50 protein-coding genes, 4 pseudogenes and 1 riboswitch (2 of these 55 running past the window's edge) are annotated in these 57,671 nt (G+C 45.6%); of the genes and pseudogenes, 33 read left to right on the top strand and 21 right to left on the bottom strand.

What is annotated here, in order from left to right:
- Positions 1–294, top strand: partial view of a sporulation-delaying protein SdpB family protein gene (locus ACQVGT_RS14775; RefSeq protein WP_003233028.1) — the final stretch only. The gene continues 636 nt to the left of window position 1, outside the view; only the last 294 of its 930 coding nucleotides appear in the window; its start codon lies off the left edge, out of view; its stop codon occupies positions 292–294.
- Positions 291–875, top strand: coding sequence for a sporulation delaying protein family toxin (locus tag ACQVGT_RS14780; RefSeq protein ID WP_015383322.1), 585 nt, complete (start codon positions 291–293; stop codon positions 873–875). Before ACQVGT_RS14775 ends, ACQVGT_RS14780 begins: the two co-directional genes overlap by 4 nt.
- 51 nt (positions 876–926) lie before the next feature.
- On the opposite strand, the pseudogene ACQVGT_RS14785 reads toward ACQVGT_RS14780, so the two are convergent.
- Positions 927–1,824 (bottom strand): annotated as a pseudogene (locus ACQVGT_RS14785) (CvfB family protein).
- A gap of 98 nt (positions 1,825–1,922) precedes the next feature.
- Between ACQVGT_RS14785 and ACQVGT_RS14790 the strand changes: the two are divergent.
- The 7 genes and pseudogenes from ACQVGT_RS14790 (at position 1,923) to ACQVGT_RS14820 (ending at position 9,194) form a co-directional block, all read left to right on the top strand.
- A pseudogene (locus ACQVGT_RS14790) lies at positions 1,923–2,419 on the top strand (YajQ family cyclic di-GMP-binding protein).
- 106 nt (positions 2,420–2,525) lie between these two features.
- A riboswitch (SAM riboswitch) is annotated at positions 2,526–2,643 on the top strand.
- An 89-nt stretch (positions 2,644–2,732) separates the two neighbouring features.
- Positions 2,733–4,571, top strand: a complete 1,839-nt coding sequence (locus ACQVGT_RS14795; protein ID WP_015483073.1) for a bifunctional homocysteine S-methyltransferase/methylenetetrahydrofolate reductase — start codon at positions 2,733–2,735, stop codon at positions 4,569–4,571.
- Positions 4,572–4,661: 90 nt separating this feature from the next.
- Complete coding sequence (locus tag ACQVGT_RS14800) at positions 4,662–5,111, top strand: GNAT family N-acetyltransferase (RefSeq protein ID WP_015383317.1); 450 nt, start codon at positions 4,662–4,664, stop codon at positions 5,109–5,111.
- Positions 5,112–5,116: 5 nt separating this feature from the next.
- The gene (locus tag ACQVGT_RS14805) at positions 5,117–5,965 is read left to right on the top strand and encodes a GNAT family N-acetyltransferase (RefSeq protein ID WP_015483072.1); all 849 of its coding nucleotides are present in this window, start codon (positions 5,117–5,119) and stop codon (positions 5,963–5,965) included.
- Between the two features lie 111 nt (positions 5,966–6,076).
- Entirely contained in the window at positions 6,077–7,345 is a 1,269-nt protein-coding gene (locus ACQVGT_RS14810; protein ID WP_003233041.1) for an MFS transporter, read from the top strand.
- Positions 7,346–7,353: 8 nt separating this feature from the next.
- On the top strand, positions 7,354–8,469 hold the full coding sequence (locus ACQVGT_RS14815) for a mandelate racemase/muconate lactonizing enzyme family protein (protein ID WP_015483071.1): 1,116 nt from the start codon (positions 7,354–7,356) through the stop codon (positions 8,467–8,469).
- Positions 8,470–8,564: 95 nt separating this feature from the next.
- Positions 8,565–9,194 carry a YitT family protein gene (locus ACQVGT_RS14820; protein WP_009966972.1) on the top strand — a complete coding sequence of 210 codons (630 nt, stop codon included), beginning with the start codon at positions 8,565–8,567 and terminating at the stop codon, positions 9,192–9,194.
- A 44-nt stretch (positions 9,195–9,238) separates the two neighbouring features.
- Here the strand turns inward: ACQVGT_RS14820 and ACQVGT_RS14825 are convergent, their stop codons facing one another.
- Together ACQVGT_RS14825 and ACQVGT_RS14830 are read right to left on the bottom strand one after the other, a co-directional pair.
- Positions 9,239–9,997 carry a phosphosulfolactate synthase gene (locus tag ACQVGT_RS14825; RefSeq protein ID WP_015252388.1) on the bottom strand — a complete coding sequence of 253 codons (759 nt, stop codon included), beginning with the start codon at positions 9,995–9,997 and terminating at the stop codon, positions 9,239–9,241.
- Positions 9,994–10,680 carry a 2-phosphosulfolactate phosphatase gene (locus ACQVGT_RS14830; protein ID WP_015383313.1) on the bottom strand — a complete coding sequence of 229 codons (687 nt, stop codon included), beginning with the start codon at positions 10,678–10,680 and terminating at the stop codon, positions 9,994–9,996. The genes ACQVGT_RS14825 and ACQVGT_RS14830 overlap by 4 nt, the downstream gene beginning before the upstream one ends.
- Before the next feature lie 186 nt (positions 10,681–10,866).
- Between ACQVGT_RS14830 and ACQVGT_RS14835 the strand changes: the two genes are divergently transcribed.
- From ACQVGT_RS14835 to cysC, 3 genes are all read left to right on the top strand, one after another.
- Positions 10,867–11,577, top strand: a complete 711-nt coding sequence (locus tag ACQVGT_RS14835; RefSeq protein WP_015483070.1) for a phosphoadenylyl-sulfate reductase — start codon at positions 10,867–10,869, stop codon at positions 11,575–11,577.
- Between the two features lie 112 nt (positions 11,578–11,689).
- Positions 11,690–12,859, top strand: a complete 1,170-nt coding sequence (sat, locus tag ACQVGT_RS14840) for a sulfate adenylyltransferase (RefSeq protein ID WP_015383311.1) — start codon at positions 11,690–11,692, stop codon at positions 12,857–12,859.
- Positions 12,856–13,455 carry an adenylyl-sulfate kinase gene (gene cysC / locus ACQVGT_RS14845; protein WP_003245829.1) on the top strand — a complete coding sequence of 200 codons (600 nt, stop codon included), beginning with the start codon at positions 12,856–12,858 and terminating at the stop codon, positions 13,453–13,455. The genes sat and cysC overlap by 4 nt, the downstream gene beginning before the upstream one ends.
- A gap of 27 nt (positions 13,456–13,482) precedes the next feature.
- On the opposite strand, the gene ACQVGT_RS14850 is transcribed toward cysC, so the two are convergent.
- Positions 13,483–14,289: an alpha/beta fold hydrolase gene (locus ACQVGT_RS14850; protein ID WP_015483069.1), complete on the bottom strand. Its 807-nt coding sequence runs from the start codon at positions 14,287–14,289 to the stop codon at positions 13,483–13,485.
- A gap of 205 nt (positions 14,290–14,494) precedes the next feature.
- Between ACQVGT_RS14850 and ACQVGT_RS14855 the strand changes: the two genes are divergently transcribed.
- The gene (locus ACQVGT_RS14855; RefSeq protein WP_015383309.1) at positions 14,495–15,133 is read left to right on the top strand and encodes a pentapeptide repeat-containing protein; all 639 of its coding nucleotides are present in this window, start codon (positions 14,495–14,497) and stop codon (positions 15,131–15,133) included.
- Between the two features lie 7 nt (positions 15,134–15,140).
- On the opposite strand, the gene ACQVGT_RS14860 is transcribed toward ACQVGT_RS14855, so the two are convergent.
- The gene (locus ACQVGT_RS14860; RefSeq protein WP_015383308.1) at positions 15,141–16,595 is read right to left on the bottom strand and encodes an aminotransferase-like domain-containing protein; all 1,455 of its coding nucleotides are present in this window, start codon (positions 16,593–16,595) and stop codon (positions 15,141–15,143) included.
- Positions 16,596–16,661: 66 nt separating this feature from the next.
- Between ACQVGT_RS14860 and ACQVGT_RS14865 the strand changes: the two are divergent.
- Together ACQVGT_RS14865 and ACQVGT_RS14870 are read left to right on the top strand one after the other, a co-directional pair.
- Positions 16,662–17,323, top strand: a pseudogene (locus tag ACQVGT_RS14865) (LysE family transporter).
- 49 nt (positions 17,324–17,372) lie between these two features.
- The gene (locus ACQVGT_RS14870) at positions 17,373–17,882 is read left to right on the top strand and encodes a DinB family protein (RefSeq protein WP_015483067.1); all 510 of its coding nucleotides are present in this window, start codon (positions 17,373–17,375) and stop codon (positions 17,880–17,882) included.
- A 49-nt stretch (positions 17,883–17,931) separates the two neighbouring features.
- Here the strand turns inward: ACQVGT_RS14870 and iolX are convergent, their stop codons facing one another.
- The 3 genes from iolX to ACQVGT_RS14885 form a co-directional block, all read right to left on the bottom strand.
- Positions 17,932–18,960: a scyllo-inositol 2-dehydrogenase gene (gene iolX, locus ACQVGT_RS14875; RefSeq protein ID WP_015383305.1), complete on the bottom strand. Its 1,029-nt coding sequence runs from the start codon at positions 18,958–18,960 to the stop codon at positions 17,932–17,934.
- Positions 18,961–19,168: 208 nt separating this feature from the next.
- The gene (gene degA, locus ACQVGT_RS14880) at positions 19,169–20,182 is read right to left on the bottom strand and encodes a transcriptional regulator DegA (RefSeq protein WP_015483065.1); all 1,014 of its coding nucleotides are present in this window, start codon (positions 20,180–20,182) and stop codon (positions 19,169–19,171) included.
- A 17-nt stretch (positions 20,183–20,199) separates the two neighbouring features.
- Positions 20,200–21,063, bottom strand: coding sequence for an AraC family transcriptional regulator (locus ACQVGT_RS14885; protein ID WP_015483064.1), 864 nt, complete (start codon positions 21,061–21,063; stop codon positions 20,200–20,202).
- A 123-nt stretch (positions 21,064–21,186) separates the two neighbouring features.
- Here ACQVGT_RS14885 and ACQVGT_RS14890 point away from each other — a divergent pair, with 123 nt between their 5' ends.
- The gene (locus ACQVGT_RS14890) at positions 21,187–22,554 is read left to right on the top strand and encodes an MATE family efflux transporter (protein ID WP_014476390.1); all 1,368 of its coding nucleotides are present in this window, start codon (positions 21,187–21,189) and stop codon (positions 22,552–22,554) included.
- Positions 22,555–22,583: 29 nt separating this feature from the next.
- Here the strand turns inward: ACQVGT_RS14890 and ACQVGT_RS14895 are convergent.
- Positions 22,584–23,413, bottom strand: a pseudogene (locus ACQVGT_RS14895) (phytoene/squalene synthase family protein).
- 81 nt (positions 23,414–23,494) lie between these two features.
- A complete protein-coding gene (asnB, locus tag ACQVGT_RS14900; protein ID WP_015383301.1) occupies positions 23,495–25,339 on the bottom strand; it encodes an asparagine synthase (glutamine-hydrolyzing) in 1,845 nt (614 codons plus the stop codon).
- 145 nt (positions 25,340–25,484) lie between these two features.
- Here asnB and ACQVGT_RS14905 point away from each other — a divergent pair, with 145 nt between their 5' ends.
- On the top strand, positions 25,485–26,066 hold the full coding sequence (locus ACQVGT_RS14905) for a DUF2777 domain-containing protein (protein WP_072692655.1): 582 nt from the start codon (positions 25,485–25,487) through the stop codon (positions 26,064–26,066).
- A gap of 30 nt (positions 26,067–26,096) precedes the next feature.
- Here the strand turns inward: ACQVGT_RS14905 and wprA are convergent, their stop codons facing one another.
- From wprA to ACQVGT_RS14920, 3 genes are all read right to left on the bottom strand, one after another.
- Positions 26,097–28,781: a cell wall-associated protease WprA gene (gene wprA / locus ACQVGT_RS14910; RefSeq protein ID WP_015483062.1), complete on the bottom strand. Its 2,685-nt coding sequence runs from the start codon at positions 28,779–28,781 to the stop codon at positions 26,097–26,099.
- A 167-nt stretch (positions 28,782–28,948) separates the two neighbouring features.
- Positions 28,949–29,305 (bottom strand): YisL family protein, encoded by a 357-nt coding sequence (locus ACQVGT_RS14915; protein WP_014479397.1) that lies wholly within the window; start codon positions 29,303–29,305, stop codon positions 28,949–28,951.
- Between the two features lie 115 nt (positions 29,306–29,420).
- Positions 29,421–30,326, bottom strand: a complete 906-nt coding sequence (locus tag ACQVGT_RS14920; protein ID WP_015383297.1) for a fumarylacetoacetate hydrolase family protein — start codon at positions 30,324–30,326, stop codon at positions 29,421–29,423.
- Positions 30,327–30,480: 154 nt separating this feature from the next.
- On the opposite strand from ACQVGT_RS14920, the gene ACQVGT_RS14925 reads away from it, so the two are divergent.
- From ACQVGT_RS14925 to ACQVGT_RS14960, 8 genes are all read left to right on the top strand, one after another.
- Positions 30,481–31,404 (top strand): CotH kinase family protein, encoded by a 924-nt coding sequence (locus ACQVGT_RS14925; RefSeq protein WP_015383296.1) that lies wholly within the window; start codon positions 30,481–30,483, stop codon positions 31,402–31,404.
- A gap of 145 nt (positions 31,405–31,549) precedes the next feature.
- Positions 31,550–31,720 carry an aspartyl-phosphate phosphatase YisI gene (gene yisI, locus ACQVGT_RS14930; protein ID WP_003233086.1) on the top strand — a complete coding sequence of 57 codons (171 nt, stop codon included), beginning with the start codon at positions 31,550–31,552 and terminating at the stop codon, positions 31,718–31,720.
- 432 nt (positions 31,721–32,152) lie between these two features.
- A complete protein-coding gene (locus ACQVGT_RS14935; RefSeq protein WP_003233088.1) occupies positions 32,153–32,374 on the top strand; it encodes a spore germination protein in 222 nt (73 codons plus the stop codon).
- A 14-nt stretch (positions 32,375–32,388) separates the two neighbouring features.
- Complete coding sequence (locus tag ACQVGT_RS14940; RefSeq protein WP_015483061.1) at positions 32,389–32,622, top strand: spore germination protein GerPB; 234 nt, start codon at positions 32,389–32,391, stop codon at positions 32,620–32,622.
- A gap of 23 nt (positions 32,623–32,645) precedes the next feature.
- Positions 32,646–33,263 (top strand): spore germination protein GerPC, encoded by a 618-nt coding sequence (locus ACQVGT_RS14945; protein ID WP_014476381.1) that lies wholly within the window; start codon positions 32,646–32,648, stop codon positions 33,261–33,263.
- Positions 33,260–33,436, top strand: a complete 177-nt coding sequence (gerPD, locus tag ACQVGT_RS14950; RefSeq protein WP_014476380.1) for a spore germination protein GerPD — start codon at positions 33,260–33,262, stop codon at positions 33,434–33,436. The genes ACQVGT_RS14945 and gerPD overlap by 4 nt, the downstream gene beginning before the upstream one ends.
- The gene (locus ACQVGT_RS14955) at positions 33,436–33,837 is read left to right on the top strand and encodes a spore germination protein GerPE (protein ID WP_046340225.1); all 402 of its coding nucleotides are present in this window, start codon (positions 33,436–33,438) and stop codon (positions 33,835–33,837) included. The genes gerPD and ACQVGT_RS14955 overlap by 1 nt, the downstream gene beginning before the upstream one ends.
- A gap of 31 nt (positions 33,838–33,868) precedes the next feature.
- Entirely contained in the window at positions 33,869–34,087 is a 219-nt protein-coding gene (locus ACQVGT_RS14960; protein ID WP_003233096.1) for a spore germination protein, read from the top strand.
- 36 nt (positions 34,088–34,123) lie between these two features.
- Here ACQVGT_RS14960 and hlpB read toward each other — a convergent pair whose 3' ends face one another.
- The 5 genes from hlpB to addB all read right to left on the bottom strand — a co-directional run bounded on the left by hlpB (position 34,124) and on the right by addB (position 46,261).
- Complete coding sequence (gene hlpB / locus ACQVGT_RS14965) at positions 34,124–34,426, bottom strand: HNH nuclease-like protein HlpB (RefSeq protein WP_015383294.1); 303 nt, start codon at positions 34,424–34,426, stop codon at positions 34,124–34,126.
- Between the two features lie 13 nt (positions 34,427–34,439).
- Positions 34,440–37,832, bottom strand: a complete 3,393-nt coding sequence (gene sbcC / locus ACQVGT_RS14970; protein WP_015483060.1) for an exonuclease subunit SbcC — start codon at positions 37,830–37,832, stop codon at positions 34,440–34,442.
- Entirely contained in the window at positions 37,829–39,004 is a 1,176-nt protein-coding gene (gene sbcD, locus ACQVGT_RS14975; RefSeq protein ID WP_015383292.1) for an exonuclease subunit SbcD, read from the bottom strand. Before sbcD ends, sbcC begins: the two co-directional genes overlap by 4 nt.
- A 71-nt stretch (positions 39,005–39,075) precedes the next feature.
- The gene (gene addA, locus ACQVGT_RS14980; RefSeq protein WP_015383291.1) at positions 39,076–42,774 is read right to left on the bottom strand and encodes a helicase-exonuclease AddAB subunit AddA; all 3,699 of its coding nucleotides are present in this window, start codon (positions 42,772–42,774) and stop codon (positions 39,076–39,078) included.
- Positions 42,761–46,261: a helicase-exonuclease AddAB subunit AddB gene (addB, locus tag ACQVGT_RS14985; RefSeq protein ID WP_015483058.1), complete on the bottom strand. Its 3,501-nt coding sequence runs from the start codon at positions 46,259–46,261 to the stop codon at positions 42,761–42,763. Before addB ends, addA begins: the two co-directional genes overlap by 14 nt.
- 183 nt (positions 46,262–46,444) lie before the next feature.
- On the opposite strand from addB, the gene ACQVGT_RS14990 reads away from it, so the two are divergent.
- Both ACQVGT_RS14990 and ACQVGT_RS14995 read left to right on the top strand, forming a co-directional pair.
- Complete coding sequence (locus ACQVGT_RS14990) at positions 46,445–46,882, top strand: ferritin family protein (protein WP_015483057.1); 438 nt, start codon at positions 46,445–46,447, stop codon at positions 46,880–46,882.
- 117 nt (positions 46,883–46,999) lie between these two features.
- Entirely contained in the window at positions 47,000–47,326 is a 327-nt protein-coding gene (locus tag ACQVGT_RS14995; protein ID WP_009966950.1) for a four-helix bundle copper-binding protein, read from the top strand.
- A 29-nt stretch (positions 47,327–47,355) separates the two neighbouring features.
- Here the strand turns inward: ACQVGT_RS14995 and ACQVGT_RS15000 are convergent, their stop codons facing one another.
- Positions 47,356–49,083, bottom strand: coding sequence for an SgrR family transcriptional regulator (locus ACQVGT_RS15000; RefSeq protein WP_015483055.1), 1,728 nt, complete (start codon positions 49,081–49,083; stop codon positions 47,356–47,358).
- A gap of 113 nt (positions 49,084–49,196) precedes the next feature.
- Between ACQVGT_RS15000 and ACQVGT_RS15005 the strand changes: the two genes are divergently transcribed.
- Positions 49,197–50,402 carry an MDR family MFS transporter gene (locus ACQVGT_RS15005; RefSeq protein WP_015383287.1) on the top strand — a complete coding sequence of 402 codons (1,206 nt, stop codon included), beginning with the start codon at positions 49,197–49,199 and terminating at the stop codon, positions 50,400–50,402.
- A gap of 106 nt (positions 50,403–50,508) precedes the next feature.
- Positions 50,509–51,663: an AbrB family transcriptional regulator gene (locus tag ACQVGT_RS15010; RefSeq protein WP_015383286.1), complete on the top strand. Its 1,155-nt coding sequence runs from the start codon at positions 50,509–50,511 to the stop codon at positions 51,661–51,663.
- Between the two features lie 220 nt (positions 51,664–51,883).
- On the opposite strand, the gene ntdR is transcribed toward ACQVGT_RS15010, so the two are convergent.
- On the bottom strand, positions 51,884–52,873 hold the full coding sequence (ntdR, locus tag ACQVGT_RS15015; protein ID WP_015383285.1) for an NTD biosynthesis operon transcriptional regulator NtdR: 990 nt from the start codon (positions 52,871–52,873) through the stop codon (positions 51,884–51,886).
- 103 nt (positions 52,874–52,976) lie between these two features.
- Here ntdR and ntdA point away from each other — a divergent pair, with 103 nt between their 5' ends.
- From ntdA to glcP, 4 genes are all read left to right on the top strand, one after another.
- Complete coding sequence (gene ntdA, locus ACQVGT_RS15020; protein ID WP_015383284.1) at positions 52,977–54,302, top strand: 3-dehydro-glucose-6-phosphate--glutamate transaminase; 1,326 nt, start codon at positions 52,977–52,979, stop codon at positions 54,300–54,302.
- Positions 54,274–55,122, top strand: a complete 849-nt coding sequence (gene ntdB, locus ACQVGT_RS15025) for a kanosamine-6-phosphate phosphatase (RefSeq protein ID WP_015383283.1) — start codon at positions 54,274–54,276, stop codon at positions 55,120–55,122. Before ntdA ends, ntdB begins: the two co-directional genes overlap by 29 nt.
- A 13-nt stretch (positions 55,123–55,135) precedes the next feature.
- Positions 55,136–56,188, top strand: coding sequence for a glucose-6-phosphate 3-dehydrogenase NdtC (gene ntdC, locus ACQVGT_RS15030; RefSeq protein WP_015383282.1), 1,053 nt, complete (start codon positions 55,136–55,138; stop codon positions 56,186–56,188).
- Positions 56,189–56,259: 71 nt separating this feature from the next.
- Entirely contained in the window at positions 56,260–57,465 is a 1,206-nt protein-coding gene (gene glcP, locus ACQVGT_RS15035) for a glucose/mannose transporter GlcP (RefSeq protein WP_015383281.1), read from the top strand.
- Between the two features lie 156 nt (positions 57,466–57,621).
- Here glcP and ACQVGT_RS15040 read toward each other — a convergent pair whose 3' ends face one another.
- Positions 57,622–57,671 carry the 3' end of a MarR family transcriptional regulator gene (locus tag ACQVGT_RS15040; RefSeq protein ID WP_003245853.1) on the bottom strand. Its footprint extends 478 nt past the window's final position, so 50 of the gene's 528 nt are visible here — the last part of the coding sequence; the start codon falls outside the window, past its right edge; the stop codon is at positions 57,622–57,624.

Here is a 57,671-nt window from a genome sequence, read left to right on the forward strand (position 1 = left end):
AAGCCAATTGTAACAAGTCCGTTCGTGGTGATTCCGACATGGGGGACGCTGCTGGTTCAAATTGTCATCTTCGCGGCGCTGTTTGCGCCGAAGAAGCATTGGAGATTGATTTTGATCATCGCTGTTTTTATGCATGAGATTTTTGCAGTCATGCTGGGCCTCATCAGTTTTTCGATTATCATGGCCGGCATTTTGATATTGTATCTCACTCCTATCGATTCCACGATTCAATTTACATATATTCGCAGACTGTTGTGGAATAAAAAACACAAGAAGGGAGAGGTTTCAGTTTGAAGAAGGCGTTTCTAGTATTTTTGTCGGTTGTATTGGTGACGACTGTGTTTTTGGTGAAGCAGCAAGAAAGTGTGGCACAGGCAAAGCAGCTTGAGTATTCAGGTGAGGAAATTTTTAAAGGCTTTGTGTTTGCCCAAGGGGAAGTTGGCAAACAGCTTCCAGAGGTCTTTAATAAAGCGATGACAGACAAACTCAACACAAAACAGGCAAAGGCTTTTGCCAATCAGGTTGTCGCTGATATTAAAAAAGAGGATGCTGACTTTTTTGATAACCTGAAGAAAGCTGTTTACAGCAAAGATGCATTGAAAGTGGATGAACTGCTGAAAAAAGCAGGTCAAATCGTTGAAGAGAAAGTAGAAGCTACAAAGGAAATCGCCGCTTCCAAGGATGATACATCCAGAGTTCAGGCCGAGCTTGTCAACACTGTTGATACCGCTAACTATTTCTATTATGTTTCTTATGTTGCTGCAGCCGGTGCCCTGATTCTGATCATTCTCGCCATTGATATTACGCCGATTGCGATTTCAGACAATGTGGATCGCGAAATGGCAATCAGAACGCTGGTTGATGAATTAAACTAGACATAAAAAACGGCTCGCTCCGCAGTCTGCTGCAGGCGAGCCGTTTTCATGCTATTTTTTCTCGTATGTCCATCCATTTTCCTGATAAACTTTTCCGTTTTTCATCAAATGGCCCAGCGCGCGTTTAAAGGCGGCTTTGCTCATATTAAAACGTTCTCTGATATCGTCAGGCTGGCTTTTGTCACTGTACGGCATGGCACCGTTTCTCATTCTCATATACGTTAGAATGCACTCAGCATCAACTGACATTGCATCCTGTTTTCTCGGAAGCAGCGACAAGTTGACTGAACCGTCTTCTTTCACTTGAATCACCCGTCCTGTGACTCTTGAACCCAGTCTTGGCTCCTCTTTTCTTTCTGACGGGTGAATAAAACAGCGGATACCGTCATCCGTGATCACGAATGAACCCGATGCGATCAGCCTGTACACCGTACCTGTCAGCTCTTTATTCATCAGATCTTCTGAAGCGTCGGTAAACAGTTCGCTGATGATATCTTCCGGCGCTGGTTTCGCAAACATGCGCCCCCGGTTCGTCACCTTCAGCATACAGTAAAGTTTGTCCCCTTTTTGCGGCCAGACATCTTCGTACGGGGGCAAATGCTCAGTTGCGACTAGTGCGTCCTTCGATAAACCGACATCAACGAAAACGCCCATATCTTCCACTTTATCTACCACTTCAACCCAGCCATATTCATCCGCGCTGATGACCGGAATTTTCATCGTGGCCGCAAGCCTTTCCTGCTGGTCGACGTATATAAAGACTTCTACTTCGTCTCTGTCCTCGATATCCTCAGTCATTTCACTGTTATGTAAGAGAATCGTATCTTCCCCATCGGTTAAAAAGTAACCGAAGTCGGTTTGGTGATCTATACTCAAGGTTAATTGCTGCCCTGGTCTCATGCTATCGTCCTTCCTGTTCCGCTTATTCCTCTGCGGATTTTGTTAACATTTTTTCCAATCATCACAAATTGATTCTTTGTTCTGTTGGAAGTTTCTCTTTATTCTACTATAATCAACACATAAGTTAAATGTTATGGAGGTTTTCATATGGCAAAAGAAAGCTCATTTGATATTGTATCCAAGGTGGAGTTGCCTGAAGTGCAAAACGCAATCCAAATCGCACTGAAGGAAATCAGTACCCGATATGACTTTAAAGGCAGCAAAAGCGACATTTCTTTAGATAAAGAGGAGCTGGTCCTCGTTTCCGATGACGAATTCAAATTAAGCCAGCTGAAAGATGTGCTGGTCAGCAAATTGATTAAACGAAACGTACCGACAAAAAACATTGATTACGGCAAGGTTGAAAACGCGTCAGGCGGAACGGAACGGTACGCCAGCGTGCAAAGCTTGTTCAAGGCATTGACAAGGACAACGCCAAAAAAATCAATACGATCATCAAAAACTCCGGACTGAAAGTAAAGTCTCAGGTGCAGGATGATCAAGTGCGTGTCACCGGAAAAAACAAAGATGACCTGCAGCAGCTTATCTCAGCTGTGCGGGGAGCAGATCTGCCAATTGACGTTCAATTTATAAATTTCAGATAAATTTTCTGATTCCTATTGATTATTGTCTTTATTTTCGGTAAATTTGGAGAAAGGGAAAAACGCCAGGTATCTTTTGGCACTTCCTGACACGAAAATTTCATATCCGTTCTTATCAAGAGAAGCAGAGGGACTGGCCCGACGAAGCTTCAGCAACCGGTGTAATGGCGATCAGCCATGACCAAGGTGCTAAATCCAGCAAGCTCGAACAGCTTGGAAGATAAGAAGAGACAAAATCACTGACAAAGTCTTCTTCTTAAGAGGACTTTTTTTATTTCTCTTTTTTCCTTGCTGATGTGAATAAAGGAGGCAGACAATGGGACTTTTAGAAGATTTGCAAAGACAGGTGTTAATCGGTGACGGCGCCATGGGGACGCTCCTCTACTCCTATGGCATTGACAGGTGTTTTGAGGAACTCAATATTTCAAAGCCGGAGGAAATTCAGCGCATACATAAAGCGTACGTTGAAGCGGGAGCCAACATTATTCAAACGAATACGTACGGGGCCAACTATATTAAATTATCCAGACACGGGCTTGAGGATGACATCAAAAAAATGAATCAGGAAGCCGTAAAGATCGCGCGGGCTTCAGCAGGCGATGCATACGTGCTTGGAACGATGGGCGGCATACGCACATTTAATAAAAACGCGTACAGTCTTGACGAAATTAAGCGCAGCTTCCGCGAGCAGCTGTACCTGCTGCTGCATGAAGAGCCGGATGGCTTGCTGTTAGAAACATATTATGATTTGGAAGAAGCCCGTGAAGTGCTGAAAATCGCGCGCAAAGAGACTGATCTTCCGATTATGCTCAATGTCTCCATGCACGAGCAAGGCGTATTGCAGGACGGAACGCCGCTTTCTGACGCATTGCGCTCGATTGCGGATCTCGGAGCTGATATTGTCGGCATTAACTGCCGCCTCGGCCCTTATCACATGATTGAAGCGCTCAGCGAAGTGCCGATTTTTGATGACGTATTCTTATCCGTTTATCCGAACAGCAGTCTTCCTTCGCTTGAAGAGGGACGGCTCGTCTATGAAACAGACGACACGTATTTTCAAAACAGCGCGTCAGAATTCCGTAAGCAAGGCGCGCGGATTATCGGCGGCTGCTGCGGCACAACGCCGAATCACATCCGGGCGATGGCGGAAGCAGTTGGCGGGCTGGCTCCGATTACGGATAAAGAAGTCAAAACCCGGGCGAAAGAATTCATTTCTGTTCATCACGAGCGAACCGAGCCCGGCCTGGATGAGATCGCGGCGAAAAAACGCTCTATTATCGTAGAACTGGACCCGCCGAAAAAACTAAGCTTTGACAAATTTCTATCGGCGGCGGCTGAATTAAAAGAAGCGGGAATCGATGCCCTGACACTCGCCGACAATTCTCTGGCGACCCCGCGGATCAGCAATGTTGCCTGCGGGGCTCTTGTCAAACAGCAGCTAGATATGCGTTCCCTTGTCCATATTACGTGCCGTGACCGTAACATTATCGGCTTACAGTCACATTTAATGGGCCTTGATACGTTAGGGCTGAATGACGTGCTTGCTATTACAGGTGACCCTTCTAAAATCGGGGATTTTCCTGGTGCGACGTCTGTATATGATTTAACATCTTTTGATTTAATCAGGCTGATCAAACAATTCAATGAAGGTCTGTCTCTGTCTGGAAAACCGCTCGGCAAGAAAACGAATTTCTCAGTTGCTGCTGCATTTAATCCTAACGTCCGCCATCTGGATAAAGCGGTAAAACGGCTTGAGAAAAAAATAGATTGCGGCGCAGATTTTTTTGTTTCTCAGCCTGTCTATTCCGAGCAGCAGCTTGTCGATATCCATAATGAAACAAAACATCTGAAGACGCCGATCTATATCGGCATCATGCCGCTGACAAGCAGCCGGAATGCCGAATTCATCCATAATGAAATTCCCGGCATTAAGCTGTCTGATACGATTCGCGAAAAAATGGCCCATGCCGGTGAAGATAAAGAAAAGCAAAAGGCGGAAGGCCTTGCGATTGCACGCTCCCTGCTGGATACGGCATGCGAGCTGTTCAACGGCATCTACTTGATAACGCCTTTCCTCAGATCTGACTTAACCGCTGAGCTTACTTCATATATTCAGCAAAAAGATGAGCAGCGCCAAAATATCTTTTTGCATTAATCCCTTAAAAGACTGTCTGATCCAATCGGGCGGTCTTTTTCAACGGGATTCGTGTTACGATATAGAAAAACAGTCATGAGGAGGAACATTATGCTCGAAGTCAAAACCATTTCCGCGGAAGATACATATGAAATCCGGCACCGCATTCTGCGCCCCCATCAATCCATTGAACAATGCAAATATGAAGAAGATCATGCAAAAGGCTCCTTTCATCTCGGCGCGTTTTTTGAAGGAAAGCTGATCAGCATCGCTTCTTTTTCCCCGCAAATTCAGCCATTAATAACAGAATCCCCAGCATATCGGCTGAGAGGCATGGCAACGCTTGAAGGATATCGCGATCAAAAAGGCGGGAGCACGCTGATCAAACACGCGGAAGAGAAACTGGCAAAGAACGGCGTTCAGGCAGTCTGGTGCAATGCCAGAAGCCATGTGAAAGGCTACTATTCAAAACTTGGCTGGGAAGAACTCGGCGAACCGTTTGAGATTCCTGGCATAGGCACACATATCATCATGTATAAAAAACTCGAAACAAGCAGGTGATCTGTATGAGGGTAATCGATGAGCTGATTAAGCTTCATGAAGAACATACCCCTAGTTTATTGCGGCTTTGCAGGCAAGCCGGGTGGCCGGATTACGGCGAACAAGAGCTGGCACTGCTTGTCCAGCAAGGACGCTTTTTCGGCTATCAAAATGTCAGCGGTGATATTATTTCCTGCATCGGCTTGTTTTTGTTTGGCCGTCTTGCTTCTATCGGCCTCGTGATCGTGGACAAGGAATATCAACGGCTCGGTCTCGGCCGGCGTATGGTAAACGCCTGTATCACCCAAACGGGTGAAAACACCGCCATCAGGCTTTGCGCCACAAAAGAAGGTTTGCCGCTTTATGAAAAAGCAGGTTTTCATACGGCAGGTTCAGTGCGAAAGTACAGCTGTCATAGTTTTCAACCTTATACAAAAAAGCTTGACGCTGAACTGACATCCTTTAGAGAACAAGACTTTCACGACTTAACCACGGCGGATCTGGCTGCCTTTGGCGGAGATCGATCAAACCTTTTGCAGCAGCTTATTTCTGCTTCATGCGAATGTATCATCGCCAGAAATCAGGACGGACAGCTAATTGGCTACGGACTTTCTGTACAGACACCGGCCAATTTGAAATTCGGCCCTATCATCGCTCCATCATCAGATGTTGCAGCACAGATAATTAACAGGCTGGCGGCCGGCAAACAAGGGCCGATGCGAATCGATATACCGAGTGAACACACGTCTCTGCATGACAGCCTGATAGAAATGGGATTTCATAAAGATGATGAACCTCCGCTTTTGTTCTATCAGAAAAAAGCGCCTATTCAAAATGGACACTTATATGCTTTGATTTCACAGGCTCTCGGTTAACCCTCTTTTTTCCCGAACAGGTATCTTCTGTTCGGTTTTTTGCTGTCTGATCGCTGAATAAACGAAGCCATCAGGGACATTCTAAGCAGAAGAAAAGGAGTGTGCTCTGAGATGGAATCATCAAAACAAAATAACGGAATGACGATTGTAGCAATCGGTTCAATCCCTTTAATATTAACCCTAGGAAACTCGATGCTTATTCCGATTTTGCCAAAAATGAAATCTGAACTTCATTTATCACAATTTCAAGTCAGTCTCGTGATCACAGTATTTTCCTTGATTGCAGCATTTGCGATTCCGATTGTCGGTTATCTCGCAGACCGATTCTCAAGGAAAGTCATCATTATTCCCTGCTTAATTTTGTATGGTGCCGGCGGTTTGTTAGCCGGGTTTGCGGCAGGTTTTTTTGACAATGCCTATCCTTGGGTCATGGCAGGACGAGCGTTACAGGGAATCGGGGCAGCCGGAACCGGCCCAATTGCCATGGCACTGACGGGAGATCTGTTTAAAGGCGCCCAGGAGAGCAAGGTGCTGGGCCTTGTTGAAGCTTCAAACGGCATGGGGAAAGTGCTTTCACCGATCATTGGCTCGCTGATCGCCCTGCTTGTCTGGTATGGCGCGTTTTTTGCCTTTCCTGTGTTTTGTATCATTTCGATCGTACTGACTTGGATTTTTATTAAAGAAAAGAAAAAGGAAAAAGAACCGCCACCAATCGGAAAATATGCAAAAGGGCTGTTAAGTGTCTTTAAACATGAAGGCAGATGGCTGTTTACCGCTTATTTAGCCGGTGCGACCTGTTTGTTTACTTTATTCGGCATCCTGTTTTATCTCTCAGATGTTCTTGAAAAAACATACGACACCGACGGCGTGAAAAAAGGCTTAATTTTAGCGATCCCGCTTTTGGTTATGTGTGTGACGTCCTATACAACAGGAAGCAAAATCGGGCAAAAGCAATCGTTAATGAAAAAGCTGATCGTACTTGGATTGGCGTTCATGACCGTATCCTACGCGGCACTGTCATTCATTGAAAATCTTGTCCTTTTTATCAGTGTTCTTGTACTGAGCAGTATCGGCTCAGGTCTTGTCCTTCCTTGTGTGAACAGTTTTATTACCGGGGCTGTCGGCAAAGAAAGACGGGGATTTGTCACCTCTCTGTACGGCTCTGTACGTTTCTTAGGGGTAGCGATCGGTCCTCCGATTTTCGGCCGCCTGATGCAATGGTCCAGACCCGGCATGTTTTTAAGCATCGCGGGATTGACTCTCGTTGTCGGGATTCTTGTGATGATGCTCATCCATGTGAAGCAAAACAATGAAGAAACAAAAGAAAAAGAAGACCCTAAAATGGCTGGAAATCGGCTCCAGCCCGCTGAGGAAAGGTAGCACCCAGTGTGAAAATTGTACGGATTGAAACCTTTCCGCTATTTCACCGATTAGAAAAGCCATACGGAGATGCCAATGGGTTTAAACGATATCGGACTTGTTATCTCATCAGGATTATCACCGAAAGCGGGATAGACGGCTGGGGAGAATGCGTTGATTGGCTCCCTGCTCTCCATGTCGGTTTTACGAAGCGGATCATCCCGTTTCTATTAGGAAAACAGGCTGGCAGCCGCCTGTCATTAGTGCGCACGATTCAAAAATGGCACCAGCGGGCGGCCTCCGCTGTAAGCATGGCGCTGACAGAGATTGCAACCAAAGCTGCGGATTGTTCGGTATGCGAATTATGGGGCGGGCGATACAGAGAGGAGATTCCTGTGTACGCGTCTTTTCAATCGTACTCAGACTCCCCGCAATGGATCAGCCGCTCAGTCTCCAATGTTGAAGCCCAGTTGAAAAAAGGTTTTGAGCAAATCAAAGTCAAAATTGGCGGGACTTCATTCAAAGAGGATGTCCGGCACATCAATGCGCTGCAGCATACAGCAGGCAGCTCCATTACGATGATTCTGGACGCAAACCAAAGCTACGATGCCGCTGCAGCTTTTAAATGGGAGCGCTATTTCTCCGAATGGACGAACATTGGCTGGCTTGAGGAGCCTTTACCCTTTGATCAGCCGCAGGATTACGCTTTGCTTCGAAGCCGTTTGTCTGTTCCTGTTGCCGGCGGAGAAAACATGAAAGGCCCGGCGCAATTTGTGCCTCTCCTTTCACAGCGCTGTTTGGATATCATTCAGCCCGATGTCATGCATGTCAACGGAATTGATGAGTTTCGGGACTGCCTCCAGCTCGCGCGTTATTTTGGCGTCAGAGCATCCGCCCATGCATATGACGGATCGCTCTCACGGCTCTATGCTTTATTTGCACAAGCCTGCCTGCCCCCATGGTCTAAAATGAATAACGATCACATTGAACCGATCGAGTGGGACGTCATGGAGAATCCTTTTACAGATCTCGTCAGCCTGCAGCCTTCAAAAGGAATGGTCCACATCCCGAAAGGAAAAGGCATTGGAACAGAGATCAATATGGAGATCGTCAATCGCTACAAGTGGGATGGCTCAGCATATTAAGCTGGGCCATTTCTTTATTTTGAGACATAAATCATGGACAGCCTCATAAAATGAAAACAGCGGACAAGTCTTTTCATAAAGGAGCAAATGACTTAATGGCTGAACTGCTGATGAAAGCAAAACTTACGTTTATGATTGTCGTAGGCGGCGTACTACAGGGACTCGGCATGTCCTTGTTTTTATTTCCGCATGATATTCCGACAGGCGGTGCAGCAGGTATTGCGGTGCTATTGCATTATCTGTTTCAAATCCCCCACGGGTTTTCAGTGTGGGCTGTGAATGTATCAATGCTTTTTACCGCTTTAAAATGGCTGGAGATGAGAACATTCACCGGCACCCTCGCTTCTATCACCGTCACCTCTGTCTCGGTATTGATCTTTGATGCGGTTTTTCCGGATATCACATCTAATCTGTGGCTTGATCTGGCAAGCGGCGCAGTGTTATTGGGACTCGGCATCGGACTTTTATACAAATATAAAATTTCGAACGGAGGATTCGGAGCCCTTGCTCTGATGATTTCTATCTACCGCGGCGGGAATCCTGGAACGATCCTGCTCATCATGAATTGCATCATTTTTATGGTCACCGCGTCTATTATTGACTGGGGCATCGTCATTCAAGCCCTGATATGCCAAGTGATATCGACAAGAGTCATCGACTTCATCTACAACATCCGTCTGACCTCACTTCCCTATCTCACGCCTATGTACCGCCATAAAAAATAATAGGCAGAGGCTCTCTTCACGACGAGAGCCCCGCAGCCGCTGCTTTACAGAAAAAAGGTATCAGATCTTAGCCCTAAACGCAGCGTTTCCAACGCGATGGCATCATGAAATGGAATATTGGCCAGATTCACATTCGGCCCGATTTTTTGAATAAACCCTTGCTGAAGCGTTTTGTTAGGCGCTTCAAAAATCAGCCTGTTGATATCAATATCCGAGGAAATGATGTCGTCAACAATTTGAAACCTGACATCGCCGCTGCTGGAACAGATCCCTCCCGTTCCGCTTTCTCTGGCTTCTGTAATCACTTTTTCCGCGCCCGCTTCCATATCCTCAACGATATATTCAAGCCATTCCTCAGAGCTTTGCCGGCTTGCTAATTCCGCATCCTTGCTGCCCACCTCACTGAGCACAAGAAATTCATCAGAAAAATCGGCAATGTAAGCCGCTTTCTCTTTATTTGTCATCGGGAGCGTACCGTTTGAAATCTCAATATATTCACAGCCGAAATAGGTGCAATACCGATGAAATTCATTCACTTTTTTCTGGCTTACGTACTTCTCAAACAGTGTGCCGCCAAAGAAAAATGTAATGTCATGTTCTTTCAGTGTGCTGATTTTTTCTTCAAGATCTTTCGTAAGTAATGATGTGCCCCAGCCGAATTTCACAAAATCAATATAGTCGGACGCTCCGGCTATGACATCTTTGAAAAATTGCAAGGGATAGCCGTTATCAATTAAAATGGACTGTCCGGTTTCTCTCGGCTTGTTTGTTCTCACTGGCAATTCTAGTGAAAAATCATTCATATTATGACCCTCTCTATCGTTGGAACTTCTCTATCCTGTTTCACTTTCATCACAAAATCGCCCGTCAGTTCTTTTGTACAGTAAACGATGTCTTCCGAATCAAACAATGGCTGGCGGCTGTCAAAAAACTTCTCCGCAACAGAAGAGCCTTTTATTCTTTCAATCGCCTCCTCAGCCGTTACCGCATTTGTCCCTTCAATGATGCCTTTGATATACTCCGCACACGCCATATCGTCATCACCGGATGGATGGGAAGCCACTATGTTTATGACACAATCGATTGCGGCGAGCTTTTTCACATGCTGTGCCGTTGTTTTGGCATTGGAAAATCCAGTTACGAACAGATGCTTTGCGTTCAGCGCCCCCAATGCTGCTGTGACGCCGTTTGTTGTTTTCTGGATCAGGCGCTTATCCGCCATATCCTGCCCAGCCATACGTTTTGGAGAATTATCTAAATCAAATCCGCTGATACCGACCCCCTTTTCCTCTCCCGTCAATACATAATCCGGATAGGTGTCTTTCAGCGCAAAGGCTTCATCAGCTGTCCGGACCAACAAAATCTCTTTCGCCCCGCCGATAAACGCATAATGGGCGACCGTAAAGGCTCTGATGACATCAATGATGATGTTAATATCAGCCGGGGCAAGCGAATGATGATGCCCCTGATAAATGGCAATCGGCATACTACCTCTCCTTGGGCATAAAACCATTTTGCTAAAAAGCATATTCAGCCGGGCTCTTAATGGTTCCGCACCTCATCTTAGGCGGGCGCGGCACCTAAAAACCCTGAACCTTTATGCAAAAAATGAATAGTCTGCCTATAACTCGATCAATAGATAAAAAAAGCAAATGCAAACGGGGGGAAAACATTGAACGAAACCATCACATATGACACATGGAACGACATGCTGTCCAAACAGATAACGGATCAATTGATCGATGAGCTTGATGTGTTGAAATGGGCTTACCGAACGTACAGAGAAAAGATTGTGTACGCATGCAGCTTTGGCGCAGAAGGAATGGTGCTTCTCGACTTAATATCAAAAATCAACAAAAACGCGCACATCATCTTTTTGGATACCGGGCTTCATTTTCAGGAAACATATGAGCTGATCGATACCGTCAAAGAGCGATATCCGGGATTTGCAATCCAGATGCTCGAACCCGAGCTGAGCTTAACAGAACAGGGGACGAAGTACGGTGGAGAGCTGTGGAAGCATAACCCGAACCTCTGCTGCCAATTGCGGAAAATCGAATCGCTCAAAAAGCACCTGTCCGGCATGACAGCTTGGATTTCAGGACTGCGCCGGGAGCAGTCACCAACGAGAAAGCATATTCAATACGTAAACCTGGACCAGAAGTTTGAGCTCATCAAAATTTGCCCGCTCATCCACTGGACATGGGATGACGTTTGGACGTACATCCGCCTGCACAATTTGCCTTATAACAAACTGCACGATCAACATTATCCGAGCATAGGCTGTGAAATGTGTACATTGCCTTCCTCGGACCCGAACGATGAGAGGGCTGGAAGATGGGCCGGACGGGAGAAAACAGAATGCGGCCTGCATCAGGAATAGCGGATGGCAGGTTCTTGCTGTGAGAATCGAAATGATGTTAAGGCGCTGATGTCAAACTTTCATTAAGTGCAGAAAAGAAAACAAGGAAACGTATAAATGGAGGTTGAACACGTTGAATGGAAACGAGCCCCACGGAGGGGTATTAATCAACCGCTGTGATCCCGCATGCCATTTTGAAGGGTGCGCGTGCCAAGCAGAGCTGGATCAGCTTGCACTGAGCGATCTGGAGCTTATCGCGATCGGCGGATACAGCCCGTTAACAGGTTTTTTGGGAGAAAAAGATTATCATTCCGTTGTGAAAGAGATGAGGCTGGCAAACGGCTTGCCGTGGAGCCTGCCGATTACGCTGCCTGTCGGAGAAAAAACAGCAAAACAGCTGTCTGCCGGAGATCACGTCAAGCTTGTGAAAGACGGTGTTACCTACGGCATGATCACAGTCACCGATATATACCAGCCTGATAAAACACAAGAAGCACTGTCTGTTTTTAAAACAAACGATCCTGCCCACCCAGGCATAAAAAAATTGCTGGCTCGCCCGGATTACTATATCGGAGGGCCTATCACGGTCAGCCGCCTGCCTGACAAATCTTTCGAACAGTTTTATGCAACGCCCGCAGAAACAAGAGCGGCCTTTGAAAAACTCGGCTGGAAAACGATTGTCGGCTTTCAAACCAGGAACCCTGTTCATAGAGCTCATGAATATATTCAAAAAACAGCGTTAGAAACGGTCGACGGTCTGCTGCTTCACCCGCTTGTCGGAGAAACAAAGTCAGACGATATCCCCAGCGATATCAGAATGGAGAGCTACCAGGCTTTGCTTAATCACTATTATCCAAAGGATCGTGTCATGTTATCGGTTTTCCCTGCCGCCATGCGTTATGCAGGTCCGCGGGAAGCGATTTTCCATGCGCTCGTCCGAAAAAATTACGGCTGCACCCATTTTATTGTAGGCCGTGATCACGCAGGTGTCGGCAGCTACTATGGAACATACGACGCCCAAAATATTTTTCAATCATTCACAGAGGAAGAGCTGGGCATCAAGCCGCTGTTTTTTGAGCACAGCTTTTATTGCCGAAAATGCGGAAACATGGGCACCTCCAAAACATGTCCGCACCACCCGAGAGACCACATCCACTTATCAGGCACAAAAGTGAGAGAGCTTCTCCGCCAAGGCAAAAAGCCGCCTAAAGAATTCAGCCGGCCTGAGGTCGCAGCCGTGCTGATCAAGGGACTTCACCAACAGCCTGTTGCCATCAAGCAAAACAGCGGGGAATTGCAATGACACACAATCCGAACATCATTTGGCATCCCGCTGCCATCTCAAAGTCTGACAGACAGTCCTTAAACGGACACAAAAGCTGCGTCCTCTGGTTTACAGGTTTGTCCGGCTCCGGAAAATCGGTGCTGGCCAATGCAGTCGATGAAAAACTTTACCGCAAGGGCATTCAGAGCTATGTGCTTGATGGTGATAATATCCGCCACGGCTTAAACAAAGATCTTGGATTTCAGACTGGTGACAGGATTGAAAACATCCGCCGGATCGGAGAAGTGGCGAAGCTGTTTGTCGACAGCGGGCAAATGATTTTAACGGCTTTTATTTCTCCATTCAGAGAGGATCGGGACATGGTTAGAGCACTCTTTCCTAAAGGTGAGTTCTTCGAAATTTATGTGAAGTGCCCGCTGCATGTTTGTGAACAGCGCGATCCAAAAGGGCTTTACAAAAAAGCGCGAAACGGAGAGATCAAACATTTCACCGGGATCGATTCTCCGTATGAAGCGCCGCTTTCACCCGATTTCATCATTGAGTCAGACCAGACCTCTATTTCCGATGGAGCTGATCTCATCATTAACGCACTGCAAAACAGAGGTATTATATAAAAAACCCGATCAATGTCGGGTTTTTTCTTATGAGTTGGAGAACTGCGCAATCAAACTGTTAATCTTCTCTTTTTCTTCATAAAATGCTCCGTGCCCGCTGTTTGCAAACGGAACCAATTCCGACTGTTTGATGCCGCGCTTCAATTCTTTCGCAAAATCAAACGGCGCAATTCTATCCTTTCTCCCGTGCAGGATCAGCGTCGGCACCTTGATTGCAGCAAGTTCCTTTCTGAGATCTTCGTCTCTTAATGCGATGCCCGAATGGATCGTCCCGTAGGAGGAAGCCTCCAGCATCAGATTGAGAAACCACTGTCTAAGCTCTGGAGACACTTTTTTCTCAAAAAACTGTTTCCCTAAATCAGCCAGTGTTTTGGGCCGATCAGCTTTGAACAATTCAATCATATCGTCAATATCCTGCTTCCTCATCCCGTACGGATAACCCGGGCGTTTTGTAAATGCGGGTGCCGCTGCAGACAGTAAAATCAGCTTATCAACATCGGCTCCTTCATGCCTTGCCATATAACGGATTGCAATGGCGCCGCCCATCGAAAAACCGGCAAGAATCGCATTCTCAAGCTGCAGCGTATAAATGACTGCCTTCACATCATCAGCCATCGTGTCATAATCGTAGCCTTCCCAAGGGCGGTCAGATTGCCCATATCCCCGTAAATCAACGCCGATAAAACGAAATCCCCTTTTCGGAAGCTCATTCATTTGATATTCAAACATCTTATGATTCAACGGCCACCCGTGCAAAAAGATGATCGGCCTTCCATGTCCAATATCCTCTACAAACAGTGTCACATGCTCCTCGGTTTTGACGTAATGCCCCATTACGCATTCCTCCTGTTCCCTTTGGCTTTCCCGGCCTGTAAACGCCTTGACGTATAGGAAGCTTTCCATTTATGCTTACAAAACAAGCGGGCTGCTGTACCAAGAAAAGGCTCTTCACGATTTACTATATGTATCAATTTCCTTAACGATCTATTAAATTGAACCCGGAAGCCTCTGTTTTTCGGGCAGAAAAGGATGTCATCACATGAATAAAATCGCAATTCAAAAACCGAACATACCGGAAAACCTGCAAACCGCAGATTTTCATGATGCCGTGACGCAGGATGATGTAATCAGCATGCATTTGTTTGAAGATTGTACAATCTGCGGCGAAGATATCGAAAGACTTTGTGTGGAAAAAACGGTATTCAGAAATGTCGTCTTTATCGATGTGTCTTTTCGGCATATTGAACTGACCGATGTGATCTTTGAAAAATGCGATTTATCAAACGCCGATTTCAGCGGGGCTGTCATTCACAGAACTTCTGTTAAGCAGTCAAAAATGGTTGGAATGAATGTGGCGGAAGCAACGCTGCGGAATGTTTCATTCGAGGAATGCCACGGACATTTCAGCTCATTTTCGTACTCAAATATGAAACAAGTTCGATTTGATCACTGTGCTCTTATGCAAAGTGAATGCAGCAATACGGTGCTCCAGCAGACACACTTTGACAGGTGCGAATTGGAAGGCGCCAGCTTTACCGGCACGTCCCTTCAAAACATGGACATCAGCACGTGCCGTTTTGAACAGCTTCATGTCTCCCTCGACAAATTGAAAGGCTGCAAAATCGCACCTGAGCATGCGATTGCCTTCGCCAGGGCACTGGGAGCTGTCATCGTATAACCAAAGCCTAGGACATCATCAGGCGGCGTGCTGTTTCGGCTGCCGCTTTAATGCCAGTTTCCAAATCTCCAAGAGATGCATAGGAATATGACAGCCTGATGCTGTTTCGGTCTTCACCGTCATAAATGTAGCCGGGATTCACAAGCACCTGCCGTTTCAGCAATCCATAAAAGAAACGGCTGACAGGCAGGTTTTTGTGAAATGTCACCCAAATATAAAAGCCGCCTGCGGGAATCCGCCACGTGGCAATGTCCCCGGCATACCGCTCGAGAAAATGAACGGCGGCGTCTCTCCTTTCTTTAAGCTTCCTGCGTACCCAAGTCAGATGCTCTTCATAATATCCCTGTGACAGCCACTCGGCAGCCGCCCACTGGGACAGGCCGCTTGATCCGTAGTCTGTCTGCATTTTAATGTCCGCCAGCCTTTCAATAACCGGCTCCGGACCGACAAGCCAGCCGATTCGCAGACCGGGGCTAACCATTTTTGAAAACGTGCCCAGATACAGAATATTGCCCTCATGATCCATTGCTTTCAACGGCTGCGGCGGTTTTTCTTCAAACCATAAATCACCGTACGCATCATCCTCAATGATGGGCAGCTGCTCTTTTTTTGAAAGGCTGATGATCTCTTTCCTTCGCTGCTCTGACATGACTGTGCCTGTCGGATTATGAAACGACGGAATCGTGTAAAGCAGCTGTCCTCCATATTGTTTTCGATTAGAAGAAACAAGCCCCGCTTTGACCCCTTCATCATCCATCGGCAAGCCGCGAAGCCGCATCCCAGCTGATTGAAATACATGCAAGGATTGAAGGTAGGACGGCTTCTCCGTCAAAATGACAGAATCTCGTTTTAAAAGTCCAATTGAGATGAGCTGAAGTGCCTGAAGTGCACCGGACACAATTAAAATTGCAGACGGTGACACATGGATCTTCTTTCCTTTTAAATGGTCGGCCACTGCCTCCCGCAGCTGACGGTTTCCTTTCGGCTGCTCATATCCTAAAGACAGGGCGCCCGGATTGATTTGCTGAAACATCCGTCCAATTGTGTCAGCAGGCACAAGATCCGGTGAAAGTTCTCCAGTTCCTAATCTGATGATATCCGCTCTTGGTTCGTTCTGATTAATAGCTTGAATGATGGAAGAATTGGCGCGATGAATGCCTGAACGGACGTAATCGCTCCAATCAAGCGGAGGCTCAGCCGCCAGCACGCTCCAAGTACTGTTTACAACCTTCGTACCGCCGCCTCTTCTTCCCTCTAACAAGCCTTGAGACGTGAGTTCATCTATGGCTGCTGTGACTGTGCTGCGGTTGACTTGAAACATGTCGGCCAGCGTTCTCTGTGAGGGGATTTTCGTCCCTACAGCCCACTCTCCGTGAAGAATCTTGTCTTTCATATATTGTTCGATCTGCCGATGCAGCGGAACATCCGACTTTCGGCTTGGCTGCCATTGCGACAAGGTCATGCCCCCCTTTTTTACACATTATACATTTGGCTGGTTCCTAACCCAACCAAATGGCTGGAGACTTTAGTGACAATCTCTCTTATGATTGAAAAAAATGTGAAGGGAGCTTTTTCAGCATGAATGCAATCATTCACGGAATTGTGCTCGCGTTTGGCTTAATTTTGCCGCTGGGAGTGCAGAATGTGTTTATTTTTCAGCAAGGCGCGTGGCAAAAGCATATTTGGCGGGCTCTCCCAGCTGTCATCAGTGCTTCAGTCTGCGATACCCTGTTAATCGTATTAGCCGTTGCGGGCGTATCTGTCATTGTGCAGGAGCTGCCCGTGTTTGAGACAGTCATGATGGCCGGCGGATTTTTATTTTTGCTCTATATGGGCTGGGTGACTTGGAACAGCCGTCCGAAGACAAGCCAAAATGAGAAACATACGTTCACACCAAAAAAGCAAGCTGCGTTTGCGGCCGCTGTTTCTCTTTTAAACCCGCATGCCATTCTGGACACGATCGGCGTCATCGGCACGAGCTCTCTTCAATATTCGGGGCTTGAGAAATGGCTCTTTATGGCCGCCTGCATCGCTGTGTCTTGGATTTGGTTTATCAGCCTTGCAATAGCGGGCCGGCTGTTTCAGACGATAGATACGAGCGGCAGGCTTATGCTGATCGTAAACAAATGCTCTGCAGCGGTAATGTGGGCAGCGGCAGGATATTTTGGGGTGTCACTCTTTTGCAATTGAAGGAGAAACAAATGAAAACAACGAATTTCTTAGAAAAGGAGGCATGCTGATGACTGATGCAAAACAGTTTTATGACTATCATTCTTGGGCAAACAAGAAAATATTTAACCATATCGAAAACCTGCCGGAGGAAACTGCCTATCAAGAAGTAAAGAGCGTATTTCCTTCTGTCAGCGACGTGCTGCTTCATATGTGCAGGGCTGACTACATTTGGCTGAATGTTCTTTCGGGAGTGGCCTACCAAGAGATTATAGACAGCGCAGGCAAATTAGAGTCCGCGCAAGGTAATATGGCAGCGATTAAACAGCACGCTGCCGAGCTGGAGTCACAGTATCATGATTTCTTCAGCCGCCAGACGGACTTAGAACAGACCTTCACAATGCAGCATCCGAAACTAGGTACACTGGAATCAACCTATGCAGACACCATCCTGCATGTCGTCAATCACGGGACTTACCATAGAGGGAACGTAACCGCCATGCTGAGACAGCTGGGCCATTCTGGCGTACCTACTGATTATATGTACTATTTATATGAGAAAAGAGGAAGCAAGGGCTAAAATGTCCTTGCTTTTTTTGCGGAAAGCCTCAAATGAAACATACTAGCTTTTACATACCGGTATAAGCACGCTTCACATCTAGCTGTACCGGCCTGCCGCTTCGAAAAGAATTGGTTGCGGCGATGCCCACTTCTAAATTGATCGTCGCATCAATCTCAGTCACAATCGGTGTTTTTCCATTCCGGACACACTCGGCGAAATGCTGAAGCTCCAAGCAGTAGGCTTCATGAAAACGAGTTTGAAAGTCTGGAATGATATCAAAACTGCTCCCTTTAGCCGATAGGATGGTCACATGTTTATTTCTCAATGTCCCTATGAAAATACTGCCCTCTGTCCCGATAATCTCCGCCCGGATGTCATGTCCGTATGGAGAGGTTCTGCTTGCCTCGACGTCCCCCGCTGCGCCGGAGTCAAATTCAATATACGTCAGCGCCTGATCCACATCGCCATACTGCTCCATGAACGGATTGTTCAGAATCCTGCCGTGTCCTGAAACAGAAGTGATTTCCGCCCCTAGCAAATAACGGGCCATATCATAGTCATGGATGGAACAGTCAATAAAAATTCCACCGCTGTGTTTGATAAATTCTGCGGGAGGCGCGCCTTGGTCGCGCGTAAAGCCTTTATAATAGATAGGTTTGCCGATTTCTCCAGCGTCGATCCGCCGTTTGGCATCTGCGTATGCTGGATCGAATCGTCTCATAAAGCCGACTTGGCAGATGACACCTGTCTCTTTCACTTTTTCAGAAACTGCTCTTGATTCCTCAAGGCTTAATGTCAGCGGTTTTTCAACGAAGATCTGTTTGCCGTTCTCGGCTGCTTTGATGATCATATCACCATGTGTGCTTGTCGGCGTTACAATAATGACAGCGTCAATGCCGGGATCTTCTAACACTTCATACGGGTCCTCTGACCATTTTTCGATACCGAATTCTCTGGCAACCTGCTCCGCTCTCCCTTTTAACGGATCACTGACACTAACCAGCTTTGCTCCCGGTACACTGGTGACAAGATTTTTTGCATGATCATAACCGAGCCTTCCTAATCCTAATACAGCGCACCTTACTTGATGTTCCACGTCCCATCCTCTCCTTTAACTCATTTCAGGCTCGCTTTGAGAAAGCGCTTTCTCTTAACCGCTAAAAAAACAGCGGTTCTATCCGCTCTGCCATTTTGCGCAAGCGCTTTCTCAAAAGATGGTTTCATTTTACACTGCCTTTGGTTTACACGCAATATGTTTTTTTGGCTTCAACTGTCATAATGAAAAAACCCGCTCATTAGCGGGTTCATGTGTTGAGCGGTGATGTAGAATGTCTGACTACAAGCTCAGGAGGGAGCACTATTTTTTGTTTCGCCTTTCGTTTTCCCTCTATTGCTTCTGCCAGCAGTTCGATGACGCTCCGTCCCATCTCTTTTATCGGCTGGGCTACGGTTGTCAGGGGCGGAGCCGCCATTTCTGCGAGTATCGTATTATCAAAACCAATGATAGAAAGATCATCCGGCACTTTTATGCCTCTTATTCTCGCAGCTTGTATGGCGGCACAGGCCAATACGTCGTTGAAGGCAAAAATAGCAGTCGGAACGTTCCTGTCGAGCAATTTTCCCGCTTCTTCCTTGCCGCTTTCCAAGGAAAACCGCGTCTGGATGATAAGTGATTCATCAATGGGCACGCCCGCTTCCTCCATCGCCTGACGGAAGCCTTTGATTCTATTTTTTTCGCCTGTCGTTGAACCGTCTCCGACAATGCAGGCGATGTTCGTGTGGCCGAGTGACAGAAGATGCTTGGCAGCCTCATATCCGCCACGAACGTCATCTATCACAACAATATCCATCGGAAGCAGCGGCTTATCCTGAGAAATCATGGCAATCGGAATTTGTTCACTGGCGATTTCCTCCAAAGCAGACATACTGTCATGGCTTTCAATCCCTGTTGCAAAAATAATGCCATCCACCTTTTTCTGTTTCAGCACAGAAAAATACTTTGTTTCTTTTTTCGGATCGTAATCGGTGCTGCAAATCAACATTTGAAAACCGAGCTCATCCGCTCTTTCCTCAATGCTTTTGGCCAGTTCGCCGTAAAACGGATTTGAAATATCAGGCGCCACGAGAGCTATCATATTCGTTCGTTTTCCCGTTAACGCCGCGGCGTGGACATTGGGCGTGTATGCCATTTCATTCATGACATTCATGACCTTCTGCCGTGTTTTGCCGCTGATTCTCCCCGTATTGTTAATTACACGCGACACAGTTGTGATCGAGACACCCGCCGCCTTTGCCACATCGTAAATTGTTGTTTTCATGTTCATCCCTCGTCTGGTTATTGAACTTTCCGGCTGACAATTTTCCGGTATTCAATTGGTGAAATGCCTTCTATCTGCTTAAAGAGTTTTGAAAAGTATGTCGGATCTTCCATTCCGATCGTTTCCGCAATAACGCCCATCTTATCATTTGTAGAGGATAAAAGACGCTTCGCTTCTGTCATTCTCACCCGGTTCGTGTATTGTGCCGGAGTTACGCCGAGCACCTGCTGCATGCAGCGGCTCACATAATCCTGATGATAGTGAAGGGCGAGCGACAGATCCTTGATTGTCGTCTTTTCCTTATAGTGCTCCTGTAAGTACCGGGCCGCCTCCCAGGCTACCCGCTCTTTCGCAGACGGTATTTGGAACGCTTCTTTTTGAAGATGCAGCATCAGCTCCTCAAATAAGATTTGCTTTCTGAGCGGCAAATCAGAGTTTTCCGCGGAGTAATCGATCAGCTTTTCAAACTGCTGCGCCATAAACTGCGGGCGCTGCACCTTGCCTTTTCTCGGCAAGGCCAATCCGTAGCGGGCCGGCTCTTCGAAGCTCCCTTTTTCCTGCTGAAGCTCAGACCAGTTGCTGCCTCCCTTTGCCGTAAATTCATATCGATGTTCATCGAAGTGAAGCCAATAGTAGGAGGTTGCTTCATCACTGCCCTTCGTCCCGTAGTGTTCAAGACCGGGAGAAAGCAAGATGTACTCGCCGCCTTCAACAGAAAACGATGTTTCATTTTCCGTTATATATAACGTTCCCTGTTTGACATATATCAGATCAAACACGGAGAATACACGTTTCACATGGGTTTCTCCTTTTTTAAAAACCCCTTCCCCAGCTGCGATAAATACCGGAAAAGGCGGGACTGTAAACAGGATGCGAGGCATTTGAATCATCCTCCTTTTTAAGTCGGATTTTTACAAGAAGTATCGTTTCTATCCCTTTTTATTATAAGGAAATGGAGGTACACTTTAAAACGTTGATTTTATTTACGAAAGGGGTTAGACACTATGAAACAAGCTGTCTTCAAATCAACTGCTTTGAAAAAACCCGCTGACAAAACGTTCTCATTATTTTCGCTTACTTGGCCGATCTTTATTGAGGTCTCATTATATATGTTTATGGGTAATGCCGATACACTGATGCTCAGCCAATACTCGGATAACAGCGTGGCAGCAGTCGGCGTCAGCAACCAGATTTTAAATTTAATTATCGTGATGTTCAGCTTTATCGCAACAGGAACGACCGTTATCATTTCACAATTTCTAGGCTCACGGCAAAAGAAAGAAGCCATGGAAGTCGCTTATGTGTCAATCGGCGCCAACTTCTTCATCAGCCTGGCCATCAGCGCCGTCGTCTTTTTTGCGGCTGTCCCTCTGCTTCATATGATGGGATTATCAAACGCACTGATGCCTGATGCGAAAGTCTTTTTACAAGTTGTCGGAGGTCTGTCCTTTATTCAGGCTTTAATCATGACATTCAGCGCGATCTTAAAAAGCTACGGCTACACAAAAGATACAATGTTTGTCACTATCGGCATGAACATTTTAAACATTGCCGGAAACTTTGTTGTGATCTTCGGTTTGTTCGGCTTTCCTGTTCTCGGCGTTGCCGGTGTGGCCATGTCCACATCTATCGCCCGCGTCATCGGATTAATCGCGATGATTGTGATTGTCAACAAACGCATTCAGCTGAAGATGTCGCTGAAAAAAGTCTTTCATATGCATAAAGAGCATTTGCGCAAGCTGCTGAAAATCGGCATTCCTTCTGCGGGAGAGCAGCTTTCATACAACCTTTCGCAAATGATTGTCACGTATTTTATCGCCATCATGGGCGCGCAGGCGTTGACAACAAAAGTGTATACGCAAAATATTACGATGTTTATTTTGCTGTTCGGCACTGCGATCAGCCAGGGTACACAAATCTTAATCGGCCGTTATATCGGCGGCAAACAATTTGATGCCGCTTATGAGCGCTGCATGAAGAGCTTATATTGGGCACTCGGAATTGCTGCGGCTACCTCTGTTTTGATGACGATCTTTTCAAAAGACCTGATCGGACTCTTCACACAAAGCCCTGACATTATAGCAACTGCAAGCCTATTGATTGCCATGACCATTATCCTTGAACCAGGCCGCTCGTTTAATGTCATTATCATTAACTCTCTGCGGGCCGCGGGGGATGCGAAATTCCCAGTTTACATGGCAATGATTTCAATGTGGGGCATCGGCCTCCCGCTTGCTTATCTTTTTGGCATCCACCTCGGTTTCGGTCTTGCCGGCATTTGGATTTCTTTTATCGCGGATGAATGGGTCCGGGGAATCTTAATGTACAGAAGATGGCGCTCACGTATCTGGATTCAAAAAGGTATGGCGTAACACCCGGCTCAATCAAGCCCGGGTGTTTTTTAGATATCAGAGAGAATCTGCTTCACTTCGGTCTCTGTGAGAGCGAAGTGATGTTGAAATACATCGTGCTGCTTCGCCCGGATTTTTTCTAAAATAGCCCGGTACAAATGAAGAGCGGCTTTCACCGTTTTTTGAGAATACTGCGGAAATAGCGGCAAGGCATCCTGACACTCTTCAAGGTAGGCTTCTGCTTCAAAAGCGATATACTCCCACGTCATTGTGAACGCTTTATTTACGGTGCCTTTTTGGAGATCAGCCTCTGTATAGCCGAATTGCTGCATTACTTCCCGAGGGATACGGCTTTTTTGCTGTTGGCCAGTGCCGAAATCTCTCAGAATCCGAATCAGCTGAATCGCTAAACCGAGAGAACCAGCTGCATGTGTCAGCTGGTTCTGATGCCGGCGCGCCATAATCGGGAGCAGCATCAATCCGGCTGCGCCGCCTGTCTGGTATGCGTGCATGAGCAATTCATCAAGGTTTCCAAACGGTTTATCTTCCGCTTTCTGTGCGGCAATGAACTCACGGAATGGCTCGCTGTCCAGTGTAAAGGTTTGGTACGCATGGCCGAAAGCCTTCCACAAAAAATGATTCCCGTTATACGTACCGGAAAAAACATCTTCCGCCTCAGCTTCAATGGCAGATAACGCCTTCTCATCCGCATTGGCTGCCGTATGGCAAAACGCCATAACCGCCCAAGCCGCCTGCCTTTGCTTCAGCGGAAGAAACGAAAATGCTTTGTAACAGGCTGGTTCGCGGGCGCTGACGATCTGGCCGCATTGCTGATAGGCTTCTTTTATCTCTTTCATTTCTTTTCACTCCTATGTATCACTGCTTCTTCAAGTCTATTATGTTTTCTCGCAATTGTATATGAAGAAAAAGCCGATTCCTTTGAGCAGAATCGGCTTTTTCTTTATCCTTCATCAATATCAATGCGATACGCTTCAAACCATGTATGAATTTGAGCAAGATGGGCGATCAGCTGAGGCCCCTTCATGAGCTGCCCGAACCACGGCACCTTGAAGGAGGAGCCTTCCGTTTCTAAAAGCTGATCTAATTGTTTTCTGTCCAGCAAGGTATGGAGCACGGAGTCCTTTTGGCTTCTGATCGTTTTCAGCCATTCGCTGACGCCTTTTGTATATTCCGGATGATGTGTTTTCGGATACGGGCTTTTTTTGCGATACAGAATGTCATCAGGCAAAATGCCTTCAAGCGCTTTGCGCAAAATGCCTTTTTCCCGATTATCATGCATTTTCATTTCCCACGGAATATTCCAAACATATTCCACAAGCCGGTGATCGGCGAACGGCACCCGCACTTCCAAGCTCGCCCCCATGCTCATGCGATCCTTCCGATCCAAAAGGTTCGTCATAAACCAAAGCATATTTAAATAGAACAGCTGTCTTCTTGCTTTATCCACACCCGTTTCTCCGTCTAATAATGGCGTTTCTGCCAAGGTTTCTTCATATTTGGCATTTACGTATTCTTTCAGATTCAATTTTTTCTGCCATGAGTCAGAAAGCAGCTTGATCCGCTCCTCCGTTGATCTCATCCATGGAAAGCCAGACTCAACATCTGCCGTATGGAACCACGGGTACCCGCCGAAAATCTCATCCGCGCACTCTCCCGATAGGCTGACGACAAAGTCCTTTTTGATTTCCCGGCAAAACCACAGCAGGGATGAGTCGACATCCGCCATTCCCGGCAAGTCTTTGACCAGTACAGCTTCCTCCAAATGATCAACGAGATCTTTTTGGCTGATGACGCATTTGTGGTGCGTTGTGCCGAAAGCCTCTGTCATTTTTTCAATCCATGGTCCGTCATCATTCGGCTGAAAAGCGCTTGCTTGAAAATATTTATCGTTCTCTTCGTAATCAATCGAATAAGTATGAAGCGGTGCTTTTCCTTCCTTTTCAAAATGGCCCGCCGCAATCGCTGTAATTGCGCTTGAGTCCAGACCGCCTGATAGGAATGTGCAAACCGGCACATCCGACACAAGCTGCCGCGTCACCGCGTCCTGAAATAACGATCTGACATTGGCAACCGTGTCATCAAAACTGTCCGTATGTTTTTCGCTTTCAACATTCCAATAACGCCAAATATTAAGTCCGTCTTTGGAAAATGTCAGCGCATGAGCCGGGCGGATTTCTTTTATGCCTTTAAATATGCCAGTGCCCGGGGTTCTGGACGGTCCAAGACCGAAAATTTCAGAAAGTCCCGTTCTGTCCACTCGCGCTTTTATATCAGGGTGCGCGAGGATTGCCTTAATTTCTGATCCGAAGAGAAATGAAGAGCCTTCCTTCGTGTAAAAAAACGGCTTTACGCCGAGACGGTCTCTCGCGGCAAACAGCAGATTACGCTTTTCATCCCACACAGCGAAAGCGAATATGCCATTGAGATGGTCGACACAGTCTTCCTGCCATTCGATGTAGCTGTGCAGAAGCACCTCGGTATCTGACGTACGTTCGAATTGATGGCCCCGCGCCCGCAATTCTTTGCGCAAATCTTCCGTGTTATAAAGCTCGCCATTGTAAATAATGGTGTACGTATCCCCTTTATAGGTACACGCCATCGGCTGGCGTCCGCCTTCAATATCAACAACCGCAAGTCTTTTATGTCCGAATAAAACATGGTGCTCCCCCCAAACGTTTGAATCATCAGGCCCTCGTTTGGAAAGAGTGTCTGTCATTCTGTCCATCGTTTGTTTTTCCTGGACGAGCTGCTTTTTAAAATCGACCCAACCCGTAATTCCACACATGTGACATCAGCTCCAATCCCGTTTCTTTCGTAACAATTTCGTTTCTTTCAGCACCTTAGTAAGTTTATGCATCTATAGGCAGATAGTTGATTTGTCCATAAAAGAGTTGTATGGGACAGGCTTGAATTGGAAAGAAAAGAGAGGAATGAAGAAAAAGGAGACAGCATGGATGAAACGGAAACAATTGTTATATACAGAGGAACGAAAGTGGGAATACGGCACCATCCTCATTGAAGACGGCATCTGCTTAATCGAAAACGGTGAAGGCGATATACTGCTGGCGGACAGTCTCCAACACAGCCCAATCTGGATCCATCATAAAGGAAAGTGGGAACAAGCCGGCTTTCAGGACAAGTTGGTTTTGGCATGCGGGGCAGAAAACATCTCCCTTTCCGGCGGAGAACGCATCCGCTATGAGAAATCAGTCAAGCGGCCGCTCATGGCGCTTTTGGATTCGCTTGACGACGAAACCTTTCTCGCATTTCTACAGCACTTGCACAGCTTCGGCTTATCGGTATTCGATTGCGTCTTTTCTTATAATAAAGGAGTCTTTTCGAATACTTCGGCGGGGCAGGGTGTGTCCTTTTATCACTTTTCAAATGACACCGCACAATGCGCGATGCAGCATCACTACAGCAGCGAAGGGACAGGAGACCGTTTTGAATGGACGGCTTCAAACGGAAAGCGATCCATTATGTATTCAGCAGTCCAACGGGGGCGCAAATAAAAAAGCGGTGCATCGAGCACCGCTTTTTGGTTACTTTTCAACAACAACTTTTGCTTCCTTGCTTTCTTTTTTATCTGTATCCGCAGCCGTGACGTACAGCACCGTTCCGGCTTTTTGTTTTTTGATTTTCACCGAAAACGTTCCTTTTGCGTCAGCTTTGGCAGAAGCAATGACTTTCTTTGATTTGTTTTTCACTCTGATCATCGCTTTGCTGTTTGCCTTCCCTTTTACTGCCGTATCCTTCGTTTTCACCGCGTTTACTTTCGGTGTGCCGGAAGGTTTTCCTTTGACGACGACAACTTTATACGATGTTTTCGCATCGCCTTTTGTTGCTTTCACATACAGTACTTGATCCTGTTTTTGAGTCGCGATATTAACCTTGAACGCATTGTCTTTTCCGGCTTTGGCGCTGCCGAGTTTCTTTTTGCCGTTCATCACCTCGATAAGTGTGCCTTCCTTCGCGTTTCCTCTGACAGCTGTTTGAGTGCTTTCCAGCTTGTTGACCTTAAGTTGTAAATCAGCTGCGCTGACAGCCTTCATGACATTCAGCCGCCCGTAGCCTGAATGCCAGTCTACACCAGGTGTCTTCGGAATTTCAATCGGATCGCCATAATCGTCATACAACTCTTCTTTTCCGCCATCGACACTTTCAAAGGAAATATCATCTGCCGTCTTTTTCAACATATCCTCAACTTCTGTTCTTTTCAGTTTAGGATTTTGAGCAAACAGCAATCCTGCAGCAGCGGCAGCATACGGCGTCGCCATAGACGTTCCGCTCATGTACGTGACATTTCCGTTCGGCACTAAGCTCGGGATATCCGACCCTGGAGCAGAGATGTCCAGACCTTTTCCATAGTTAGAGAAATCAGCGGTCATATCCATGCGGTTCGTTGCGCCGACCGACATCACATATTTAGAAGATGCAGGATAAGATAAGGCATTTTCTCCATCATTCCCGCTGGCTGCGGCAATCAAGACATTTTTGTCAGCTGCGTACTTCAAAGCAAATTCAAGCACGCGGCTGTAGCCTCCGCCTAAACTTAAATTAATCACCTTTGCTCCTTTGTCAGCAGCATATTTGATGCCGAGAGCAATTTGTTCAGTATCTCCGGAACCTGCGGAATCAAGCACTTTTACAGGGATGATTTTTGCTTTGGCATTCAATCCTGTCATTGAATAGCCGTTATCGCTTTGGGCCGCAATAATGCCTGCGACATGCGTCCCATGCCCCTGATCATCCATTGCATTGTTATTTCGTCCGACAAAATTGTGTCCGAGATCTGTTCTTACTTTTCCTTTTAAATCAGCAAGCGTGCTGTCTACGCCTGTGTCTACTACTGCAATGAGTGTATCGTTAAGCTTGCGTTTGGACAGCAATGTGTTGGCAGGCTCATATTTCACATCCGCGTTTTTGACACCGCCGTTTTCACCGTTGTTTTTAAGCGGCCATTGATAAGGGTACTGAATATCGTTTGCCAGGCTTTTGTATTCCTGTACGGGTTCCGCAAACTCTACATTGGACATCTTGGATAGTGTCGCAGCAGCGCTTTTGACCCTTTTGGCGCTTGCCGTATATGCGCCGTTCTGTTTCTCATCTTTCGGAAGTTCAAATGAATATAGATTGTCAAACAGTTTCTTTGCCTTTTTCACATTAGAAATGTCTTTTTTCGATTGCGCGCTTGCAGAAAAGCCCTTCATTTCATTATGTACGGATGAGAGGCTTTTATTGTCCTTCACCTTGAAAATAACCTTTGTTGTCTGAACTTCACTTTTTGCTGCAATATTGTTTTCTGTTAAAATGGCTCCTGCTGTTTTGCCTTGCAGCTGCTTCATATTTAGTCGGTCCGCTTGTTTCTTTATCTCCTCTTTAAGGAATGACGGGACTGATTGTAAAGCTTTATCATATAGCCGGTTGATCGCTTTTTGATCCTTTTCAGTGACCTTATACGAAGATGATGCTCCGTTTTCTGACACATCGTCAAATAACGGCTTTAATGTCACAAGATCCCGATAGATTTCATTTCTTGCTGTTTTATTGAGTGCGAGCTTTGCAACGATAAACGGTGCTGCCTTGTAATAAAGGCTTGTCAGTTCTTTGCCTTCTGCTGTTTGGCTCAGCTGCTCATCACGAATCGCTCTCAACTTATCCAGGATGCCTTTTCCTGATTTCTTCTGATCGACACTCATTTCAACCGGACAAGCTTCTTCCTCTTCTAAATCTGACGGCTGTTTTTTGGTGCCTTTATACCCGATCGTATACTTGGCTTCTGTAGCTGCTTCTGCCGTTCCGCCGTCCTCTGGCTCTTCTTCTCCGAGGTATTCAACTTTTACATAGTAAGGGCCGCTCCACGCGTATGGAAAAATGACTTCGCTTTTTCCATCCTCCGCTGTGAAAGAACGGTACATCTCAAACGTTTCATCTTTAAGCGCTTTTTCCTTACTTGGATATACAGATACATTCAGTACTGAATCACTCTTTATGGTCAGTGCCATATGTGAGTTTTTCTGAATATCCGTTGCTCCCGGGGTCACTTTGTACCATTTCACCTGTTCCGGCTCCTTCATGGCGCCTGTCTGCTCTTTGCCGTTTTCCAGAGCAGCCGCCTGATCGATCGCGCCGGCCGCTGCAGCTTTGGTTCCCGGAGAAAAAAGGCTGAAAATCAGTGCAAAAATAAGCACTGCCGCCACAAACGAGCTGAATTTTCTGCGTTTCATGTTATCCCTCCTGCAAAATAATGAATCTCCTTGAAGGTATCATAATTTCATAGGACGAGATACCGCTTACAGGGAATTTTAAGGTTATTTTAAATGATTTGGCATATAAGGGGATAAATATAAAAAAACCCAACTCTATCAAAGAGCCGGGTTCATAGGTTTTTCTATTAAAACAATTGAAAACCGATTGGCAAATGCAGACCGAGCAGCACTGTCAGCAAAAGGACAATGACGAAGCCGATCCACAGGCCTCCTGTTGATTTTTCTTTTTTCTTGCGGATGAGGAGCATTTCCATCAGGCCGATGGTGATAATGCCCAGAATCATTTTGCCGGCGTATTCTCCGTTCCAGTTGGCAAAACGGACAAACAGCTCAGCTCCTGTCAAAATAATAAGGATATAGAATAACCGCAGAATCATATGAGTGATTTTTGCGCCCTTTGCACTTCCTGACGAATACAGCGAGTAGCTGACGAAAAGCAGAATCAGCGCTACCACCCATGTCGTAATATGTAGGTGTGTCATACATGTTCCCCCTATCAGATAAATTACCCCATTTATAGTACCATGAACTTGTCCTCTGCCACAAAGATGATTATCAGAAAAAACGGGCGGGTCCGGGTCCGCCCTCCAGTTTTATTCAGCCAATTTGGTTTGACAGCGTACCGATCGGGTCAATTGTAATATCAATTTTGTCACCTGACCGCAAGAATTTTGGAGGCGTAAACCCCTTGCCGACACCAGACGGCGTACCGGTGGCAATGATGTCGCCCGCTTCAAGCGTCATCCCCTTTGAGAGGGTTTCAATTAATTCCGGAATGGAAAAGATCATATCGCTTGCCGAACCGGATTGGCGCAGCTCGCCGTTGACTCTAGTTTCAACCTTGAGGCGCTCTGGCTCCTGAATAGATGATTTATGTACAAGCACGGGCCCCATCGGACATGTCGTATCCAAGCTTTTTCCGATAAAAAACTGCTTATGCCTTTTTTGCAGATCACGCGCCGTGATATCATTCACAATCGTATATCCGAAAACATGGTCATATGCATCTTCTTTTGAAATGCGGGTCCCGCTTTTTCCGATCACGACAGCAAGTTCTCCCTCATAATCAAGCTGAGAGGTAACCTCTTCATGGCTCTTTACGATATCACCATGCCCTGTAACCGTTATCGGCGATTTTGTAAATACCATCGGATGCTCCGGAATATCAGCCTCGCTTCCCATTTCAATCGCGTGATCCCGGTAGTTTTTGCCGATGCAGATGATATTTTTTGATGGCTTCGGAATGGGTGCATGGAGCTTCACCTCAGATAATGAATACATAAATGATCCCAGCTCATCATTCGGTTTCTTTGCCCACTCGGCCAGCTGCCTTGCATGCGCAACGAATTTATCCCCTTCTGCGATACATTCAATCAGCGATCCCGGAATCGTCTCAAGTTCAAACAGTTTTTTTTCAGCCTTTTGCAAATCCATAATTTTCTCATCGTCAATGATCAGGCCGACAAACATTCGGTTGTAAAGTTCCCCTGTCGCAAATTTCATGTTATTCCTCCATCATCTTTTAAATCAGAATGCTCCTTCATGTATTCTCTGTCGAATGCTGAAATCCCTTTTTCTCAATTCCGTTTTCATTTCGTTTCAGGACGGGCTTGCTCTACATATCATACAAATGTCGTTTTGAGAAGGAGGAAAGAATATGGAACGCGTGCATTTATTTTTTCATCGGGAGCAGCTGAAAAGGAAAGGTACTGCCAAGGGGCTTTTCGTAACAGATCGATCTGTTTCTCCCATTCTTCTCACACAGCGTGACAGAGCGGAAAAGGCATCCTATGAAATCAGCTGGGAAAAGTCTCTGCTTGGTGAAAGGACACTTTTTTTGAATGCAGAACAGGATGATCCGTCCCTGATGCGGCGCAGACTCGCCTATTGTTTTTTTGACCAGATCGGCGTACCTGCTCCCGCTGCCTCGTACAGCTTTCTGACAATCAATGGCCAGCCTGAAGGCATTTATTTGAACATCAAGAACCATCAGCCAGCCGGTAAAACGAGTTACGGAGCAAAGACGGCCGATCCAAGGGTTCCGTTGTCCCTTTTTAACAATGATTCCTCGGCATTCTTACATGAATTTTTCATACTGATCCGCACAGCCGGAGATGACGAATTGGCTGAAAGGATTAAATTGTATCTGGATGTCAAGCTGTTTTTTTTGTGGCTGATCGGCAACGCCTGCACCAATCAAGGCTTTTACTACACATTTTGTTTAAACGAATCCGGTCGGCTTTACGTTTCCCCGATGGAGACAAGATCGCTTGCCGTACAAGAATGGTATGAAGAAGACCCGCTTCTGACAAAAGGAAAGACGCTTTCCTCAAGGCTTCTATCCATTCCCGCCTTCCGGTCGCAATATCACACCTTAATGAAAAACGTGCTGAAGCGGTCGTTTACTATTGAACGATTATCTCCTCTCATCAACGAATGGCACCTTGACATTTGTCAAAGTGCTGCTGATGATCCTTTTATCAAAAAAAGCCCCTTTCAGATCGAAAAGGAGCAGACAAACATACTTAGAGAAATTGAGGAACGGCAGGACTTTTTGCAAGCACACTTAGCAAGACTTTAGTTCTTTCTCCATTAAAAAAGGCCGCAGCAAAAATTGTCGCTTTTTTAGTCAAATTGACGAAAGGCAACCTTTTGAGCCAAAATAGGTTATACTAACGATATCCTGTATTTATATCAAAATAAAATCTAGAATTGGAGATAGCGTAATGAACAGTAAAATTGAAGAAATGAGGATCACACTAATTGAAACCGCACAAAAATACGGCATGAATTCAAAAGAAACGATTCAATGCAGCCAAGAGCTGGATATCCTGCTGAATACCCGGATTAAAGAAGAAATGATTTTTGGGAGATATCTTGAAAACTCCCGTATGTAAATCATTTTCTATAACGTTCTATAACGATTAGAATACACCACATGTAACTCCGCTTTTTGCTCAGCACTTCTGGGATATACCTCAGGGCGAGAATGTGCCCGCCCAAAAATCGAATACCGCAGCACGACATACTCCAAAAAGCATTCTACACGCAAAAACACCAAAGAAATAAACAAAAATCACCATAGGCGGATAGCGGCATCCTTCGCCGCATTTCCGCTCAATTTATACCCAACATCCTCTTTTGCCATGTTTAAACATAACGGCCCGAAAAAATAAAACGCTTTCATCAAGAGCCGATATGTCCCCTTTAAATTTCTCTCACACATATGTGCGTTTGTCATAAGCTATCGTGAATAGCCCAATTGAAATCAGAATTGTCATTTCACTTTACCTGTCTTTTTTTAATTTTTCAACAAAGGATGTGCTCGTATGCCGGCCATTGTCGGAGCGTTTAAAATTAATGCGATTGGTACGAGCGGAGTCGTTCACATCGGGGACTGCATTACGATTTCTCCTCAGGCTCAGGTCAGAACGTTTGCCGGTGCTGGCAGCTTTAATACCGGCGACAGCCTCAAGGTGATGAATTATCAAAACGCGACGAATGTGTATGACAATGATGCGGTTGATCAGCCGATCGTGGCCAATGCGTAAAAGGAGTGAGGCTCATGAACTTCTATATTAATCAAACCATTCAAATCAACTATCTCCGGCTGGAATCAATCAGCAACTCCTCCATTCTGCAAATCGGGAGCGCCGGATCAATCAAGTCTCTGTCAAATTTGTATAATACAGGGAGTTATGTAGAGGCCGCACCTGAGGTAGCCTCCGCGGGGCAGCCAGTTGAATTACAGGGGCCTTCTACAGGTTCATTGGTCCCGCTCCAGCCTCCTGGCCGTTAATCATATGAAAGAGGTGAAAGAACATGTATGATCAATCTGTTTCCTCTTACCTGCAAAACTTGAATTCCTTCGTTCAGCAGCAGGCGATTCACATTCAGCAGCTCGAACGTCAGCTGAAAGAGATTCAAACTGAAATGAATACGATGAAACAGCGGCCGGCCACTACCATTGAGCGTGTGGAGTATAAATTTGATCAGCTGAAAATCGAAAGGCTCGACGGGACTTTGAATATCGGCTTAAATCCGACTGACCCGAACAGCGTCCAAAACTTTGAAGTCAGCCAGTCGACACCGCAAATCGGGATGATGCAGCAGGAAGAGAGCGCTCAGCTCATGCAGCAGATCCGCCAGAATGTCGACATGTACTTAACCGAGGAAATCCCAGATATTTTGGAACAGCTTGAAAACCAATATGACAGCAGACTTGACGATACAAACAGACATCATGTCATTGAAGACATCAGAAAACAAATGGACAGCCGGATTCACTATTATATGTCCCATATCAAAAAAGAAGAAAATACACCGCCTGCACAATATGCAGAACATATCGCTGAGCATGTGAAGCGTGATGTCATCCGCGCTGTAGAACACTTTCTGGAGCATATTCCATCAGAAATGAAAGGAGATGAGCAAGCATGATCTTTACAGTCATCAACCGCAGCTTGGAAGTCGGGGACATCCGGATGAACGGTGTGTCCAGTTCCTCCGTTTTCCACATCGGAGACACTGAATCCATCTACCTGTCTTCTATTTTTGATACACCGCCTGAATCTCTTATCATCGGGCCGTTTGCTCCGATTGCGCCAGAATAATGCTTAAACGCATATCACGCATCAGACTAGTTAAGTTTAATTCCCTCGGGATCGCAAGTGTGTTTCAAGTTGGCGACACAAATGAAATCGATATGAGTGTAAAAGTATTTGCTGTTCAGCGTTCTCGGTCCACGTTTTACCATAATGAAGGCTCATTTAACAAAAAGGAGTATCAGATCTTTCAGCAGCAGGCAGTGAAGCCGATTCCCGAAACAGGTGTACAAAGCGCATTTTGCCACGAGGTGCCGGCTATTTATGTTCGCAGCATCAAAATTCAAGGGGTGTCTGCCTCTTCTGTTTTACATGCTGGTTCAGCTTCGCTTATCCGCGGTGATGCGAGAATCAAACATATCAGACAGATTCAGTCTCCGCGCTCACAATCGCCCGCCAAGAACATATAATAAACAGAGACTTCGATAAAGGGTGTCGTTTATGCCAGCAATTGTCGGGCCTATAGCTATCAATTCCATATCGGGCGGAGTCGTAAACTTTGGTGATTCCTTTTACCTTTCTCCGAAAAGCTCTTCAAAATCTGCGCTCGGTTCGGGAGCAGGAAACACGGGAGATTTCCTTCTATTAAATAACGCAGTCAACGCGACAAATTATATAGACCCCGATGTCAACGATCAGGATATGGTTGGAAACGGATAAAAGCAGCCGCTCTGCAAAGAGAGGGCTGCTTTTTAGTCATTTTTTCTTTTTTCGTTCATTTGATTTCTTTGTTTTGATCAGCTTCTCAGGCGGCTGTTTTCTGATCCATTTGACAAACCGGGCAAGCTCTGGATTGCTTCTGAGTTCAGCCATTCCGTTTAAACGTACAGCGAGCTCTTGATTGGTATATAAGGCATGAATCTGTTTATGGCAAGGAATACAGAGCATCGCTGTCGGCAAAAACGTTCCGCCTTCCTCTTTCGGTGTGAGATGATGCTCTGTCAGCTGGACATCGCTCCGGCCGCACAGCTCACATATTCCGGCAGTCTGCTTTGCCATATCCGCTCCTCCCTTACATCAACTCAAGTGATACCCGCGTACCGCGGCCGCTCGGTTCAGCCGGATGGACGATCAGCTTTTTCGGAAGCCGTGCACGCAGTTCCTGCACATGGCTGATGACACCGACAGCCAGATTGTCTGACTGAAGTTTTTCCAAGGCCGTTACAACCGTATCAAGCAGATCTTGATCCAGTGTGCCGAAGCCTTCATCTAAGAAAAAGAACTGAAGCGGGTATTCCCCGCGAAGCTGGATCTGCGCAGACAGCGCAAGAGCAAGTGAAAGCGAGGTGAGGAAGGTCTCTCCTCCAGACAAACTGGAAACCGGGCGTCTTACGCCTCCATTCGCGTCATCCCGCATCACGAAGCCGCCTTCTGAATCTACTTCGATGGCATAGCGCTGTCTTGTCAGCATACTGAGTCTTGCTGAGGCGTCCCTCGCAACGCTTTCAAGCTGCTCCTCAGCTAAAAATTCGACGAAGGTATTGCCTTTAAACACAGCTTGCAGCTTGTCCAGCCTGTCGATATGCGTCTGCCATTTTTTCAGTTCAGCTTCAATTTCATTAAACCGTTTATGATGTTCGCGAATGACAGCCAGTGCTTTTGCTGCCGCGCCTTTTTCCTCTATAGCAATGCCAAATGCGTCCTCAGCTTCTTGTAATGCTGCAACGGTTTCGTTCCATTCGCTCTCTGATAATGCTCTGCCGGCAAGTATCTCTGCTACTCGTTTTAAGTTTGCAGCATTTTGCTTTATTTTATCCATAAACTGGTCTATGCCGGTTTTCATCTTTTCAAGTTCATCAGCTGGGATGAGACTTTGTTCAACCTCCTCAGTCCGGGTAATGGAGGTGTTTTTTGTATGCTCAAGCCAAGCAGCTTTTGCTTTTTCCAATCTGCCCTTCGCCTCTTGAAGAGTGAGCTCGCTTGCAGAAGCGCGGCTTTTCGCCTGGTTGAGCTTCATTTGGGCGCTTTGCAGTTCTTCATATAAAGATTGTTCTTTTTCCTTTAACAGCTTTAGATCCTGCTGGACAGAGCGGAGTTTGATTTGAATCGAATCTCCTTTTGCATAATCTCCGAGTTCGTGCTCATAATCAGCTATCACGCTCTTGATGCGTTCAGCCGCATAATGAAGCTCCAGCTTTTCCCGTTCAAGCCGATGTCCAGATTCCCGCAGTTTTTCCTTTTGTGCTTCATGCTCAGCAAGAAACGCGATACTCTTCTCAATTCGTTTTTCACATTCTTCTGCAGCCCGGTCCTTTTCTTCAATGGCTTGCTGCCATTTTTCTGCTTCGTCCACAGATTGATTCTGAAATGCTTCTTTAAACATGTTCAGACTGCCGTCCATTGAGGATTGAAGCTCGGTGATGATGCTTTCAATACGGTCAGCTTCTCTTTTTTCAAAACCGATTTTTTCATTAAGCTGCTCGGCCTTTTTTAAAGACTCCTGATAGGCGCCAATCATTTGTGCCATTCGTGTCTTAACAGAAAGAATGTCCTGCTTGATTCGTTTCCATTCAAATTTGGCAGTTTCAAATGCTTCATACACCGGCTGATTTTCGAAGGAAGCTGCCGCTTCAAGGTTCTGCGCTTGAATTGTCTGCAAAAACGGGCACTGTTCAATAAAGCGCGCGGACTGTTCTTCAAGCGTAATTTTGGCTGAAAGAATCTCCTGGCTGAGAGCAGCAGCTTCCGTCAATAACACATCTGTCCGTTTGATGTCCTCTTCAAGATGGCTGTCGGCTTCATATGTTTCATGTACTGAGGCAGATGGATCATGATCGGTTGAACCGCATACCGGGCAAGGCTTTCCGGCAGTCAGCTTTTGGGCTAACTCTTTTGTCAGCAGTGCCACCCTTGCTTTTTCACGCTGTAAATGAAGCGTGTGTTGACTCTTTCTAGTCTCTTCCGTCATACGTGTTAATGAGCGTTCCGTTTCGCACACCAAATGGTACACAGTTTGAACTGCCTCATATGCCTGAATGATGTTGTTTTCTTCTGCTTCCGTCTTTTGAACGAGTGTATTCTTCTCTTCATTTATCTTCTGAAGCACGAGGTTCAATTCGTCACTTCGTTTTTTCTCTTTTTTGATTTGTTCCTCGGTTTGTCTGATGCGCAATGCCATTTCTGCGGCCTGCTGGCAGCTTTTTCGCTCATCGGATGTCACCTGCAGGGATTTGAGCTGCTGTTTCAATTCTGTCTGTCTGTTTTGCCCTCGTGTCAGGCGGTCTGTTACGGTCTCTAATTCATTCATGACAGATTGAAGAGCCTCTTCTTTCTGCCGAAGGTCAGCCTTTTTGCGCTCTTCCTCTTGCTTGGCCTCACTCAGTTTGATTTCGATTTCCTGCAAGCGTGAAAGCTGTTCCTGTTTGGTTAAAAGCTCAGGCTCTTTCTCGCTTTTATGCTGGCGCCACGCTTCATACTCTTCATGTTTTTGCTGAAAGAAAGCTGTCCGGTCTGCTAAATCCTTTTGGGCTACCGTTTGTTCCTTTTCAGCTTGCTCCTCATGCTGGATCGCTTCTGCGTACCGGTCCGCATAGGGCTTAAGGGCTGCTGCTGTTTCTGCTTCCAGCAGGCGTTTTTGCATACTGTCTATATGCGGCTGTTCTTCTGCGAGACGTTTTTCCTCTTCTTCATAAGCGGATTTTTCCTTTTGGACATTCCATATCTCCTGATGCTCTGTAAACCGCTCCTTCGCCTGATTACGGTTCTTCCTCATCGCTTCCAGCCGGGCTTCAGCTTGTTCGAGAGCCTTTTCAGCCTGCTCAACTGCCTCTGAGCTCGCCTCACCGAGACCGGACTGTTCAGCAAGCATTTCATTTTTTCTCGCATTGGCTTCCTGCGCCTGCCGTCTCAGCTTTTTCACAAGCCTGTCTCCATAATGCTCCAAATTAAATAAACGCTGAAGCATATGCCTGCGCTCTGCCCCTTTTAAAGACAGAAATTCAGCAAATTTCCCTTGGGGCAGCACCACCGCTCTCGTAAAATCGTCGATCGTCAGCCCTAAGAGCTCCTCAACTCTTTTATTCACTTCGTTGGCTTTATCAGCCAGCACCGTATGCTCATCCTTGATTTCGATAAAGCGGCAAAGTGCCGTTTTCACCTTCATTTCATCCGTTCTCTTAAACACACGCTCGACTTTGTATGAGATTTGATGATTCGACTGAAGCGCAAAGGTAAAGGAAACAGACAGCGTATCTTCGGCGTGGTTTAAAATTCCGTGCGTATTATTTGCCGCCCGTTCCACCTTTCCGTATAAAGCAAGCGTCATTGCGTCGAGAATAGAGGATTTACCGCTTCCTGTCGGGCCGAAAATGCCGAAAACACCGGCACCGGAAAGGCCTTCAAAATCTATCGTCTGCTCCTCTCTAAAGCTATGGAGCCCCTTAATGCTTAAAGCAATCGGCTTCATTTCGCATCCTCCTCTTCAACGCCTGATGCAAGCTCTAAAAACAGCTTCACCATTTCTTTATCCGGCACCGCACCGCCAGTTTGTTTTTCATAAAATTTCTTAAAGCGGTCCTCGATTGAGACATGTTTAACCTCGATCCGTTCCCGGTCTTTGTTCTGTTCTTCAAAAACCGGCCTGATATGGATAAAGCCCGGGTGCGCCTTCCGCAGCCTGTGAATCTCTTCAAGTGACAGCTGGTCCGCGACACGGATTTCCAGGTCAATCCAAGCATTCTGATCTCTGCCTTCATCCAGCCAGCTATATACCTCACTCAATCCATTTGCCGCTTTCCACTTCACAAGTGGCTTGCCGCTTGATAATAACACCTCTTGCCAAGTGGCCTCTTCCCCAGGCTTTGCGTCCACAATCGTCACTGATTTAGCGTAGCCCGCTTCAGAAAAGCTGTAGGCGAGCGGAGATCCTGAATAACGCGCAAGCGTCCGCGCCCGCTTGATCGTTTGCGGGCGATGCAAATGGCCGAGCGCAACGTAAGCGGCATCTGCCGGCAGGCTTTCAGCAGCCACCGTGTATGCACCGCCGACTTCAATCGGCCGCTCTGAATCGGTTTGGTTTCCGCCTGCCACATAAATATGGCTGGCGGCAATCTTCACTGCATCGTTCCGGAACCGGCTTGTCATATGCTCAAACGCCTGCCTGATTTTCACATCATAGTGATCACGGAGCAGCTTTTCATCAAACGTATCGGATAGCACTTCATTTAACCGCGCTTCAGATGGGTACGCCAGCGCTCCAACCGCCAAAAGCTCTCCTGCTGAAGGCACTTCAATATGAATCGGCTCTGTTGTCGGATAACCGATTAAATGAATGCCGTTTTCATGTGTCAGCGGTGAAGCGGCGGACAAACGGTCAGGATTATCGTGGTTTCCGGCAATGACGACGATCGGGCGCTTTCCTCTGTCGCTAAGCGCAGACAGGCTTTCATAAAACAGCTGCTCGGCTAAAGCTGGCGGGTTTACGGTGTCAAATGCATCCCCCGCCATTACAATGGCATCGATCTGCTCATCCTTTACAATCGTATTCATTTCATCCAGCACATCGGCCTGTTCACTCAGCCTGCTTCTTCCTTCAAGCGTTTTTCCAAGATGCCAGTCAGCCGTATGTAAAATCCGCAAATGCTTTCACCTCTCTTTTATATAGAAAACGAGACCCGCTCCGCCTAAAATTCCGGAGCTTATGGATCTCGCTATAATGTGAGAATGTGCCCCCCGTCAAAGAAATAAAGCGCACATCCCTTTACCTTTGTTTTTGCAATTTGCTCAACTGCCTTTGTGTACAGCTGAATTTGCGTTTCATATCGTTTCTTCAAGATCGGGGCCGCTCCTTCAAATCCATGCTGGAATTTGCCCTCAATCCGGTCCGACTTATAATCCAATAGATATAATCCGTCCTCAGTTTCATAGAGACAGTCAATGATACCCTGCACTAAAAGCGGCTCATCCGCCTCCTGTGCATCAGGATAGATCTCCTTGGCCGGAAGCGCTAAGCTGAATGGTATTTCCCGGTCCTTCCACTTAGCGCCGATCAGCTGTCCGCCGATTTCTGTATGGAAAAATTGCACGATTTCTTCTATATCAATAGCGTCTTTTTGTTCTTCAGTGAGAAGCTCTTTTTCATAAAGCCTTTGAACCGTCTGCTCAGCTTCTTCTATCGACGGTACATGTGACAGCGGGATATGCTGCATAACCGTATGCATGGCAGTCCCTTTCTCTGCAGCTGTCAGGCCTTTTTTCATCATAAAAGCGGGACGTCTGTACAGAATGCTTCCATCAGCCGGTTTTACAGGGGCCCTGCCGCTGTATTCATCCTCGTACTCTCTTTTTCTTTTGATCTCAGAAACCGATTGCTTTGTCCGAATTTGCGTCACCTCGTGATGCGGGTATGTCCAGCTCAGCTGCTCGCGGGCTTTTTCATCAAACGCAAACGAGCCGGGAACTGGTTCACCTCGGCGAATCGCTTCTAGGCGCTCGCTTTTTTCTTCCATTCTTTCTTCCAGATCATCATCAAGCAAATCATAGGAATGGATCATTTGAACGGCAAAACGAGCCGGGTGATCTGAGATATCAGCGTGAGCTGGCACACCAGCCAAATCCTCCAAGTCTCTGTGCCTGGCAAGAGCCGGCCCGATGAAATCTAGATACGTTTTCGCCTGATAGCGGTCAAATTCCGGCAGAAGCCAATCAGTTTGGGACGCGGATGCCTGCCATTTTGCAAGCTGTTTCTGATGATCCTTACATGAGCCAATCAGAAACAGCTTTTCCTTCGCTCTCGTTAATGCAACATAGAGAACACGCAATTCCTCTGACAGCAGCTCCCTGCGCATTTTTTTCTTCATCGCAATGAGCGGAAGTGTCGGATAGCTGATGCGCAATTGCGGATGAATATACTTCGTGCCGAACCCGAGCTCCTTGTCCAGCAGGTACGATTTATTTAAATCCATCATGTTGAAATTCCGGCCGAGACCCGCTGCAAACACGACTGGAAATTCGAGCCCTTTGCTGCTGTGGATCGTCATTAAGCGGACAACATCCTCCTGCTCGCTGAGCGCTCTCGCCGTACCAAGATCATCGCCCCGCTCCTGCATGCGTTCGATAAACCGCAGGAAACGGAACAAGCCGCGAAATGCCGTTGATTCATATTGACGCGCCCTGTCATAAAGAACACGCAAATTGGCCTGGCGCTGTTTTCCGCCCGGCATGCCGCCGACATAATCCATATATTTGGTGTCGCGGTACACTTCCCAAATCAGCTCAGATACTGAGTGGTTTTTCGAAAACGCGCGCCATTTTTGCAGATGTCCGTAAAACGTATTTAACTTTTGATAAAGCTCATCGTTCCGGTCACCAGCAGCCAGGTAGTCTTTCATCGCCTCATAGTACGGCGCTTTTTTATTTTCAAGCCGGATCAAAGACAGCTCGTTTTCATCTGCTCCGACAATCGGTGAGCGCAGCACAGAGGCAAGCGGTATATCCTGATACGGATTATCAATCACCTTCAGCACAGAAAGCGCGACGGCGACTTCGACCGCTTCAAAATAGCCTGACGTTAAATTGGCGTAAACCGGTATGCCCTGTGCTCTCAGCTCCTCCATGATTTGCGGAGCCCACGGCATCGAACGGAGCAAAATCACGATATCTCGGTATTGAATATTGCGATGTGTTTTCTTTTTTCCGTCATACACCTTAAATGGCGATGAAATCAGCTTGCGGATTTCCTTAGCGATGACTTTTGCCTCAAACTGCACCGTTTCAAGCTCTTCTGCTTCCTCGCTTGCATCCGTATCTTCTGCGTTGTCGATCAGCAGCAGCTCTGTTTCCGTCTCGTCATTGTCCGGATACGCTGCACCAAGCTTCAGCTCAGCCTGCTCGTCATAATCGACCTCACCGATTTTGCCGCCCATCAGCTGTTTAAATAAAAAGTTTGTGCTGTCTAAAATATCAGCCCGGCTTCGGAAATTTTTATTTAAATCGATTTTCCGCCCCGTGCCTTCTCCGCTCTCTGTAAACCGTTTGTATTTAGAAAGGAAAAGAAGCGGCTCCGCGAGCCTGAATCGATAAATCGACTGTTTGACGTCTCCTACCATAAACAGGTTACCAGTCTCCTCCGGCCCGCTTGTGACGAGCTGCAGAATCGATTCCTGCACGAGGTTGGTATCCTGATATTCGTCAACGAGCACTTCATGAAACTGTTCCTGATAAAACCTTGCAGCCTCGCTCGGCTCACGTTCACCTTTGTCATTCTCAACTGTCAAAATCGCTAAACAGTAATGCTCCAAATCAGAAAAATCGATGATTGATTTTTCCTGTTTCGCAGCTTCGAATCGTTTTCCATAGCTGATGACAAGCTGTACGAGCGTTTCAATGACAGGCTTCATCTCGGCTAGGCTTTTCAAGTGCTGTTCAGGACTTCTCGTAAAGTAGTCGGTTTTGAGCTTTTCAAGCAGTTTTTTTGCGCCGTTTCTCAAATCTGTCGCCTCATCAAGGAGCGCTGGATCGAACTCATCCCCTTTTACTGCTTTGGCACGCTTAAAAGAGACGGCGGGCACCCGCTTATATAGTTCACTGAAATCGTCCTGATGCTGAATCAGTTCATCAATCTGCGCAAGATCATCAAGAAAATTGTCAGCACGCGGCGCCGGGCCGCCCGGCGCTTTCGTCAGCTCAAGCGCGCGCAAGAGCTTTTCCTTCGCCCCGTTAAGCACCATTGCAATATCTTCTTTGACATATTGATAAAACGGCAGCTCCTCGATGGCGCTCTTTTCTGATACATCATACAAATGAACAAAGCTTTCCAGCCACGTCTCCGGGTTGGGATGGGATCGGGAATACTCGTACACCTGTTTAACGAGAAATTGCAGATCCAGATCGTGCCGGTCTGTCGTATAGCGGTCAACAAGCTCAAAAAACGCCTTTTCGCCCTTTGCGTATTCGTCTTCAAACAGCTCGTCAAGCACTTCATCCCCGAGCAGCTCGCCTTCCGTCTGATCAGCTATCCGAAAGCCCGGATCAAGATCAATCAAGTAGTAATATTTCTTCAGCACTTGCAGGCAAAAGGAATGGAGCGTCGAAATGCTGGCCCGGTTTAAAAGAGACAGCTGGCGTCTAATATGCAGCGAGCCGGGGCGCTGTACAAGCTCTTTTTCCAAGGCTTCTGCGATTCGGTGCTTCATCTCTGCCGCTGAGGCGTTTGTAAATGTCACAACGAGAAGACGGTCTACATCTATTGGGTTTTCCTCCGCAGTGATTTTCCGAATCATTCGTTCAACGAGCACAGCGGTTTTACCAGAGCCCGCAGCCGCTGCCACAAGAATATCCTGGCCGGTTGAAACAATGGCATTCCATTGGTCATCTGTCCATGTGCTGTCTGCCGGTTTAGGAATGTTCATTGCCATCCGCCTCCTTTTTTATCCACTCAAGTATTGTCTTGTCCTTTTCAGCCTTTAATGGGCGATACTCGTTTTCTTCCAGTGATTCATCAAATTGGCATACTGATTTGAACGCACAGTATGTGCACGGCGTCTTGTTCTTCATTTTGTACGGCTCAATGGATACGCGCCCGTCGGTGATTTGTTCGCCCGCTTCCTGGAAGGTGCGGCGCACATGTTTTGTCAAAAGATCAAATTCCTTTTCACCGACTGCTGCCGAGTCTGACCTAAGAGATCCGTCTTTTTTCAAGCCGGCGTTTATGATATTTGACCGTCCCTCTTGAAGGGTTGTATCCATGAGGCGAACCACTTCCTGATCACCGAGGAGCAAGCCCTTCATTTTAAATTTCTTAAAGATCTCCTGTTCAATCTCGTCAAGCCCAAGCGGGAGATTAGATTGAATCATCGGGTCATGAATATGGAAATACAGCACTCCGGCAGGCGTCGCCCTCATCCCGAGCCAGTCAGCTGAATGTGTAATCGATAAATCAAGGTACGTCAGCATTTGCAGTGCCAATCCGTAATATACTTCCGCTAAGTCAAGGCCTTTGTCGCTTGATTTATAATCGACAATCCTGAGGAGCAGGCCTTTTGAGCTTTCAGCCTTATCAACACGGTCAATTCGCCCGACGAGTTCCATCGTACAGCCGTTTTTCAGTTGAAAGGTCAGCGGCGGAAGCGGCCCTTTTCCTCCAAAGCCCAGTTCAAGCCCGATCGGTACGAATCCGCTCGCTTTCGCATGCTCGCTTAAAATGCCGGACACACGTGTCACAATTTTTTGCAGTTTTTCCTTCACATAATAATGCCGGTTTGAGCTGAGCAGAATTTCCTTTTGCAGTTTCGGTGCCAGCCGCTCTACCGCATCATAGGAAAATAGCTCGCACTGCTCCTTCGTTAAATCGCGCCAATCCAGCTTTTGCTCACGCAGCCTGTCAGAAATCAGCTTTAAGCTGGAATGAAACAGCTGGCCGATATCCGGTGCTTCAAGCTTGAAGAATTGCCGTTCCTTCAAATGCAGCCCGTGTGACGCAAAATGGGAAAACGGGCATGCGTTAAAGGTTTCCATTCTCGATACACTGCCCTGAATGCGTTCCCCATAGAGCTGGCTCGACACGCTGCGTTCAAGCTGCTTCACTTCATTCCGGAAAAACAGGCTTGAGAACAGTTTTTTCGACTGCAGCCTGTCCGGCTCACTCATCAGCACATTGTACGTGCTCCACCAGACGTCGCTGATGTCGTATTCCCGTGTCCATAACCTGAGCTGGCTCGCGGTAAAGGACTGTGCCACGCTTTTATTCACGACATACATCAGCTGTTCCTCATCGCTGACCTGTTCAGGTTCATTTGTTAACAGGCGCTCCTTATGATGCGGAAACAGTTCTTCCAGCCGCTTAACGATCATCGACGGCAAAAGCGTTTTTCCTTCCGCATCAGCAATCGGATACGATACGTAAAGCCGGTCAGACGGACTTGAAAACGCCATGTAGATGAGGAAATGCTCATCAAGCAAACGCTCCCGTCCGCCTGAGGATAGCTCAACCCCAATCGTTTTCAGCCATTCCCGGTCATCATCCGACAGGACCCCGTTTTCATCAGGGCGTGCCGGCAGAACGCCGTCGTTTGCCCCGAGCACAAAGGTGCAGTAGGTGCCATACATTCTGGACAAATCCATATTGCCGACAAACACCTGGTCAAGCGCGGGTGGAATAAGAGAAAATGTAAGCGACTCCGCGCCGGCTTCTATCATTTGCTGAAACAAATCAAGAGAAATCTCATCATCTCCCATCATTTCAACAAACTCCTCAAGCAGCTGAATGACTGCGTCCCACGCCTGCTGATGCTGCTGCGCTTCAATGATTCTGCCGTCATCCTCAGCACGCTGCCTTTCCTGATCCAGCTTCAGCGGCACATCCGTCTCTTCTAAATAACGATAGAGCGACTCCGCCTTCTCTTGAACCGTCTTCGCTTTTTTCATGCGTTTTTGAAGCTGAAAAAGCGGCGGAACAATCCAATCGCGGGTGTCATTCAACATGTTTTCCATTTCGATTTCCTGATCAGTCTGCGCAAAATCATCATCCAATGACACAAAACGCCTGTATTGGAACCGATCGCCCTTTGTCCAGCGGTCGCCTTTAATACCATAGGCGATACAGTAATTTTCGAGCTGATCGACCTGTTCTCTCACTTTGGCCTTCGGTTCATTGAGCGGGAATAGCAGTTCGGTTTTCACGCAGCGAAACACCGCTTCATAACGCCAATTCCCTTTCAGAACATCAAGGCTTGACCGGATAAATTCAATTAACGGATGGTTCAGCATAGATGCTTTTCCGTCAATGAAATAAGGAATCTCGTAATCTGCGAAAACTTCCTTCACCATATCCTTGTAGTCTTCCGGCTGGCGCGCAAGAATTGCTACATCCTTATAGCGATATCCCTTCTCTCTGACTAGGGCGTGAATTTCCCGGGCAATGCCTTCCAGCTCAGCTCGTCTGTTTGCGGCCTGCATCACAGTAAGGGCTTCTTGTTTTTCTGCGTATGGAACGGCCGGACGCGCTTCATACTGTGCCTCTAGATGCGCCAATTCCGGCGTCTTTGTATGCCGCTCAGTCCCGCTCAGCTCTTTATACGTAATGTCCAAATTCAGTTCCTTCGCCTTCTGATGCAGGCGGTAATAGGTTTTCCCCGTCATTCTGAACAATTCCAGTTCATGCGGCTCCCGCTCATATGACGGCTTGTCCGCTGTGAGCGAAAACGTGATATGCTCCGCATGAACCATAAGCTGCTCCAACACCCTGAATTCCTGCGGTGTAAACTGATAAAAGCCATCCACATAGATATGGGCGCCTTTTATATCTTCCGCAAGCGGGATATGCTCTGCCAGCAATGTCAAATAATCCTCAGAGTGAAGATATTGGTCTGCGAGGCTTTTTTCCATTTGCTGATACAGAATTGATAAGTCATGGAGCTTTTCAGATAAAACACGTTCTCCGCGATACTCGGAAGCCGTTCCGCTTTCCGCCATCCGGCGGATATCCTCCGGTTCCAGACAATAGCGCTTAAACTCTGTCAGCATCCGCTCAACCTGTGCGGTAAACCCGCTTTTGTCACTCGCTTTTTGATAGACTTTGAACTCCTGTTTATGCTCCTCAATGAGCTTCCGCAGGAGCATTTGTACGCCGGTGCTCGTCAGAAACGGCCTGCTCATTCCTCCCGTATGCTGGAGGACGCGCCAAGCCAATCGTGAAAAACTGAACACTTGAGCGCGTATCATCCCGCCCATATCTGGCGTTTTAGCAAGCTCGTATTCCATTAAAAACGTCATTTGATCCGGGACTAGAAAAATGATCGGCTTCCCGAATGGAGCCCGGCGCAATTCATCCTGAATGCTGTTGATGATCAGCTTCGTTTTTCCACTCCCGGACCTGCCTACTAAAAACTCTGCTCCCAAATTAGAAGACCCCTCTCTTTTTATCTCTATATATTTTATCGAATGTTGACGAAAATGACCAATCTGATCTATTGGTAAAAACGGCCTTTTCACATATAAAAAGCTGATTATCTCCGCACATCTCTCCCTGCCCAACATATACTTTTACAGAAACCCAATTCCTAAGAATGGAGTTGAACCCCCTTGCATTACAGCTACTATCCCTATCCGGTGCCATACAGGGAAGATCCTGTTTTGATTCGGAATTTGCAGAAGGCCATCAACGGAGAATTCAGTGCAATTCAATGCTACCGCAAGCTTGCCGAATTCGCCCACAGCGATGAGGTCAGAAAACAGATTGAAGAAATCAGGCGTGACGAGATTCGCCACCTCCGTGAATTTTCCACACTATATGGTTCAATTACCGGCAAACACATCATGCCGAAACAAATGGAAGAATGCCCGGACAATTTCACAAGAGGACTGGACGCCGCTTTTAAAGATGAACAAGAAACCGTCGACTTTTACTTGCGTGCGGCCGAGGAAACGTCGAACTTAAAAGCGAAAGGCGTCTTTACGCGCGCAGCACGTGATGAACAAAATCACGCTGTCTGGTTCCTATACTATCTGATGGAACGTTAGATATACCCGTTCAGGGTATATGTACATATCCCCTTAGCTAAAAACACACTCCCCTGTTTTTTTCAAATGCAGCCGGGAAACATAAAACCATATACTGTCATACAGGGGGAATCAACCATGGAGCAATATTCTGAAGCTTGTATTGAGGCTTGCATCGATTGTATGAAGGCTTGCAATCATTGTTTTACTAAATGCTTGGAAGAAAGCGTGCAGCATCATCTCAGCGGATGCATCCGGCTTGACAGGGAATGCGCGGATATTTGCGCGCTGGCGGTCAAAGCCATGCAAACGGACAGCCCGTTTATGAAAGAAATTTGTGCACTTTGCGCCGATATTTGTGAAGCATGCGGCACTGAATGCGGAAAGCACGATCATGATCATTGCCAAGCATGTGCGAAAGCCTGCTTCACCTGTGCTGAACAATGCCGCAGCATGGCAGCGTAAAAAAGAGGGTTCAAAAAAGAACCCTCTTTTTATTTGGACAGCCATACGGAGTACAAATCAATCCATCCCTCTTCATCAAGCACCAGGCCTTTTACATTTTTACTTGATGTCACCTGGAGAACATTTTGATACAGCGGGATCGCATTCAGCTCCTGTTTCATCTGCCGGTCAATGTCACGCAGGATGTCGATTCTCGAACAGCGGTCAGGCATGGAAAACATCCGCTCTGTCATTCCTAAGCAAATCTGTGTCAACTTTTCAGATAGATGCTGATACAAGAAACTGTTCTCCGACAGCAGCAAATGCAGAAAACCAAACTCGCTGTCTTGATAAAACGTCGCACTGTCATGAATGATATCCGCCATCTGCACGGTTTCCGGCCGTCGCAGATCAGCAGCATCACAGAATTGAAGTGTAAGCCTGATACCGTGCTGGGCGCAAATATTTTGAATCCATTCGGCGTCCTCACGATGATCCGTTTCCGAAAAGGTATAAAGCACGATTGTTTCGCCCTCGTATCCGCTTTTCTTCAACAATTCAGATGGTGAAACGCCCTCCCACTCAAAAGAACTCGGATGCAAAAAGGACGTAACCGGGATTCTTCGGTGCCCTCCCGCTTCACGAACGAGCCGTTCAGAGGAAATCAGCAGCCGGAGCGCTTTTCTAAAGCTTCGGTGCTGAAGAGGCCCCTTCTTTTTCAGATTGAGCGACAAATACTGAACATGCCGCTCATCAAAAACAGTTTGCTGCTCAGGACATGTTTGTTTTTCTTGAATGGTAAAACCGTTCATCTCTCCGGCTTGCTCAGAAAAAACAAACTCAACGCGATCCAAATAGGGGCGTCCCTTGAAGTAGCGCTCATTGGCTTCAAGCACAAGCATCCCGCTGTGTTGCTGATTCATCTGAAAAGGCCCTGTTCCATTTTTCCCGCCGCCCTGTTCTGCCGGCAGTATGGACAGCCGTTCATCACAAAGAGCATACGGCAAAAGCGCATTCGGCTTATCGAGTATGAGTTCCACACAATAAGGGCCCTTTTCTAAGACTTGTTTCACTCCGTGCAGAAGCCATTTATACGGGTTGTCAGCCAGTTCCAAAAAGCGCTGAAATGTAAACGCAACGTCCCGCGATGTCAGCGGCTGTCCATTATGAAATGACACACCTTTTCGAAGAAAAAATCTCCATTGTTTTTTTTCGACCTCTTCCCATCCATGAACCAAATGAGGCTTTGGCTCCTGCATATCCGAATCAAACGTGAAGAGTGTATCAAATATCTGTTTGACGAAATGGCCCTCAGACCGTAAAAATATTTGGCATGGATCCAAACTGCTGACAGATTCAGGCGTGATGAACAGCCGCAGAACATCCTTCGCCCCATTCTCGCCTGTCTCCGTCACAAATCCGAATACCTCTGAAAGCCACATGTTATATTCGTTTTGAAGCCCTGGAAACGCGGACTGATACTGCTGAAGCAGCTCCTTTGCCTTTTTAAGCTTTCCTGACATGGTATATTCCTTGGCAGTTTGAAGAAGCAGTTCCTCAGGCCTCCGAAGAAACGCGATTTTAGATTTGCGGCCGCGCCCCGCCCCGCTTTCCCGGATAATCCAATTGCTGTTCTCCAGCTTATGTAAAATGAGCTTTGCATTTCTTTCTGTACAAAATAAACAGTCGGCAATCTCAGTGAGCGTCATTTCGTTCATTTGCCCATACTCGGCGCAGCCTGTTTTTACAAGCGCCACGTAGTGCTCTATTAGCTTCAATCCCCGCACCTCCCGACAAAAGGGGAATTTTTATCTCTTCTTTTCTTCACTTTTTGGGCCGCCGCTCCTTCTATACACTACTACTATATCAAACAGCGAAAGGCGGCGATCACATGTTGACCAGTTTTCACTCTATAAAATCGAGATATACCGCTCCCGTTCGGCTCCGCTTTTTCGGCGAATTGCTGACAAGCCTGACAGGTGCAATGATGGGACCTTTTATGGTGCTGTATCTGCATGAACAATTAAACGGCAGTATCATGATGCCAATGCTGATCATCAGCCTTCAGCCATTTGCTGATATTTTCCTGACGCTCGCTGCAGGAAAGGCGGCGGACCGGCTTGGGCGGCGCACAGCGATTTTGACCGCATTGCTTCTTCAATCAGCGGCAATGACAGGGTTTGTATTTGCTGAGCATGCGTATGTTTTCGCTATTCTCTATGTCATGAATGGCATCGGAAGATCGTTGTACATTCCCGCTTCCCGCGCCCAAATCGCTGAAAGTACGCCGGAAAGCAGACGTTCGGAAGTGTTTGCGGTCATCAATGCGATCTATTCGGCGGGCCTGACGGCAGGGCCGCTTGTCGGGATGCTTCTGTACAATCATAACCCCGTGTGGATATTCGCATTAGATGCTGCGGCATTGTTTATCTACTTTCTGATCGCTGCACTGAAACTGCCTGAGACAAAGCCGCTACGCCCAGCTGTTACCCCGAAAATGTCCGCGAGCTTTACGATATACAGGCCTGTCCTGCTTCTTTTGCTGCTTTCTCTCCCCATCAGCATGTTATATGCACAAACAGAAACAACATACAGGCTGTTCAGCAAAAACATGTTTTCTGATTATCTGTCCATGCTGACCATCTATTCAGCAGCAAAAGCTTTATTCAGCTGTGTTCTCCAAGTACCTCTTGTCAAAGGGACCGAAAAGCTTTCAATGAAAACGATCCTCCTCATTACTTATATTTGCTACTCCCTTGCGGCTGCCGGTTTTGCATGCTCAACCTCCCTGACAATGCTTTTAGTGACGGCAGCGGTGATGACGGTTGGCGAAAGCATCGGGCTAACCCACATCCAGACCTTCATATCGAAATTGGCGCCGCCTCATTTGCTGGGCCGGTTTTATGCTGTCTATGGTCTGCATTGGGATATATCCCGCTCAATCGGACCGCTGGCAGGCGGGCTGATCCTGACATCATTTGGCGGAGAAGTGATTTTTTACGCTCTTGCCGTGTGTCTGCTGACAGCGGGTTTATCTCTGACTTACACAATAGAGAAGATCGAACACAAGGTCATAAGAAAAGTGAATCGCTTATAGAAAATAATTCATAATTTCTTTATCAACAAAAATATACTATAGTAATAAATACATTCACTACGTGAACAATTGGAGTGTTACGTGAAAAAGGAAGAAGGGTTTTACATTGAAGAAAGACGAAAATCTCCTCAAAGATCTATGGTTTATCGCAATCAGTGCAGCCGGGGGGTTTATTCTTTCATTAACCGGAATATCAATTGGATGGATGATCGGAACACTGATTGTCGCCTGCTGCCTCGCTATGATACGGCCGGCATGGCTGATGATGGCACCAGACCAAAAAGGAATTAACCGACGATGGCTCGCCCTTGGGCAGATGATCCTCGGCATCGAATTGGGCCAAAAGCTGAATTTATCCGTTCTCTCTGTTCTCAAAGACCATTGGTTTTCAGTCGGCGTTATGCTGATATTGTCTATCCTGCTGGCTATGCTGTCAGGATATGTGCTTTGGCGTTTCAGCAAAACGGATATGATGACTAGCTTTGTCGGCACCGCTCCCGGCGGGCTTTCCGCCATGCCGAGCATCGCACAGGAAGTAGGCGCTAATACCGCTATAGTCAGCCTCGTTCAAATGATGCGTGTGCTGCTCGTGGTGCTTTCCATTCCGTTTTTAGTCATTCTGATCTATACAAAACAAGATCGTACCGCAAGTGCCGCAGCAGAGACGATTTCTTCTGCAACGACAGATTTTAGGCTCGCTCCCGTTTTGTGGACCGTCATTCTTATTCTCGCTGCCTGGGGAGCTTGCAAAGCTGCGAAATTTTTAAAATTTCCAGCTCCATGGCTGCTCGGCAGCATGCTCGGTGTAGCAATTGTACATGTTGGCGGAGCTGCGGTGACAGGGCACGACATGACGGCATGGTGGCCATCACAAGCTAACCATGTATCACAAGTATTTCTCGGGGCAACGATCGGCTCTAAGATGTACAAAAGCATGTTTGCCGGTGTCACCCGTATTATCATCGTCGGGTTTGTCTCGTCCGTCGGTTTAATCGCAGCAATGTTTTTGAGCGCCGTGATCGTTTCCGAGCTGACAGGAATTTCGCTCATCACTTCTGTTCTGGCATTTGCGCCCGGCGGGATTGCAGAGATGGCGACGACGTCAGTTACCTTACATGCTGATTCCACCTTTGTCGTTGCGGTTCAGGTCATTCGCGTCATTCTGGTTATTGCCCTGCTGCCGCCGTTTTATCGCCTGCTTCACCATCTTCATGGTGAAAAAAAAGACAAAAAGAGCTCGATTAGCGGCAGTAATGCCTAGTTGAAAAAAGGGTTCAAGAACTTTTAAATCGCAAACCATCGAGATGGGGAAATATAAGTGGATATTTCGTTGTTAATGGATCAGATTTGAAGTGAGTGCTGCCAGAGGGTGAAATGAAAGGCAAAGAAATAATTGACGACTTACTAATTGAAAAAGAGGTTAAAATGAATAACCTCTTTTTCTTATATAAAGATATAAAATGATAAAGGGAAATCTATCATTACGTTGATTCTCTTATAATAAGCTTTGTTGGCAGTTTAATAATTCTTCTGTTTAAAGTGACATTACCCGAAATGGACTCGATAATTTTCAACACAGCCTGTTGGCCTAATTCTATTACAGGGATATCAATTGTTGTTATGGTCGGAGTAACGACTTGGCAAATCAATTGGTTGTCAAAACCAATTACAGCTAAGTCTTCTGGAACTTTAAAGCCATTTTTCATTGCCTGTTTAATAATCCCTGCGGCGACTTGATCATTTCCTGTAAATATTGCTGAGGGTCTGTCCTTTAGATCCTTTAACTTATGAAAAACTCGAAAGCCATCCTCGATATTAAACATTTCGCCGAATATCCATTCGCTTCTATGATGTAAATTGTAATCTTGTAAAGCTTTCAAGTAACCCTCTTTCCTCTGACATTGAGCTTCGCTATATGGAGTATCAAAACAAAACCCAATTTTTTTATGCCCTCTTTCAATTAAATGTACTACCCCCATGTATGCGGCTTCAAATTCATCATACCCAATTATCGTGATGTCCGCTGAGTGATGATATTCATTACATAATAAGATAGGACCATACTTTAAGAAAGGGGATATCTGATCCCATTCATTTTCTAAAGTTCCAAGAATAATACCATCCACTTCTTTATGTTTCAATAACTCTAATAATTCTAGCTCCGTCTGTTTGTCATAAAAGGTCTGAAATACAATTACCTTGTAATTCTTAAACAGTGCTTCATGAGAGACCCCTTTTATTAATTGAGCAAAAAATGGATGGTCGATACTCGGAACCGATAAAGCTATCGTTTGTGTCTTATTTCTCCTAAAATTCCGAGCTAAATAATTGGGAGTGTAGTCAAGTTCGTTAATTGCCTTTAAGATCATATCTCTTTTTTCTTTCGACACATAAGGATGATTATTCAATACTCTTGACACTGTGGTTTTAGACACGTTGCATAATTTTGCTATTTCATCAATTGTAGGCATATTTTCCCTTCCTTAAAAAAGTTGTTGACATGTTACCGATTTCAGAAATTAGGATAAATTTGTAATAAATTTTTAGATTATAAAATCATTGGAGGTACTGTTCATGCAAAAACAGGTTAAGATTTCAGGTAAAAGCAAAGAAAACATGTCACTATTAAAACACTTAAAAGGTGACGTACAAGGAAAAGAACTTGTTATTGAAGACAGTATTGTAAACGAGCGGTGGAAACAAGTATTAAAAGAAAAGATAGATATTGAACATGACCTTTTCAACTATCAAAAAAATCGTGAAATCAGTAAAGTCCCTTTTTTGCCTGTAGACAGATTAATAACCAATGATGAAGTGGAAGATATCTTAAATACATTAACTGAAGTTTTGCCAACTGGAAAATTTACAAGTGGTTCCTATTTAGAGCAATTCGAAAAAGTTTTATCTACATATTTACATAAAAGGTATGTAATTGCAACCAGCAGTGGAACCGATGCTATTATGATAGGTTTATTGGCTTTAGGGTTAAACCCAGGGGATGAAGTGATCATGCCGGCTAATAGCTTTTCAGCTACTGAAAATGCTGTGTTAGCTTTGGGAGGCGTTCCTATCTATGTAGATATTAACCCACAAACATTCTGCATCGATCCTGACAAAATTGAAGAAGCAATCACTCCTTATACAAAGTTTATTCTACCTGTGCATTTATACGGAAAACATTCAGACATGCAGCATATCCGTCAAATCGCAAATCGTTATAAATTAAAAGTAATTGAAGATGCCTGCCAAGGAATTGGCCTGACAGACTTAGGAAAGTATGCAGACATCACTACATTAAGTTTTAATCCTTATAAGAATTTTGGTGTATGTGGCAAAGCTGGGGCAATAGCAACTGATAATGAAGAACTCGCTAAAAAATGCATTCAATTTAGTTATCATGGTTTTGAAGTAAATGTAAAAAATAAGAAAGTCATCAATTTTGGATTTAATTCAAAAATGGACAATTTACAGGCAGCTATTGGTTTAGAGAGAATGAAGTACCTTTCATTAAACAACTTCAAAAGACTGTTCTTGGCGGATAGATACATTACCCAATTAGCAGAGTTACAGAATAAAGGCTTTATTGAATTACCAGAATTAAGTGAAGATCATGTATGGCATCTGTTTCCTATTAAGGTAAGAACAGAAGATAGGGCAGATATCATGACTAAATTAAATAAAGATTTTGGTGTTCAAACAGATGTATATTATCCAGTACTGTCTCATATGCAAAAAACTCCTTTAGTACAGGACAAGTATGCAGGACTCCAATTGGTTCATACGGAAAAGGCTCATAGTCAGGTACTGCATTTGCCTTTATATCCGTCATTTACTTTAGAAGAACAAGACAGAGTAATGGAGGGACTGTTTCATGTTATTAAGCAAGAAATCGGAGTATAAAACGTTATCCACGGTTGAACATCCTCAGTATATTGTTTTTTGTGATTTTGATGAAACGTATTTTCCGCATACAATCGACGAACAAAAACAAAAAGACATTTATGAACTCGAAAACTATCTAGAACAAAAAAGTAAAGATGGGGAACTAATAATCGGATGGGTTACTGGGAGCAGTATAGAATCTATTCTCGATAAAATGGGACGAGGAAAATTTAGATATTTTCCGCATTTTATAGCTAGTGATCTTGGAACTGAAATTACGTACTTTTCTGAGCATAACTTCGGACAGCAAGATAATAAGTGGAACAGTCGCATAAATGAAGGGTTTAGTAAAGAAAAGGTTGAAAAACTTGTGAAACAGCTGCATGAAAATCATAACATTCTTTTGAATCCTCAAACTCAATTAGGAAAGTCACGGTATAAGCATAACTTCTACTATCAGGAACAAGATGAAATAAACGACAAGAAAAACCTATTAGCAATTGAAAAAATCTGCGAAGAATACGGCGTTTCAGTAAATATAAATCGGTGTAATCCCTTAGCAGGCGATCCAGAAGACAGCTATGATGTAGATTTTATCCCCATAGGGACAGGAAAGAATGAAATTGTAACGTTTATGTTAGAGAAATACAACCTAAATACCGAAAGAGCTATCGCATTTGGGGATAGTGGAAATGATGTTCGTATGTTACAGGCAGTAGGGAATGGATATCTGCTAAAAAATGCAACACAGGAAGCCAAAAACTTGCATCACCTTATAACTGATAGTGAGTACTCAAAAGGAATTACTAATACCTTAAAAAAATTAATTGGTTCATGAGGAGGAAATAAAAATGAAGAAGATAGGCATCATAGGTGCAGGTGGTATTGCAAGAGCGCATGCAACTGCTTTATCTACAATAAAAAATGCAGAGTTAGTAGGGGTATATGACATAAATCAACAAAATGCAGAAAGCTTTGTGAAAACTTTCGGCGGGAAGTCATTTGAAAACGCAGATGAACTAATTGATGCCTCAGAAGGTTTAATTGTAGCATCACCAAACTTTTGCCATAAAGAACATGCTTTGCAAGCATTAGGAAAACATAAGCATGTTTTGTGTGAAAAGCCTATGGCTATTTCTCTTGAAGAAGCAAGCATAATGAAAGATACTGCTGAAAGGTTGAGCGTAAGAGCCAGTATGGGATTTAATTATAGATATTTATCTTACGTAAATATCTTAAAAAGCTTAATTATCAATAATGAACTAGGTAACATACTGTCCATAAAAGTACACTTCAAGAAAAATAGTGCACTTAGGCGTAAGAAGTTTACTTGGAGAGATGACGCTAACAGTAAGAAGACGAGTGGATCATTGGGGGATCTGGGTATTCACCTTATTGACATGGTATGGTATTTGTTTGAGAGTGATTTCATCACAGAATCAGTAAGGGCAAAAATGAACACAAATGTAAAAACAAAAGAGGATAAACAGGTACTCGTAGATGACTATGCAGAAATTTATGGCCAGCTGAAGAACAAGGTATTTGTAAATATCATCACATCAAAATGTTCTGTACCTGAAGACTGTGGTTTTAGCATTGAGGTAGTTGGACACAAAAAAGAGTTTAAATACCACACAGGTAATCCTCACGTTTACAAGCTCATAGATGGCTTGAACGTGGTAGACTGCCCAGTACCGCAAAGCCTATTAAACGATCCGCCAAACGAGTTTTATGGATGGGCTGATTCTTTTAGAAGCGAGTTAATCAATTGGATTGCATCAACTCAAAATGATTGGGTTGAGATCCCTTCTTTTAGTGATGGTTTTAGATCTCAGGAAGTGTTAGAAATGTTCTTTGAGAAAGACAGCAACTCTCAACCAATGTCTGTTTCAGCAGTCAACTAGTATTTCAAAGAGAGAAGTTACTAAAAAAGCAGGAATGTATTTTCCTGCTTTTTCATATAGGGGTGAAATGAATGTTAAGAGGGACATATTTATTTGGATATGCTTTCTTTTTTACAGTAGGTATTATCCATATATCAACAGGGAGTTTGACACCATTTCTATTAGAGTCTTTTAACAAGACAACAGATGATATTTCAGTCATAATCTTCTTTCAGTTTACCGGATTTCTAAGCGGAGTATTAATCGCACCGTTAATGATTAAGAAATACAGTCATTTTAGGACACTTACTTTAGCTTTGACAATAATGCTTGCAGCGTTAAGTATCTTTTTTCTAACTAAGGATTGGTATTATATTATTGTAATGGCTTTTCTCTTAGGATATGGAGCAGGCACATTAGAAACGACAGTTGGTTCATTTGTTATAGCTAATTTCGAAAGTAATGCAGAAAAAATGAGTAAGCTGGAAGTTCTCTTTGGATTAGGCGCTTTATCTTTCCCATTATTAATTAATTCCTTCATAGATATCAATAACTGGTTTTTACCGTATTACTGTATATTCACCTTTTTATTCGTCCTATTCGTAGGGTGGTTAATTTTCTTGTCCAAGAACCGAAAGTACGCTAAGAATGCCAACCAACAAGTGACCTTTCCAGATGGAGGAGCATTTCAATACTTTATAGGAGATAGAAAAAAATCAAAGCAATTAGGCTTTTTTGTATTTTTCGCTTTCCTATATGCTGGAATTGAAACAAATTTTGCCAACTTTTTACCTTCAATCATGATAAACCAAGACAATGAACAAATTAGTCTTATAAGTGTCTCCTTTTTCTGGGTAGGGATCATCATAGGAAGAATACTGATTGGTTTAGTAAGTAGAAGGCTTGATTTTTCCAAATACCTCCTTTTTAGCTGTAGTTGTTTAATTGTTTTGTTGATTGCTTTCTCTTATATAAGTAACCCAATACTTCAATTGGGTGGTACATTTTTGATTGGCCTAAGTATAGCAGGCATATTTCCCATTGCTTTAACACTAGCATCAATCATTATTCAGAAGTACGTTGACGAAGTTACAAGTTTATTTATTGCTTCGGCAAGTTTCGGAGGAGCGATCATCTCTTTCTTAATTGGATGGAGTTTAAATCAGGATACGATCTTATTAACCATGGGAATATTTACAACTATGGCGGTCATTCTAGTAGGTATTTCTGTAAAGATTAGGAGAACTAAAACAGAAGACCCTATTTCACTTGAAAACAAAGCATCAAAAACACAGTAAAAAACGTATAAAATAAAGATACTAATAGACATATCGTATAAGCAGTGCAAATTCCTGAACATCTTGAATTTCATTCTTCAAGAGGAAATCTGATTTACGTTACAGCCTTGAACAAGATAGAAAAAAGCGAAAAACACGCACCGCAGTGCGTGTTTTTTATTTAAAAATGCTCGGGAGACCCCCTTCAATTTCTTCTGACGACGGAT

The sequence above is a fragment of the Bacillus sp. SCT118 genome (assembly GCF_058566435.1).

Excerpts from the sequence above, each read along its gene's own strand:
- ACQVGT_RS14795 (WP_015483073.1), top strand. The coding sequence starts at position 2,733 with ATGGGACTTTTAGAAGATTTGCAAAGACAGGTGTTAATCGGTGACGGC.
- ACQVGT_RS14800 (WP_015383317.1), top strand. The coding sequence starts at position 4,662 with ATGCTCGAAGTCAAAACCATTTCCGCGGAAGATACATATGAAATCCGG.
- ACQVGT_RS14805 (WP_015483072.1), top strand. The coding sequence starts at position 5,117 with ATGAGGGTAATCGATGAGCTGATTAAGCTTCATGAAGAACATACCCCT.
- ACQVGT_RS14810 (WP_003233041.1), top strand. The coding sequence starts at position 6,077 with ATGGAATCATCAAAACAAAATAACGGAATGACGATTGTAGCAATCGGT.
- ACQVGT_RS14820 (WP_009966972.1), top strand. The coding sequence starts at position 8,565 with ATGGCTGAACTGCTGATGAAAGCAAAACTTACGTTTATGATTGTCGTA.
- ACQVGT_RS14825 (WP_015252388.1), bottom strand. The coding sequence starts at position 9,997 with ATGAATGATTTTTCACTAGAATTGCCAGTGAGAACAAACAAGCCGAGA.
- ACQVGT_RS14830 (WP_015383313.1), bottom strand. The coding sequence starts at position 10,680 with ATGCCGATTGCCATTTATCAGGGGCATCATCATTCGCTTGCCCCGGCT.
- cysC (WP_003245829.1), top strand. The coding sequence starts at position 12,856 with ATGACACACAATCCGAACATCATTTGGCATCCCGCTGCCATCTCAAAG.
- ACQVGT_RS14850 (WP_015483069.1), bottom strand. The coding sequence starts at position 14,289 with ATGGGGCATTACGTCAAAACCGAGGAGCATGTGACACTGTTTGTAGAG.
- ACQVGT_RS14855 (WP_015383309.1), top strand. The coding sequence starts at position 14,495 with ATGAATAAAATCGCAATTCAAAAACCGAACATACCGGAAAACCTGCAA.
- ACQVGT_RS14860 (WP_015383308.1), bottom strand. The coding sequence starts at position 16,595 with ATGACCTTGTCGCAATGGCAGCCAAGCCGAAAGTCGGATGTTCCGCTG.
- ACQVGT_RS14870 (WP_015483067.1), top strand. The coding sequence starts at position 17,373 with ATGACTGATGCAAAACAGTTTTATGACTATCATTCTTGGGCAAACAAG.
- degA (WP_015483065.1), bottom strand. The coding sequence starts at position 20,182 with ATGAAAACAACAATTTACGATGTGGCAAAGGCGGCGGGTGTCTCGATC.
- ACQVGT_RS14885 (WP_015483064.1), bottom strand. The coding sequence starts at position 21,063 with ATGCCTCGCATCCTGTTTACAGTCCCGCCTTTTCCGGTATTTATCGCA.
- ACQVGT_RS14890 (WP_014476390.1), top strand. The coding sequence starts at position 21,187 with ATGAAACAAGCTGTCTTCAAATCAACTGCTTTGAAAAAACCCGCTGAC.
- asnB (WP_015383301.1), bottom strand. The coding sequence starts at position 25,339 with ATGTGTGGAATTACGGGTTGGGTCGATTTTAAAAAGCAGCTCGTCCAG.
- ACQVGT_RS14905 (WP_072692655.1), top strand. The coding sequence starts at position 25,485 with ATGAAGAAAAAGGAGACAGCATGGATGAAACGGAAACAATTGTTATAT.
- wprA (WP_015483062.1), bottom strand. The coding sequence starts at position 28,781 with ATGAAACGCAGAAAATTCAGCTCGTTTGTGGCGGCAGTGCTTATTTTT.
- ACQVGT_RS14915 (WP_014479397.1), bottom strand. The coding sequence starts at position 29,305 with ATGACACACCTACATATTACGACATGGGTGGTAGCGCTGATTCTGCTT.
- ACQVGT_RS14920 (WP_015383297.1), bottom strand. The coding sequence starts at position 30,326 with ATGAAATTTGCGACAGGGGAACTTTACAACCGAATGTTTGTCGGCCTG.
- ACQVGT_RS14925 (WP_015383296.1), top strand. The coding sequence starts at position 30,481 with ATGGAACGCGTGCATTTATTTTTTCATCGGGAGCAGCTGAAAAGGAAA.
- yisI (WP_003233086.1), top strand. The coding sequence starts at position 31,550 with ATGAACAGTAAAATTGAAGAAATGAGGATCACACTAATTGAAACCGCA.
- ACQVGT_RS14935 (WP_003233088.1), top strand. The coding sequence starts at position 32,153 with ATGCCGGCCATTGTCGGAGCGTTTAAAATTAATGCGATTGGTACGAGC.
- ACQVGT_RS14940 (WP_015483061.1), top strand. The coding sequence starts at position 32,389 with ATGAACTTCTATATTAATCAAACCATTCAAATCAACTATCTCCGGCTG.
- ACQVGT_RS14945 (WP_014476381.1), top strand. The coding sequence starts at position 32,646 with ATGTATGATCAATCTGTTTCCTCTTACCTGCAAAACTTGAATTCCTTC.
- gerPD (WP_014476380.1), top strand. The coding sequence starts at position 33,260 with ATGATCTTTACAGTCATCAACCGCAGCTTGGAAGTCGGGGACATCCGG.
- ACQVGT_RS14955 (WP_046340225.1), top strand. The coding sequence starts at position 33,436 with ATGCTTAAACGCATATCACGCATCAGACTAGTTAAGTTTAATTCCCTC.
- ACQVGT_RS14960 (WP_003233096.1), top strand. The coding sequence starts at position 33,869 with ATGCCAGCAATTGTCGGGCCTATAGCTATCAATTCCATATCGGGCGGA.
- hlpB (WP_015383294.1), bottom strand. The coding sequence starts at position 34,426 with ATGGCAAAGCAGACTGCCGGAATATGTGAGCTGTGCGGCCGGAGCGAT.
- sbcC (WP_015483060.1), bottom strand. The coding sequence starts at position 37,832 with ATGAAGCCGATTGCTTTAAGCATTAAGGGGCTCCATAGCTTTAGAGAG.
- addA (WP_015383291.1), bottom strand. The coding sequence starts at position 42,774 with ATGAACATTCCTAAACCGGCAGACAGCACATGGACAGATGACCAATGG.
- ACQVGT_RS14995 (WP_009966950.1), top strand. The coding sequence starts at position 47,000 with ATGGAGCAATATTCTGAAGCTTGTATTGAGGCTTGCATCGATTGTATG.
- ACQVGT_RS15005 (WP_015383287.1), top strand. The coding sequence starts at position 49,197 with ATGTTGACCAGTTTTCACTCTATAAAATCGAGATATACCGCTCCCGTT.
- ntdR (WP_015383285.1), bottom strand. The coding sequence starts at position 52,873 with ATGCCTACAATTGATGAAATAGCAAAATTATGCAACGTGTCTAAAACC.
- ntdA (WP_015383284.1), top strand. The coding sequence starts at position 52,977 with ATGCAAAAACAGGTTAAGATTTCAGGTAAAAGCAAAGAAAACATGTCA.
- ntdB (WP_015383283.1), top strand. The coding sequence starts at position 54,274 with ATGTTATTAAGCAAGAAATCGGAGTATAAAACGTTATCCACGGTTGAA.
- ntdC (WP_015383282.1), top strand. The coding sequence starts at position 55,136 with ATGAAGAAGATAGGCATCATAGGTGCAGGTGGTATTGCAAGAGCGCAT.
- glcP (WP_015383281.1), top strand. The coding sequence starts at position 56,260 with ATGTTAAGAGGGACATATTTATTTGGATATGCTTTCTTTTTTACAGTA.